This is a genomic window from Myxococcus guangdongensis (genome assembly GCF_024198255.1).
GTDB classification, from domain to species: domain Bacteria; phylum Myxococcota; class Myxococcia; order Myxococcales; family Myxococcaceae; genus Myxococcus; species Myxococcus guangdongensis.
In genome coordinates, this window is record NZ_JAJVKW010000007.1 from 287802 (window position 1) to 345472 (window position 57671).

The following is a 57671-nucleotide window of genomic DNA, read 5'->3' on the forward strand; positions in this document are numbered from 1 at the left end:
CAGGGCGCGCATGGAGCGCTCGCCCCAGTGGAAGGACGGGCGCTTCGTGAACCCACAGCCCCTGGTGAACCACTATGGGGAGATGTTCGGAGGGCTGCTCGACGCCAGCCCCCACACGAACCCCGAGGGCCCGCTCGCCGTGGAGCCCATCGACCCGAAGCGCTTCCAGACGCCGCCCGCGTCGGGGCTGCGGGTGACGTGGATGGGGCACTCGTCGCAGCTGGTGGAGCTCGACGGCCTGCGCATCCTGACGGACCCGGTGTGGAGCGAGCGCGTGTCGCCCTTCACCTGGGCGGGTCCGAAGCGCTGGTTCCAGCCGCCCATCGCGATGAAGGACCTGCCGCCCATCGACGCCATCGTCGTCTCCCACGACCACTATGACCACCTGGACCAGCCGACGATGGTGGCGCTGAAGGAGCAGACGAAGGCGGTCTTCATCGTCCCGCTCGGCGTGGGTGCGCACCTGGAGTACTGGGGCGTGCCGGTGGACCGCATCGTGGAGCTCGACTGGTGGGAGCGCACGAAGGTGGGGGAGGTGGAGATCGTCGCCACGCCCGCGCGGCATGCGTCCGGCCGGTACCTGTTCGACAACGACGCCAAGCTCTGGGCCAGCTACGCCTTCCTGGGGCCCACGCGCCGCGCCTGGTTCTCCGGCGACACGGGCCTGTTCCCGGCGATGAAGGACATCGGCGAGAAGCTGGGGCCCTTCGACGTGACGATGATTGAGACGGGGCAGTACCACCGGGCGTGGCCGGACTGGCACATCGGTCCGGAGCAGGCGGTGCTGGCACACCAGATGCTACGGGGGCAGGTGATGCTGCCCATCCACTGGGCCCTCTTCGGGCTCGCCTACCACGGTTGGACGGAGCCCGCCGAGCGGGTGCGCGCGGCGGCCACCAGCGCCTCCGTGACGTTGCTGCTGCCCAAGCCCGGGCAGAGCGTGGAGCCGAGCGCGGAGCCCGTCCGCGAGCAGTGGTGGCCCACGCTGACGTGGGAGACGGCGGCGCAGCACCCCGTGCTGTCGACGGGCATGGACGGGCCCGTCACCGTGTCGTCGCCGGGAGGCAAGCCGTGAAGGTGGTGCTCTTCGGCGCGACGGGCATGGTGGGGCAGGGCATCCTGCGGGAGTGCCTGCTCGCGCCGGACGTGGAGCAGGTGCTCGCCGTGGTGCGCTCCCCGACGGGCCAGCGACACGAGAAGCTCCGCGAGGTCCTCCACCAGGACTTCTTGGACTACGGCGCCATCGAGGCCTCGCTCCAGGGCTACGACACCTGCTTCTTCTGTCTGGGGGTGTCCTCCGCGGGGATGGATGAGCAGGCCTATTCGAAGGTGACCTATGACGTGACGCTGGCGGCGGCGGGCGTGCTCTTGCGCCTGAACCCGACGATGACGTTCATCTTCGTCTCCGGAGCGGGCACGGACGGTACGGAGAAGGGCCGCGTCATGTGGGCCCGCGTGAAGGGCCGCGCCGAGAACGCCCTCCTGCGCATGCCGTTCCGCGCGGCCTACATGTTCCGCCCCGCCTTCATCCAGCCCCTGCACGGCATCGTGTCGAGGACGCGGCTCTATCGCGCGCTCTACGCGGTGCTCGGCCCGCTCTATCCGGTGCTCAAGCGACTCGCGCCCCGGTTCGTGACGACCACCGAGGCGGTGGGACTCGCCATGCTGGAGGCGGCGCGGTCCGGCGCGCCCAAGCAGGTGTTGGAGAACGACGACATCAACGCGCTCGCGGCCCGCGTCGCGCGCTGAGGAGCCCGAGAGTCCGTCCGGGATGAAGGCGAACATGGAACCGCGAAGTCGACGCAGCTTCCAGGCCATCCAGCTCAAGCACATCGCCCACATCTTCGGGCGCATGGTGCGCCTGAGGGCCTACGGCGGCGCGGTGCTGATGCTCGCCGTGTCCACCGCGGCGCTCGTGGATGGCGCGCCCTGGCGACGCTCCTGGTTGGTGGGGCAGGTGGTGGTGGCGCTGTCGTTCTTCTTCTACGAGCTGCGCCGCTACGAGCGCGAGGGGCTCACCACCCGGAGCATCTCCGGCAACCTCGCGGTGGGCATCTTCCTGGAGCAGAGCCTGACCTGGGGAACCGGAGGACTGGCCAGTCCGCTGTTGCCCCTGGTGCTGCCGCTCGCCTTCGTGGGCGCCGCCGTGCTGCCCCAGCGCCAGCGGTGGGCCTTGATGGCGGTGGAGCTGGTCCTGGTGTCGCTCTTGTCGGCGGCCCACCTGCTGGAGTGGACACCGCCGCTGCACCTGTCCTTCCTGGGCGAGCCTCCCAAGGCGATGTTGATCGCCATCTCCGGGGGGATGCTGTTCCTGGTCGTCGCGGCCAACATCGTGGGCGCCGCCATCCGTGGCACCTTCGAGGACATGCTCACCGAGTCCTTCCTCCAGCGCGATGAGCTCTTCACGACGCACCGCACCCACGCTCGGACGCTGGAGGCGCTGTCGGGAGAGATTGCCCACGAGCTGAAGAACCCCCTGGCCACGGTGAAGGGACTGACGCAGCTCATGCTCCGCGAGGACGGACGCGCGCAGCCTCGCGAGCGACTGGAGGTGCTCGCGGGCGAGGTGACGCGGATGCAGGGCATCCTGGAGGAGTTCCTCAACTTCTCACGCCCGCTCGTCCCGCTCTCGGTCAACGAGGTGGACCTGGCGTCGCTGTGCGACGAGGCGCTCGTCCTCCACGAGGGGCTGGCCACCGAACATCAGGTTCGACTGTCGCGCGGTGGGGAGGGGCCGGTGCTCGCGGTGTGTGACGCGCGCAAGGTGAAGCAAGTGGTGATGAACCTGCTCCACAACGCCATCGAGGCCAGCCCTCCGGGAGGCCACGTGTCCATGGATGTCGAATCCGGGAGCGCGGGCGACGTGCGCGTCATCGTCCGCGACTCGGGGACGGGGCTGTCGCCCGAGATCATCGACCGCGTCTTCGATGCGGGTGTCACCACGAAGGCCAGGGGCTCGGGGCTGGGGTTGACGGTGGCGCGCGCGCTGGCGAGGCAACACGGGGGCGACGTGACCCTGCGCAACGAGGGGGGCTGCGTCGCGGAGCTTCTGTTGCCGCGCGAGCTGCCCGCGGGCACGCTCGACGGCGTGCGTGAGCGGGAGGTGGCCCGTGCGGGCTGAGACGAACGCGATGACCCGCGTGCTCGTGGTCGATGACGACGCGGGCGTGCGCTTCACCCTCAAGGAGATGCTGCGCAGCCTGCGGGGCGTGGAGGTGGAGCAGGCCGAGGACGGCGCGGCCGCGCTGGAGAAGCTCGCGGCGCGGCCCTTCGAGCTGGTCATCACGGACCTGCGGATGCCCCGGATGGACGGCCTGGAGCTGGTGCGCCGCGTGAGCGCGACGCCGAGGGCTCCTCGCATCATCGTCATCACCGCGCATGGCTCCGAGCGCTTCGCGGTGGAGGCCGTGAAGGCCGGCGCCTACGACTACTTCCGCAAGCCCTTCGACGTGGAGGAGCTGCTCGCCGTCGTCACGCGCGCGCTCGAGTCCGTGCGGCTCCGGGACGAGAACGAGCGACTGACGGGAGAGCTCAACCTGTCGCGCTCGCTGGTCTTCACCTCGGAGTCCATGGGTCGACTGGCGCAGCTGGTCCAGCGCGCGGGCTCGCGAGACGTGACGGTGCTCATCACGGGAGAGAGCGGCACGGGCAAGGAGCGGGTGGCGGAGGCGCTGGTGCGTGCCTCGCCGCGAGCGAACCGCCCCTATCTGCGCTTCAACTGCGCGGCGCTCACCGAGGAGCTCGCGGAGGCGGAGCTGTTCGGCCACTCGAAGGGCGCCTTCACCGGGGCCGTCAAGTCACGCCAGGGTTTGTTCCGCGAGGCCGATGGCGGCACGCTGCTCCTGGACGAGGTCGGCGAGCTGGCCCCTCCGCTCCAGGCCAAGCTGCTGCGGGTGCTCCAGGAGGGCGAGGTCCGCCCGGTGGGTGAGGACCGGCCCGTGAAGGTGGACGTGCGAATCCTGGCCGCGACGCACCGCGACCTCCGCAAGCGCGCGGCGGAGGGACAGTTCCGCGAGGACCTCTACTACCGCCTCAACGTGGTGCAGCTGCGCGTGCCGCCCCTGCGCGAACGCCCCGAGGACATCCCCGTCCTGTCGCGCATGTTCCTGGACCGCTTCAGTGGCCGGTTCCACACCGGACACCTGGACCTCCCGGACGGGTTCTTCGAGAAGCTCTCGGCGCTGCCGTGGCCTGGCAACGTGCGCGAGCTGGAGAACACGCTGGAGAGCCTGGTCGCGCTGTCCAGTGATGGCGAGCTGGACCTGTCCCTCCTGCCGACCCCCGTCGCCGGCGGTGCGCCCGCGACGACGGCCCTGGCAGAGGCGCCGTCCCGGGGCGAAGAGGTCGAGTCCGGCCTGGGGCTCAAGGAGCGGGTGGAGGCCTACGAGCGGGGACTCATCCTGGACGCGCTGCGCATCGAGGGGGGCAATCGCAGTGGCGCGGCGCGGCGCCTGGGCATCGGCCGGGCCACGCTCCACGACAAGCTGCGCAAATACGGACTGGACAGCGCCCCCGAGGAAGGCGGAGAGGGGAAGGGCTGAACCCGGGCTGCTCGGGAACAAACATCGTTCCGGGGAGTTCGGGGCCCGCTTGAGTCCCCCACGATGTCGCGTCTCTTCCAGGAGCGTGCATGTCCCCCGTGTCGTCCCGTCGCCTCGTGGCAGTGTTGCTGTGTGTCCTCGCCAGTCCCGCGGTGGCCCAGCGGGCCGCGCCCGCCTCGAAACCTCCCGAGGGCCCACCCGCGGAGCGCACCGAGCGCATCCGCAAGGGCTACACCAAGTTCGAGTACCGCATCCCCATGCGGGACGGCGTGAAGCTCTTCACGTCCGTCTACGCGCCGGTGGATGCGTCGCCGGCGAAGAAGTACCCCATCCTGTTGATTCGCACGCCCTACAGCGTCGCGCCCTACGGGTTGGACCGGTACCGCCCCGTGCTCGGGCCGAGTGAGGAGTTCGAGAAGGACGGCTACATCTTCGTCTTCCAGGACGTGCGCGGGCGGAACATGTCGGAGGGCGAGTTCGTCAACGTGCGGCCGCACAATCCAAACAAGCGCGGGCCCAAGGACATCGACGAGAGCACGGACACGTACGACTCCATCGACTGGATGGTGAAGCGCCTGCCGAACAACAACGGCAAGGTGGGGCAGTGGGGCATCTCGTATCCGGGCTTCTACACGTCGGCGGGCGCCATCGACTCGCACCCGGCGCTCAAGGCCGTGTCGCCGCAGGCGCCCATCGCGGACTGGTTCTGGGACGACATGCATCGGCATGGCGCCTTCAACCTGACGCTGGCGTTCAACTTCTTCTCCACCTTCGGCAAGCCGAGGCCCGCGCCGACGGACTCCGAGGACTGGAACCGCTTCCCGTTCGGCACGCCGGACGGGTACCAGTTCTTCCTGGACCTGGGGCCGCTGAGCAACGCGGACACGAAGCACATGAAGGGCGACGTCGCGTTCTGGAAGGACGTCGTCGCGCACCCCAACTACGACGCCTTCTGGCAGGCGCGGAACCTCCTGCCGCACCTGAAGAACATCAAGGCGGCGGTGCTGACGGTGGGCGGGTGGTACGACACGGAGGACCTGTACGGACCGCTGCGCACGTACGCGGCCATCGAGAAGCAGAACCCGGGCATCTCCAACTCGCTGCTCATCGGGCCGTGGCCGCACGGCGGCTGGGCGCGGGGGGAGATCGACAAGCTGGCGGACACGGAGTTCGGCTTCAACACGGCGGAGGCGTTCCAGACGCTGGCGCAGGGGTTCTTCAAGTACCACCTCAAGGGCGGCGCGAAGCCCGAGGTGCCGGAGGCGATGGTGTTCGAGACGGGCGCCAACCGCTGGCGTCAGTTCGACGCGTGGCCGCCGAAGGGGCTGCGTGAGACGCGGCTGTTCTTCCAGCCCAAGGGAGGGCTCTCGATGAAGGCGCCCGCGGGGACGAACACGGCGGAGTCCTTCGCCGAGTACATCAGCGACCCGGCGAAGCCCGTGCCGTACACGCAGGAGATCCTGACGCGGTGGAGCAGCAGCTTCATGGCGGAGGACCAGCGCTTCGCGTCGACGCGGCCGGACGTGCTGGTGTTCCAGACGGAGCCGCTGGAGCAGGACCTCACGGTGGCGGGGCCGCTGGAGGCGGAGCTGTGGGTGTCCACCACGGGCTCGGACGCGGACTGGGTGGTGAAGCTGGTGGATGTGAACCCGGGCACGATGCGCGGGTGGACGCGCGCCGACGCGGAGAAGGGCCTGGAGAACCGGGGTGCGCAGCAGACGCTGATTCGCGGCGAGCCGTTCCGCGGCCGCTTCCGCGACAGCTACAGCGAGCCCAAGCCCTTCAAGCCGAACGAGGTGACGAAGGTGCGCTTCACCATGAACGACGTGTTCCACACGTTCCAGCGCGGGCACCGGGTGATGATCCAGGTCCAGTCGAGCTGGTTCCCGTTCATCGACCGGAACCCGCAGACGTTCGTGCCCAACATCTTCGAGGCGAAGGAGTCGGACTTCACGCGCGCCTTCCATCGCGTGTACCACTCCGCCACGCACCCGAGCTCGCTCAAGGTGGGCGTGCTGCCGTCGCTGGACGCACAGGGCGGGTGAGGCGCGGGATGGCCGCCCGCTCCGTGGCGGAGGACTCGCCCTGGCTGGATGCATGAGGCGGGGGCGAGCGGAGCGAGTCACATCGAGAGACGCTCGGCTCGCGGCGTCAGCCGTACTCGAGGTGGGCATGGCGCCACCCCGGAGCGCACGGAGTGGCTGGCCCGAGGGCTCATCTGTCATGCATCGCCCGCTCGACGCGGCGTGAGGGTTGACGGACGGGAGATCCCCTCCCGTTCCTGTTAGGTTTCGCCGCATCACGGGACGACGGACGGGAGGGTGGGACAGTGACTGGCACCGAGGGGCCCGACAACGGGCGGGTGCGGCTCGACGGGAGTGAGGGCGAGGGAGGAGGGCAGATCCTCCGCTCGGCGTTGTCGCTGTCGCTCATCACCGGCCGGCCGTTCCACATCACCCACCTGCGCTCACGGCGGGAGCCTCCCGGACTGCGTCCTCAGCATCTGGCGTGTGTACGCGGCGCGGAGGTGCTGGGCGGGACGAGCGAGGGCGCCACCGTGGGCGCCTCGGAGCTGTCCTTCACCCCGGGCACCGTGCGCGCCGGGGACTACCTGGTCGAGGTGGGTACCGCCGGGAGCACACCGCTCCTGTTCCAGTGTCTCGTCTATCCCTTGGCCCTCGCGGGCGGAGGACGACTGACGCTGCGCGGGGGGACGCACCTGCCGCACAGCCCCAGCTTCCACTACGTGGCCACGGTCTGGCAGCCGGTGGCCATGGCGTACGGGTTGCCCGTGCACCTCACGATGCCGCAGGCGGGCTTCTATCCGGAGGGCGCGGGAGAGATGGTCGCGGAGGTGGGCGCGCCGAGGCAGCCGCCGCTGTTGGTGGAGCTGCCCGCGCGCGGCATGCTGCACGAAGTGCATGTCTCGTCCTTCGTGGGCGGACTGCCCTTCAGCATCGCGGAGCGGCAGTCGCGAGCCACGGTGGCCGTGCTGCGCGAGCGAGGCATCGTCGCGGAGGCGGAGAACCGGCCGCTGCCCGTGACGCGTTCGACGGGCACGGTGACCTTCGTGCTCGCGCAGTTCGAGCACACCATCGCGGGCTTCACGGCGCTGGGAGAGAAGGGGCGCCCGGCGGAAGAAGTGGGGCGTGAAGCGGGCGAGGCCCTGGCGCACTTCATGGAGACCGGCGGCGCGCTGGACGAGCACCTCGCGGACCAGATCCTCCTGCCCGCGGCGCTGCTGGCCTCGGGCCGACTGGGGAAGGCGGAGCCGGGGACCACGCGCTTCACGGCGGCGCGGGTGACGGACCACCTGACGACGCACGCTCGCGTCGTGGAGCGGTTCCTCCCGGTGCGCGTCCAGGTGGACGCGAGCGGGGCCGTCGAGGTACGCCCCTCGGGATGAGTTCTCCAGACACCGAAGTCATGGCGTTGCTGGCCCGCATCTACGGCACGAACAACACCTTCTTCGACGACGACGGGAACTACTGCCATCGCGTCCCCACCACCTTCACGAAGGAGGACCACCAGCGACTGAAGGCCGCGGGGTGGGTGCCCAACACCTTCGTGCAGTGGGAGCACGACGAGGTCATCCAGAAGCTGCGCAAGGCCGGCAAGGCGGTGGACCTGCGTCGGGCCGCGGATGCGTTCGTGGCCTCGATGACCTCCGCCGATGTCGCGTGGCTGGCCGTCCTGCCCGCCGCGGTCCTCGGGCGCGCGATGCCGACACACGAGGAAGACCCCATGGGCGGTGGTCACTGCCGGGTCTGCTTCTTCGAGGACGACGCCGTCGACGCCACCTGCACCGCGTACCTGAACCATGTCCAGGGGGCGATGTGGGGTGCGTCACAACCGACGGAGGGCGTGCTCACCCTGACGTGGGCCTTGGACCAGAAAGCCGCGCAGTGGCCCAAGCCCACGCCGCGCGATGTCTGGGTGTTCCATCAGGTCCTCGACCTGCTGCGCCGCCTTCCGCCCGCGTCGCGCTACAGCCATGCGCGCACCGCGCTCCACAAGGCGAAGCTGCTGAGCGCCAGCAGTGCCTATCGTTGCGAGACGGTGCTGGAGGCGCTCGCGTTCATCAGCATCCTCGAGACGCCCGAGCATCCGGGCCTGCTGACCCGCTTCACCACGGCCGTGGAGCGCGACCAGCGCCCGACGATTCGAGTCGAGGTTCCGGCCCCGCTCGCGTGGTGGTCGGCCAAGGACGGCGTCCGGAAGGAGAACGTCGAGAAGCTGTTCGGCCACCTCGAGCGCCCGAAGAAGGAACCCGCCGCCGCACCGACGCCGCCGCCCACGAAGCGACGCAAGCCGGCCAGCGCCGCGGCGCCCGCGAGCCCGAAGCCGAAGTCCCTTCCCGGGCCGCCGACGCCGGGCAGCGTGTATGCCATCCGGTTCCGCGAGGACCTCTGGGGCGCGGCCTATTGCCACCAGGTTCGCAACGACAGTCCCTCTGGCACCCAGCGCGGCCTGATGGAGTTCCTCGACCTGTTGTCCCCCACGCAGCCCACGGCGGAGCAGGTGGTGGGCCTCGAGTTCAGGGACCGCCTGAACGGCGAGCGTTGGCAGACCTGGTGCGCGAGCCTGGACAAGACGACGGGCATCAAGCGCATCGCGGTCGACGTGCCCGCGCCGAAGCATCGCGAGCCCACACCGACGCGCATCCCCGTCGGCGGCGCCAAGGACCTGAAGCACCTGGCGGGCTGGAACTTCAAGGAGGTCTGAGGCTCGGCGACGTTCCCGAGTAACCTTCACGCGGGGTCCGGGTTTTCAGGGGGCCATTCCAGGAGGAAGGTCCCATGAAGCGAAGCGGAACGACGCGGTTCATCTGGGCGTGCGCGCTGTGGTCCCTGAGCAGTGCCGGCTGTGGTCATCCCGACGCCGCGCTCGAAGCGGGCGACGAGGCGACGACACGCGAGGCGCTCACGGTGTACGAGCAGGCCGCGCTCGACACCGCCCACAACGCGGCGGGCTGCAAGTCGCTCGGGAACTTCTACTGGGAGATGGGCACCGGGGCAGGGCCGCTCCACGGCCTGTCGAAGGGGAGCGGCGTCACGGCGACGACGGTGATGCCCATCGCCTCCGCGAGCAAGTGGCTCTACGCGGGCGCCTACGTGGAGTCCAAGGGCTACGCGAACCTGACGGCGGACGAGAAGAAGCGCCTCAACTTCACCAGCGGCTACATCGACGAGAACACCACGCTGTGTGACGTGGCCGGGACGAACGTGTCCGCGTGCTACGGGGCGTCGTTCAAGGACGTCACCTACCGCCCGCTCCAGGACGGCCGCTATTTCTACAACGGCGGGCACATGCAGAAGCTGGCCCTGGATGACATGCCCCTGCGCAGGGGCACGGGCCTCGCGAGCGTGATGGACTGGCTCAACCCCTTGCTGGGCACCAGCTTCCCGGAGTCCGACAGCGACGTGGCCCCGGCGGGGGGCTTCTCCGGGAGCGCGGCGCAGTACCGCGTCTTCCTGATGAAGCTGCTCAACGCCCAGACGGCGTTGTCGTCCAAGCTGACGGTGGACGCCGTCCCCGCGGGGCCCGGTGGCGCGGGCGTGTCCTTCACACCGTGGACCGCGGGCGAGGCGTACTACGGGCTGGGGCACTGGATTGAAGGGGAGCGCGTCGGCGGAGCGTGGACGGTGACGGGACACTCGTCCGCGGGGGCCTTCGGCTTCTACCCGTGGGTGAACGCGGCCGGGACCCGGTACATGGTCATGGCGCGACTGCGTCAAATCGGGAGCGGGGAGGGCGAGAAGTCCCGGGCCTGCGCGCAGAGCATCCGCACGGCCTACGAGACGGGGGTGGCGCAGCCGTAGGTCTGGCCGCGCCGTCGGCTCCAGCTCCGAGGAGAGCTGGAGCGCGAGGGTGCTTCAGGCGGCCTCGTCGTCGGCGCGGTTGGAGTTGTTCCCGAAGGTGTTGATGTTGTCCATGTCCTTCGACGTGTTCCGGAAGGCCCGGATGGCGAAGGGGATGGCGACGAGGAACACGATGCCGGCGAGGCCCGCGGCCTTCCAGGGGAAGGGCTGTGCCTTCACCTGGATGTCCTTGCCGTAGTTGTTGAGGTTGTTGCCCATGGCGCGCTGCTTGGCGGCCTCGCGCTCCTCGGCGGTGAGCTCACGGGGGGCGTTGAAGTCCTGGACCGGTTTGCGCGGCTGGGCCAGCGCGGCTCCGCCCGTCGCGAGCGCGAGGACGAGGAGGAGTCGGGCAAGGGAAGGGGTTCGCATGGCGGGGGAGGCTATCACGACCCAACGGGCCTGCTGAACAGGGCTTGCACCGGGAGAGCGTGTCCAGTACGCGCCTGGGTGCCCACATCGACCTCGGGACGCCATGCTGCGCCTGCCCTTCCTCGCCATCGCCAACCTGTTGCTGCTCCTGCGAACCCTGTTGGGTGCGCCCTTCCGGATGTTCGCGGCCGGGAGCCGTCCGGCCTACGTGCGCTTCCGTCTGACGGGGGATCCGCCGTACCGGGAGCAGCGCAAGCCCCGGTTCTCACTGGGGGGCGGCGCCAAGCCGGAGCCCGCGGACGTGACGTCCCTGGAGAAGTTCGGAGAGGCGCTGCGGCTGTTGGCGGGGGACGCCAAGGTGAAGGGGGTGTTGTTGGAGGTGGAGGGGTTGGGGTTGCCCCCGGCGAAGCGGGACGCGCTCCTGGCGCTGCTGGCGGAGTTCCGGGCTGCGGGCAAGCGGGTGGTGACGTGGGCGGTGATGGTGGACACGGATTCGTATCCGGTGCTCTGCGCGGCGGACGAGGTGTTGCTCGCGCCGATGGGGCGGCTGGAGCTGGTGGGGTACGCGGCGGAGTCGACCGCGTTGGGGGAGGGGCTGTCGCGCATCGGCATCCGGCCGCAGTTCATCCGCCGGGGTGATTACAAGACAGCGCCGGAGTTGTTCACGCATCCGGAGGTCTCCGACATCCAGCGGCGGACGGTGGAGTCGTTCCTGGACGAGCGCTACGCGGCGCTGGTGGAGGCGGTGTCAGCGGCGCGGAAGAAGACGCCGGACGAGGTGCGGGCGCTCATCGACCAGGGTCCCTACAGCGCGCAGCGCGCCAAGGCCGCGGGGCTGGTGGATGGGTTGGTGAGCGAGGTGGACCTGCCCCTGCACCTGGGGATGGTGGAGAAGAAGGACGGCGTGGCTCCGGAGGATGACGACACGGAGCTGGAGCCGATGGAGATGTACCTGGAGACGGTGCCGTTTCCTCCGGTGAAGTGGCGTCGGTGGAAGCGCAAGCCTCGGCTGGCCTTCGTGCCGGTATCCGGGATGATCGTCCCCGGGAGCGGGAACGCGGGCGGCAGGTTCGCGACGTCGGACGCGGTGGTGAAGGGGTTGAGGGCGGCGGCGCGGGACAAGCGCTCCAAGGCCATCCTCTTGTATGTGAACAGCCCCGGCGGTGCGGCCATTGCCTCGGAGCAGATCCTCGAGGTGGTGCAGCGGGTGGCGAAGAAGAAGCCCGTGATTGCGTACATGGACAGGGTCTGCGCCAGTGCGGGCTACATGGTGGCGCTGGGCGCGAAGGAGCTGTGGAGCGCGCCGCACGCGGTGGTGGGCTCGATTGGCGTGTTCGCGGGCAAGTTCGACACGTCCGGGTTGATGCAGCTGCTGGGCATCCACAAGACGGTGATCACACGCGGAGCGAACGCGGGGTTGTTGTCGTTCTCGCGCGGATTCACGGAAGGGGAGCGGGCCGCGCTCGAGGCGGACATCGAGGAGATGTATCAGTCCTTCCTGGGCCACGTGGCGAAGGCGCGCGGCCGGACGAAGGAGGAGATCCACGCGCTGGCCGAGGGCCGCGTGTACTCGGGCGTCCGCGCGAAGGACGCGGGCCTGGTGGACAGGCTGGGCGGGTTCGAGGAGGCGTGCCGGTACGCGCTGTCGCTCGCGAAGGTGGCGCCCGGTGACTTCGAGTTGAAGTCCTACGGTGCGCCCGCGCCTCGGATGTCATTGCTGAAGCTGGTGATGGGCGCCGCGCACCCGGCGACGTATGCCCTGTGCCCGGTGTCGTGGAACCTGAGCGGCGATGCACGCACGACGCTCGAATCCCTGGAGAACGAGCCGGAGGTCGACTCGTGGCTGCGCCGGTTCGTGCACAAGCTCCGTGGTACCGTCCGCGCCCCATGAAGCGCACCGTCCTCCTCGGGGTCCTCGTGCTGGCCCCCGCCTGTGCCACTCCGTCGCGTGAGCCCGTCTCCGTCGCGGAGGCCTACGCGCGCGCCCTCGACGAGGGCCGCCTCCAGGACGCCTACGCCCTCACCACCAACGGCCCTGACGGCGAGACGGCCTTCCTGGAGCGCTACTCCGACGAAGCCACCCGTCGCGAGCGCGCCGCCGCCGTCCGCTCCAGCGCGGAGGTCCTCGAGGCCCGCGCCCCCTCGCTCACCCTCGCGCGCTCCGGCCCTGACTGGCGCGTCGTCGAGGCCCGCCCAGCCGACGTCCCTCGCGCCGCGCTCCGCCGCTTCCTCGACGCCTCCGACGCCAAGGACTGGAAGACCGCCTACGGCCTCCTCGCCGCTCCCTTGCGCGCCCGCTACACCCCCGAGCGGCTCAAGGAAGACTTCGAGCGCGAGCCCCTCTCCAAGGAGCGCCTGCGCCGCGCCCGGCTCGCCCTCAACACCCACGTGCGCGTCGGCGCGGGAGAGGCGGTCTTCCCCCTGGGCGACGAGCGCGCCGTCCTCCTGGTCCTCGAGGACGGCGAGTACCGCGTCTCGGCCCTCGAGTAGGCCCGCCCGCCCGTTCCCACAGTGTCCCTGATGGACACCTTCAGCCTGTCGACACCCTCCGGCCCTCCGGTCCGTCGCCGGGGTGCGTCCTGGGCCACACCGCGTTAAACGACGTTGTACAGCTCCTCCCGGGCTGGCATGTTCCGCGCCCCTGGGGGTGCTCCCAAGCGCCCGTTTTCCAAAAGGTTTCAGGTGTCCCGATGAGCGTTACCGAGGCCGACGTCCTCGCGGCCATGTCGAAGGTGATCGATCCCGAGCTGCACGTGGATCTGGTGAAGGCCGGAATGGTGAAGGACGTCCGCGTCACCGGCGACACGGTCAAACTCAAGATCGAGCTCACCACGCCCGCCTGCCCCATGAAGGGGAAGATCCAGGCCGACTCCGAGGCCGCCCTCAAGGCCGTCCCCGGTCTGAAGTCCTTCAACATCGAGTGGGGCGCCCAGGTCCGCTCCGCCGGTGGCGGTGTCCCCGCGGGCGCGCTGCTCCCCAAGGTGAAGAACATCATCCTCGTGGGCGCGGGGAAGGGCGGCGTCGGCAAGAGCACCGTCGCCGTCAACCTGGCCACCGCGCTCGCCCAGCACGGCGCCAAGGTCGGTCTGCTCGACGCCGACTTCTACGGCCCCTCCGTCCCCCTCATGACGGGCCTGGGCGACAAGAAGCCCGTGAGCCCCGACGGCAAGTCGCTGGATCCGCTCATCGCCCACGGCCTCAAGGTCATGTCCATCGGCTTCCTCGTCGAAGCCGACCAGGCCCTCATCTGGCGCGGCCCCATGCTCCACGGCGCCCTGATGCAGTTGGTGCGTGACGTGAACTGGGGCGAGCTCGACTACCTGGTGCTCGACCTGCCGCCGGGCACCGGCGACGTGGCCCTGACGCTCTCCCAGTCCATCCGCGCCGCGGGTGCGGTGCTCGTCACCACGCCGCAGGACGTGGCCCTGGCCGACGTGGTCCGCGCCAAGCAGATGTTCGACAAGGTCCACATCCCCGTGCTGGGCATCGTCGAGAACATGTCCCAGTTCGTCTGCCCGAACTGCTCGCACGTCACCCCCATCTTCAACCATGGTGGTGGTCGCAAGGCCGCGGAGATGTTCGGCATCCCGTTCCTCGGGGAAGTTCCGCTGGACTTGAAGGTGCGTGTGTCGGGAGACTCGGGCGTACCGGTGGTGGTGGGCGCCAAGGACAGCCCGGAGGCCAAGGCCTTCCTGGAGGTCGCTCGCAACATCGCGGGCCGCGTGTCCGCGCAGAGCGCCAAGAGCATCCCTCTGCCGGTGGTGCAGGCACGCTGACCCACCCAGGAGACGCTTCATGCCCCCGGCCGGCAACGACGAGTATCCCGACGACCCGCTCATCGACGAGGACCGTTCCGGCCGGGAAGGGCGGGCCTCGGGGCCCGCGGGCTTCGTCCCGGAGTTCGTCCGCCGCATGGCCGTCGCCGGCCTGGGCGCCCTCTTCATGACCGAAGAGGGCATCCGCAACCTCGCTGGCCAGCTCAAGCTCCCCAAGGAGGCCCTCGGCTTCATCCTCTCCCAGGCGGAGAAGACCAAGGATGAAGTCACCGGTGCCATCACCGAGGAGCTCCGCCGCTTCCTCCAGTCCGAGAAGCTGCGCGATGAGTTCCTCAAGCTCGTCTCCGGCATGACGCTGGAGATCAAGGCGCAGGTCCGGCTCGTCCCGCCGGACAAGGCCGAGAAGCTCGGCGAGGATGACGCCGAGCCCGCCGCCGAGCCGCGCCCCAAGGAGAAGAAGCACGCCGCGGCCCCCACCGCGCGCGTGGTCATCTCCGAGCTCAATGCGCGCCGCCCTGGCTCCCGGCGCTCGAAGAAGGAGTAGCGGTGGCGGACACGCCTCCCCCCGAGACACCCGCCACGCCCGCGCGGAAGGGCTTCCGTTCCTCGCCGCTCGCCAAGCGACTGCCGCTGCTCGTGGCCGTCGGGCTGGGCGTATGGCTCTGGCAGGTGACCGGCATCCCCGAGCGCGAGCTGGTCATCCATCCCTCGGGAGACGGCTGGCGTCAGGCGCGCGCCCTGGACTTCCAGGTGAGCGGCGCGGACGGCGAGCTGCTCAAGCGCGAGGAGCGGTTCTTCGGTGACACCGGCGCGCCCCCCGAAATCACCTTCAAGGTGGACCTGCCCGAGGGTGATTTCCGGGCGGTGTTCTACGTGAAGCTCGCGGGCCGAGAGGAGCGTCGGCGCGTGGAGGAGCGACTGTCGGTGGGGGAGGAGCGCTACATCGTCCGCCAGGTGGAGTTGCCCGCCGCGACTCGTTGACCGCCCCGGGGGCGTGGGCTAAGGCCGCTCGACGTCATTCACATTCCGACCGAGGGGTTCGAGAGCACCATGGCAACGGAGCACATCGTCGTCGTCGGCGCCGGGCAGATGGGCGCGGGCATCGCGCAGGTGGCATTGCAGGCGGGTCTGCGCGTCACGCTGGCGGACGTGTCCAAGGAAGGTCTCGCCAAGGGCGCTGACCGCATCCGCGCGGGCCTGAAGAAGCTGGTGGAGAAGGGCAAGCTCGACGCCGCGAAGCAGCAGGCCGCCGAGGCGAACCTCGCCACCCTGACGAACGTCACCGAGGCGAAGGACGTCGACTTCGCGATTGAGGCGGTGACGGAGAACGAGGACCTCAAGCGCCGCATCTTCCAGGACCTGGACGCCGTCGTCCGGCCGGGCGGCATCCTCGCCACCAACACCTCCTCCATCCCCATCACCCGCATCGCCGCGTCCACGAAGCGCCCCGAGTCCGTCATCGGCATGCACTTCATGAACCCGGTGCCAGTGATGCAGTTGGTGGAGCTCATCCGCGGCGCCGCGACGTCTGATGAGACCTACGCCACCACGCGCGCCTTGTCCGAGCGCATGGGCAAGACGACGGTCGTCTCCAAGGACTTCCCGGGCTTCATCGTCAACCGCATCCTCATCCCGATGCTGAACGAGGCCTGCTACGCGCTGATGGAGGGCCTGGGCTCCGCGGAGGACATCGACACCGCGATGAAGCTGGGGACCAACCAGCCCATGGGCCCGCTGCAGCTGGCCGACTTCATCGGCCTGGACACGGTGCTCTACATCGCCGAGGTGCTGCACAAGGGCCTGGGTGACTCGAAGTATCGCCCGTGCCCGCTGCTGCGTCAGTACGTGGACGCCGGCTGGTACGGCAAGAAGAGCGGCCGCGGCTTCTACAAGTACTGAGCTTCCGAAAGAGGACACCGAACATGACCTACGAGAACATCCGCCTGGTGCGTGAAGGCGCGGTCACCACGCTGTTCATCGACCGGAACCCGAAGACGCTCAACGCCCTCGACAACCAGACCCTGCTGGACATCGAGGCGGGGGTGAAGTCGCTGGACGAGCAGACGCGCGTGCTCATCGTCGCCAGCGCGAACGAGAAGGCCTTCGTCGCGGGCGCGGACATCAAGCAGATGGCGGGGCTGAACGAGTCCCAGGCGAAGGAGTTCGCGGCCCTCGGGCACCGCGTGTTCGCGCTGCTGGAGTCGCTGAGCATCCCCACCATCGCCGCGGTGAACGGCTTCGCGCTCGGCGGCGGCTGTGAGCTGGCCCTGGCGTGCGACTTCATCTACGCGTCCGAGAAGGCGCAGCTCGGCCTGCCCGAGGTGAGCCTGGGGGTCATCCCGGGCTTCGGCGGCACGCAGCGGCTCACGCGGCTGGTGGGGCGGGCCCGGGCGAAGGAGCTCATCTTCACGGGCGCGCGCATCGACGCCGCCAAGGCCAAGGAGATCGGCCTGGTGCTGGAGGTGCTGCCGGCCGAGGGGCTGCTCGCGCACTGCAACGCCATCGCGGAGAAGATCCTCAAGAACAGCCCCCTGGCCATCGGCAAGGCCAAGCGGGTCATCGACCAGGGCGCGGACAAGGACCTCACGGAGGCCAACACCCTGGAGCGTCAGGGCTTCGCGGAGCTGTTCGGCTCCTTCGACCAGACCGAGGGCATGAAGGCGTTCATCGAGAAGCGCCCCGCGAGCTTCATCGGCAAGTGACGCACGCGCGCGCGGTCGGGAGTCTCCTCACGGTGCTCCTGGCCGCGTCGCCGGCCCGCGCCGAGCTCGTCCCGACGAGCGTCCTCGATGCGAGCCTGCGCCCTTCGAGCGGCGCACTCGCCGACGAGCCTGTTCGTCTACCCGCCCGCACGGACGAACCACCCAAGCCCACTCGCGAAGTCCCGCCCGACGAGCACGGCCGCGCCTCGCCGCTCGTCTCGTGGAAGCGCTCGCTGTGCATCTACACCGGGTGCTTCCTCGAGCCGCTGATTCCCGATGTCCGCTACCAGTGGGGCTCGGGCGCTTCGAGTCACTGGGTGCTCTCCTGGCCCATCCACCCGTGGGCGCTCGGGGCGTGGGACATCCCCGGGCCCACGCTGCTCCTCTCTCCCTTCATCGAGCCCCAGGTCCGACTGGCCCCGGCGAAGCTGCGGCTGCTCGCGGGGGCGCGGGTGTCGGTGTTCCCGGACCGGGCGCGCTTCGGGGTGCTCGCCGAGGGAGCGGGCCTGTGGGGCCAGGACGGCTCGGGGGGCGTTGCGGGCGTGGGCCTCACGTATGACTTGATTGAGCGACACGAGGCCACGACGCCATGGACGGTGTCGGTCGTGCTGCGCCGGGCCTGGACGGGGGAGGGGGCAAGGATGGACGTGTCCCTCGACGTCACGGTGCCCTTGAACATGTTCCTGGGCTCGCCCCTGGAATCCGGGGAGCGGGGGCGGGCAACCGGCGGCTCATCGGCACGGTAACCATCGCTTGGGGTCGGGTCCTTCGTCTTCGCTATTCCCTGGGAGCACCCCCCGTAATATGGAGCCCTCATGAACTTCGAGCTGACCGACGTCCAGCGCGAGATCCAGCGGATGTGCCGCGAGTTCGCCGCCAAGGAACTGACCCCCAACGCCCGTAAGTGGGATGAGCACCACACGTGGCCCACCGATGCGGTGAAGAAGCTCGCTGAGCTCTCGCTGCTCGGTGTCGCCGTCCCCGAGCAGTACGGCGGCGCCGGCCTGGACAATGTCTGTTACGCGCTCGCCATGGAGGAGATCAGCCGCGGCTGTGCCTCCACCGGCGTCATCATGAGCGTGAACAACTCGCTCTACTGCGATCCGGTGATGAAGTTCGGCACCGAGGCGCAGAAGGAGGAGTTCCTCACGCCGTTCGCGCGGGGCGACAAGCTCGGCTGCTTCGGCCTGACGGAGCCCGAGGCCGGCAGCGACGCCGCCGCGCAGCAGACCGTCGCGGTGCGCCGGGGTGACGAGTACATCATCAACGGCTCGAAGAACTGGATCACCAACGGCCCCAAGGCCGACGCCATCGTGCTGTTCACGATGACGAACAAGGAGGCGGGCCACAAGGGCATCACCGCCTTCCTGGTCCCCACCAACACCCCCGGCTTCACGCGCGCCGAGCCCGACAAGAAGATGGGCATCAGCGCCGCCTGGTCCTGCTCCATGTTCTTCGAGGACATGCGCGTGCCGGCCAAGAACCTGCTGGGCAAGGAGGGCGAGGGCTTCAAGGTCGCCATGTCCACGCTGGACGGCGGCCGCATCGGCATCGCGTCCCAGGCGCTGGGCATCGCGCGCGCCGCGTACGAGGAGGCCGTTCGCTACTCGGGTGAGCGCAAGTCGTTCGGCAAGCCCATCCGCGAGCACCAGGCCATCCAGTTCATGATCGCCGACATGGCCATGGAGATCGACGCGGCCCGGCTGCTCATCTGGCGGGCGGCCCTGCTCAAGGACAAGGGCGTGCGTCACAGCGCGGAGAGCGCGATGGCGAAGCTGTTCGCCAGCGAGATGGCCAACCGCGTGACGAACAAGGCCCTCCAGGTGCACGGCGGCATGGGCTACAGCAAGGAGATGGACGCGGAGCGCCACGTGCGCGACGCTCGCATCACCGAGATCTACGAGGGGACGAGCGAGATCCAGCGCATCGTCATCTCGGCCAACGTCCTGAAGGAGTAGGCATCATGAAGAGGGCACTGCTTCCCGTTCTGGTCCTGGCGTCCGCCGTCGCGTTCGCCCAGGGCACTCCGTCGAAGAAGTCCGGGGGCGGGAAGCCCGCGGCCCCCACCAAGCCGGCGCCCGCGAAGAGCGACGCGCCGGACGTGGAGCGGATGCCCTTCACGCCGGACTCCATCCGCCAGGTGGTCGCCTACAACCAGGGGCGCATCCAGGAGTGCTACGAGGACCACATGGCGGAGAAGGACAAGAAGGTGGAGGGCAAGCTGCACACGTCCTTCACCATCGACGCCAATGGCCTGGTGAAGAACGCCAAGGTGAAGAAGGGCAGCACGCTGAAGGACCCGAACCTCCACGACTGCGTGGTGGCCGTGCTGACGTCCATGACGTTCCCCAAGCCTCCGGACGGCGCGGACCACCCCATCGAGTACCCGTTCAACCTCAAGGCCGTCGAGTAGGAAGACCTCCGTGAACCTCGAGCTGACCGAGACCCAGACGCTGATTCGCGAGACGGCCCGCAAGTTCGCGCGCGAGCGCGTGGCGCCGGTGGCCCGCGAGCTGGACCGCACGGAGCGCTTCCCGACGGAGCTCTACAAGGAGCTGGGAGCGCTGGGGCTGCTCGGGGTGAACATCCCGGCGCAGTACGGCGGCTCGGAGGCGGGCGCCGTCTCCTACGCGCTGGCGATGATGGAGATGGCGGCGGCGGACGCGTCCACCGCGGTGACGATGGCCGTCACGAACATGTGTGGCGAGCTGATCAACGCCTTCGGGACCGAGGCCCAGCGCGAGAAGTACGTGACGCGGCTGGTGTCCGGTGAGGCGGTGGCGGGCTCGTTCGCGCTCTCGGAGGCGCACGCGGGCTCGGACCCGGGCGCGCTGCGGACCACGGCGGTGCGGCGTGGCGACACGTGGGTGCTCAACGGCAGCAAGCAGTGGATCACCTCCGGCGCGCACGCCGGGGTGCTCGTGGTGTGGGCGCGGACGTCCGGCGCGGGCAACAAGGGCTTGTCCTGCTTCATCGTGGAGGGCGGGACGAGGGGCCTCATCGTCGGGCGTCACGAGGACAAGATGGGCCTGCGCTCATCGAACACCGTGCCGCTGACGTTCGAGGACTGCGTGATTCCGGCGGAGAACCTGCTGGCGGCGGAAGGGCAGGGGTTCCGGCTGGCGATGGTCGCGCTGGATGGTGGGCGCATCGGCATCGCGTCGCAGGCGTGCGGCGTGGCGCGCGCGGCGCTGGAGGCGACGGTCTCGTATGTGAAGGACCGCAAGGCCTTCGGTCAGGCCGTCGGCGAGTTCCAGGGGCCGCGGTTCATGATCGCCGACATGAAGACGCAGATCGACGCGGCGGAGCTGCTGACGCTGCGCGCGGCGTACCTCAAGGACCAGAAGCAGCCGTTCTCTCGCGAGGCGTCGATGGCGAAGCTGTACGCCAGCGAGACGAGCAACCGCGTCTGCGACAAGGCCGTGCAGCTCCATGGCGGCTATGGCTACGTCGACGAGTTCCCGGTGGAGCGCTACTTCCGCGACGCCCGCGTGCAGACCATCTACGAGGGCACCAGCGAGGTGCAGCGCGTGGTGATTGCCCGCGAGAGCTTCAAGCTGCTGGGGTGAGTGCGTGGCGCTGACGAAGAAGGGCGAGTACTCCTACGGCGATTCGCGGGCGGACATCCGCCCTGAGCTGGAGCGGTTCAGCAAGGAGAACGGCTATCCCGTCGAGCGACTGGATGAGCTGCTCTGCCCTTGCCGCCACGATCGGCTCCACCTGCTGATCGACGAGACCGAGGGCGCGGCGGTGCAGTGCTGCGTGAAGTGCGAGCACGAGGTCCCCATCGGGGACAGCGAGGAGTTCCTCGAGGAGGCGGAGCTCGAGCAGGCCGAGTGCCCCTGTGGAAATGGGGCCTTCGAGATGGTCCTGGGCACTGCCTTCTACAAGGGCACCACGCAGTCCCGCTGGGTCTATGTCGGCTGCCGCTGTCCCGAGTGCGGACTCACGGCGTGCTACGGGGACTGGAAGACGCCCTGAGGCCGGAGGGCTTCACGAAGGTGCTCGGCTCTCGGCGCTGATCCATCGCACCGAGAGCCACGGCCTCACCGTCAGTCGAGCTTCCGGCTCCGGGTGCGGAGGAACGACACGCCCAGCCAGAGCGCCAGCATCACGAAGGATGCGCTGCTGGCATCGGTGGCGCCGCATCCCCAACCCGTAACGGTCAGGTCGCGAGGACCCGGCAGCTCTGGCTCGCTGGGACCGTTGGGGTCCGAGGGTCCAGCGTCTTCAGTGCCCGCGTCGGGACTCGTACCAGCGTCGCCGTCACCCGCGTCCGGTTCAGGCTGTGGAGTGGTTCCCGCGTCATCGCCCGCATCGGGCTCCGGCGTGGTTCCACCACCATCATCCCCTGCGTCACCTGCATCGCCCGCGTCCGGGGGCGTTCCCGCATCATCGCCGGCATCGCCCGCGTCCGGAGGCGCGCCCGCGTCCTCTCCCGCGTCGGGCTCTGGAGGCGTTCCCGCATCTTCCTCACCTGCATCCGGCTCCGCCCCCGCGTCGGGAGTGCCCGAATCCGGCGCTCCTGCATCCGGGGTCCCCGCGTCGGGAGTGCCCGAGTCCGGCGCTCCTGCATCCGGGGTCCCCGCGTCGGGAGTGCCCGAATCCGGCGCTCCTGCATCCGGGGTCCCCGCGTCGAACGCACCGGCATCGGGCATCCCGGCATCTCGAGGCCCGGCATCTGGCTGCCCGGCATCCGGCAGGCTCCCACCATCCCCAAGCTCTGCGATCACCAGCAGTTCCTCGGACATGCTCCACGAGTACACGTTGTCGATGCCCCCGTACTCCGCGATGACCCGGTGCTCGCCCATCGAGGAGAAGGAGAGGTCGACCGTCGCGGTCCCCGCGCCATCGACGTCCAGGGACGTGACGAAGTCTCCGTCCACGAAGAAGCTCACGGAGCCCGTCGTCAGTGGCACACCCGGGACGTCCGTCACGGAGGCCGTGAAGAACGTCGGCTCGCCCACGATGATGGGCCCGCCCTGGTGCTCCAGTCGCGTCACCGTGGGCTCCAGGCCCACGCCTCGGATGAGCAACGTCAGGTCATTGAACGACAGGTCTCCGCCCGCGGTGAGGTCCTCCCAGCTCATCACCCACGTGTCCGTCGCCTCCATGGGCGCCAGCATCAACACGTGCGGCGTGCGCTGCTGATAGCTCCACGCATCCATGTCGAAGGACTCGACGATCTGGACCTTGCCGTACTCCCGCGACTGCAATCGCGAGTAGCCCGTCGGGCTGAGCCAGTTCGAGCTCGGGTTGACCGTCGTCACGCGGTCCGTCGACAGAGGCTGATGCAGGTCCAGGTTCAACAGCGTCTTCGAGAAGAAGACGTTGATGTCCCCGTGCCCCCACAGCTCGCACTGGTACCGGCCCTCGGGTGTGATGGCGGGCAGGAAGCACGCATCCGTGGCCCGGTCGAAGTCATGCTCCAGGTACGTGACGAGGAAGAAGACGATCTCCCGTCCGCCCGTCACCGTCCCCAGGCTCACCCGGCGGTCCTCCTCGTTGATGGCCGCCGTCACATCCCGCCCCGCGATGACGCGCCCATCCGGACCGAACGCGCTCGCCTTGTAATCGGGCAGTCCATCCAGCGCGCTCGACAGGTCCCAGATGGGCCCCACCGACGCCGGCTGCCCCGGCCCCCGGGACGCCAGCCGGGGCGTGAGGCACTCCACCGCGGGCGCCCCCGGGCACGTATTCCCGTCGTCATCCGTGCTCAGCAGGATGATGTTCCCCAACCCCATGTGCCCGTTCTGCGAGTCGTCCGGCTCGAGCAGGTTGGGGATGTGGGGGAAGACGCCCCGGTCGCTGAAGTACGCATCCAGCAGCCCCGGCACCGCGCCCGCGCGGAAGTTCCCGCTCGCATCCACCAGGTCCGTCGCATCACGAACGCGCTGGCCCACCACCGCGCCCACCGGACGCGCGGGGTAGTCCGGCACATCAGCCGGCCATCGCTTGGGCCCACCATTCGGCGAATAGCTGGTGGCCGACGTGCATCCGCCCGTCAGCAGCTCCGGCTCCCGCAGGCGGAGCACGTCACCGGTCTCCGCCCGACGATGGAAGAAGATGCGCTCCGGGATGCACCGCGTGGCCTCGCCGATGTAACCCCTGTCAGGATTGAGGTTGTACAGGTCCTCGTGGAAGTCCGGGATGCCGTTGCCCTCGACGTCGATGAGCACGTCGTCATTGGGATCATCCGGGTTCCCGATGTCGACGTACCCCCGCGCCACCAGGTCGTCGTAATAGAGCCACCCCAGCGTGTGGGACGCGCCCGCGGAGGCCTTCTCCTCGACGAGCAGGACCTCCACGTTCCTGTCCCTCGACAGGATGAGCCGATTCGAGTCCACGCCCTGCGCGGACACGCGGCCCGCGCCCAGGAGGACGACGACCACCAGAAGGAGGGAAGCGCTCCAACGAAGCATGGACATCCTGTGCCAGCCGAGAAGTGAACGCGGCATTCTATGTCCTTCTCGGAATCCCAGTACACGGCGCCAGCCCGGACCCAGGGCGGCGGCTTCATGAGAGGGAAGGGAAGGAAGAGGCCCACGGCCGCCGACGTGCGGGAAAACAGTCCACCCCCCCGGGCGCACCTCCCCCATGACTCACGCCGGGCACCGGACTCGCGGACCTCGACCCACGAGCGGAACGGCCGTGCACACGAGCGGTCGCATTTCAGCGGATTTTTCGGGTACAGTGCACGGGCTCGCTGACCGGTCAGGTGCACCGGTCGCTCGCGTGGCTCCCTGAAGTCAGGGATGCGCGGGAGGGCGAGCGGACTTAGTTCGAGTACTGCGGAAGGTCCCACCGGGTCTTGACAGTTCCGGTGGATCACATCCCGCGATCAGCACATGGGGCACGAGCGCGCTTGACTACCGGAATAACCGGTGTCTAGGGTGCGCGGCTTCATTCAAAAGTCCCCAGAGGTGGGGACGTCCGTGACCTCCCGCTGCTCCCCGCGCGGAGGCCCCGTCCATCAAATCAGGGGGCAGCTGTACCGTTTCAAAGGACTTCCAACTCCATGCAGCAGAACGTGAACCAGCAGATCGAGACGGACGCCGGCGATGAGAACTTCGCGGCGATGTTCGAAGAGTCGCTCAAGCAGCGCGGTGGCGACGGCATCCTGAAGGAAGGGGAGATCGTCAAGGGCACCGTCGTGCAGGTGACGAAGGACTTCGCGATCGTCGACATCGGCTACAAGTCCGAGGGTCAGGTCCCGATCTCCGAGTTCACCAGCCCTCGCGGAGAGATCTCCGTCAAGGCGGGCGACCCGGTCGAGGTCCTCCTGGAGAGCCGTGAGAACGACACCGGCATGGTCGTCCTCTCCAAGGAGAAGGCCGACAAGATGCGCATCTGGGACGAGATCAGCGCCGCCTGCGAGCGCGATGAGATCGTCAAGGGCACCATCGTCGGCCGCGTGAAGGGTGGCCTCTCCGTCGACATCGGCGTGAAGGCGTTCCTCCCGGGCAGCCAGGTCGACATCCGGCCCGTGCGCAACCTTGACCAGTACATCTCGAAGGAATTCGAGTTCAAGGTCATCAAGTTCAACAAGAAGCGCGGCAACATCGTCCTGAGCCGCCGCGTGCTCCTCGAGAAGCAGCGCGAGGAGATGAAGAAGGAGACCCTCAAGAACCTGAAGGAGGGTGCGGTCCTCAAGGGCGTGGTCAAGAACCTCACCGACTACGGTGCGTTCATCGACCTGGGCGGCATCGACGGCCTGCTGCACATCACGGACATGTCGTGGGGCCGCATCGGTCACCCCAGCGAGATGTTCAACGTGGGTGACGAGGTTCGCGTCGTCGTCCTCAAGTTCGACCCGACGCAGGAGCGCGTCAGCCTGGGCCTGAAGCAGATCCAGGAGGACCCGTGGCACCGCGCCGACGAGAAGTACCCCGTCGGTACGCGCGTCAAGGGCAAGGTCGTCAGCATCACCGACTACGGCGCGTTCATCGAGATCGAGCAGGGCGTCGAGGGTCTGGTGCACGTGTCCGAGATGTCCTGGACCAAGCGCCTCAAGCACCCGTCCAAGATCCTGGAGGTCGGCCAGGAGGTGGAGGCCGTCGTCCTGGACATCGATCCGAAGGCCAAGCGCATCGCGCTGGGCATGAAGCAGATCGAGCAGAACCCCTGGACGCTGCTCGAGGACAAGTACCCGATCGGCTCCGTCATCAAGGGTCAGATCCGCAACGTCACCGACTTCGGCGTGTTCGTCGGCGTCGAGGAGGGCGTGGACGGCCTGGTGCACGTGTCCGACATCTCCTGGACCCAGCGCATCAAGCACCCGGGCGAGATGTTCAAGAAGGGCGACGAGGTCGAGGCGGTGGTCCTCAACATCGACGTCGAGAACGAGCGCTTCAGCCTGGGCATCAAGCAGCTCCAGCCGGACCCCTGGGAGACGCTGTCCGAGCGCCTGCCCGTGGGCAGCCGCGTGAAGGGCAAGGTCACCAAGGTCACCGACTTCGGCGCGTTCGTGGAGATCGAGCCGGGCATCGAGGGCCTCGTCCACGTCTCCGAGCTGAAGGAGGAGCGTGTCGAGAACCCGCGTGACGTGGTGCAGGAGAACCAGGATGTCGAGGTGAAGATCATCGACATCAACACGCCGGACCGGAAGGTCGCGCTGTCGATCAAGGCGCTCATCGGCGAGGGCGAGGACTACCGCGAGTACCTCCGCAAGCAGGCGGAAGGCTCCAAGGCGCGCCTCGGCGACGTGATGGGCAAGCTGACCAAGAAGTAGTCAGCGGACCGCTTCACGGCGTGACGGCCGGGTTCCCGAGAGGGGGCCCGGCCGTTGCCGTTTCCAGGGGAAGGGCCCGGCCGTCCGACCGGTCGGACAGGCGACGCTCCCGTCCGCACGGCGAGCGAGGACGCTTGAACTCCGGGGAACGCCCGGTGATAAGGGCGAGCGCCGCTGTTATCGAAGGACATCCGAACATCCTCAAGAGGAGACAGATTCATGGCTCGTGAAGTCGTCATCGTGGGCGCGGCCCGTACCCCCATCGGCTCCTTCCAGGGGGCGCTCTCCAAGCTGACGGCTCCGCAGCTGGGCGCTGTGGCCATCAAGGCCGCGCTGGAGCGCGCGGGTGTGAAGCCCGAGGCCGTGCAGGAGGTCATCATGGGCAACGTGCTCCAGGCCGGCGTCGGCCAGGCGCCCGCCCGTCAGGCCACGCTCTTCGCCGGCCTGCCCGAGGGAGTTCCCGCCACCACGCTCAACAAGGTCTGTGGCTCCGGCCTCAAGGCCGTCATCGCGGGCGCGCAGGCCATTGCCCTGGGCGAGGCGGACGTCGTCGTCGTGGGTGGCATGGAGTCCATGAGCAACGCGCCGTACATCAGCCACACGATGCGTGGCGGCGCGCGCATGGGGAACGTGGAGTTCAAGGACGCGATGATCCACGACGGCCTCTGGGACGTGTACGGCAACGTCCACATGGGCAACTGCGCCGAGGAATGCGCCACGTCGCAGAACATCACCCGCTCGCAGCAGGACGAGTTCGCGCTGGAGTCCACCCGCCGCGCCATCCAGTCCCAGAAGGAGGGCCTGTTCGCCGCGGAGATCGTCCCCGTGGTCATCCCCGGCAAGAAGCCGGGTGAGGAGACGACGGTGTCCGAGGACGAGGGTCCTCGCAACGCCAAGCCGGACAAGATCCCGGGCTTGAAGCCCGTGTTCAAGAAGGACGGCACGGTGACGGCCGCCAACGCGTCCTCCATCAACGACGGCGCCGCGGCGCTGGTGCTGATGAGCGAGGAGCGGGCGAAGGCGGAGGGGAAGACCATCCTCGGCCGCATCACCGGCTACGCGCAGGCGGCGCGCAAGCCCGTGGAGTTCACGATTGCTCCGGCGGACGCCATCAACACGCTCCTGACGAAGAAGGGCGTGAAGGCGGCGGACGTGGACCTGTGGGAGATCAACGAGGCGTTCGCGGTGGTGGCCATCGCCAACAACCGCCTGCTCGGGTTGGATCCGCAGAAGGTGAACGTGCGCGGCGGCGGCGTGGTGCTGGGTCACCCGATTGGCGCCTCGGGCGCGCGCGTGCTGGTGACGCTGCTTCAGACGATGAAGGACCAGGACAAGAAGCGGGGCGTCGCGTCGCTGTGCATCGGCGGCGGCGAGGGCATCGCGCTGATGGTGGAGCGGTAGTCCACCCTCTCCCCACGGGGAGAGGGGCGGGGTGAGGGCCTTCGACGGGCCTTCACCCCGTTTCCGTTATCAGGAGGGCGCATGAACAAGGTCTACGCGAGCGCGGACGAGGCGGTCGCCGACATCCCGGACGGCTGTACGCTGATGAGCGGCGGCTTCGGGCTGTGTGGCAATCCCGAGAATCTCATCGAGGCGATTCATCGCAAGGGCGTGAAGAACCTCACCATCATCTCCAACAACTGCGGCACCACCGAGCTCGGGCTGGGCATCCTGCTCCAGAACAAGCAGGTGAAGAAGATGGTGTCGAGCTACGTGGGGGAGAACAAGGAGTTCGAGCGCCAGTTCCTCTCCGGCGAGCTGGAGGTGGAGCTCAACCCGCAGGGCACGCTGGCCGAGCGCATCCGCGCGGGCGGCTGTGGCATCGGCGGGTTCTTCACGCCGACGGGCGCGGGCACCCAGGTGGCCGAGGGCAAGGAGACGCGCGTCATCGACGGGCGTCTGCACGTTCTGGAGACGCCGCTGAAGGCGGACTTCGCCGTCATCCACGCGGCGAAGGCGGACACGTGGGGCAACCTGGTGTTCAACAAGACCGCGCGCAACTTCTCCCCGATGATGTGCATGGCGGCCAAGGTCACCATCGTCGAGGTGGAAGAGATTGTTCAGCCGGGCGAGCTGGACCCCGACCAGGTGCACCTGCCGAGCATCTTCGTGAAGCGCATCGTCCTGGCGAAGAACCTCCAGAAGTGGATCGAGCGGCGCACCGTCCGCAAGACGGCCTGAGGACCCCATGCCACTGACTCGTGAACAGCTTGCGAAGCGCATCGCCCAGGAGCTGCGGGACGGCTTCTATGTGAACCTGGGCATCGGCATCCCCACGCTCGTCCCCAACTACATCCCCGAGGGCGTGGAGGTGGTGCTCCAGTCGGAGAACGGACTGCTCGGCATCGGCCCCTATCCCGAGGCGGGCAAGGAAGACCCGGACCTCATCAACGCGGGCAAGGAGACGGTGACGACGGTGAAGGGCGCGTCGTTCTTCGACTCGGCGCTGTCGTTCGGGATGATCCGCGGGGGCCACATCGACATGGCCGTCCTGGGCGCCATGGAGGTCTCCGAGGAAGGGGACCTGGCGAACTGGATGATCCCCGGGAAGATGATCAAGGGCATGGGCGGGGCCATGGACCTGGCGGTGGGCGCCAAGCGCATCTACGTGGCCATGGAGCACGCGAACAAGGAGGGTCAGCCGAAGATCCTCAAGAAGTGCTCGCTGCCGCTGACGGGCCTCAAGTGCGTGCACCACATCGTCACGGACCACGCCTACATCGACGTGACGCCGGAGGGTCTGGTGTTGCGTGAGCTGGCCCCAGGCGTGACGGTGGAGCTGGTGCAGAAGCTCACCGAGCCCAAGCTGAAGATCGCCCCGGACGTGCGCGAGATGAAAGTCTGAGCGACCGAGGCTAAGGTGCGCCGCTGGGGGAGGGTGGTATGGACGACTTCCCCCCGCGGAGCCCCTCGAATGGCCGACACCTCGGAGAAACAGAACCCCATCGACCACCGTGCGCCGCGGGTGGAGTACGAGCTGCCGGTGGCGTACCGGAGCGTGGCGGGGTTCGTGACGGATTGGGCCGTCAACCTGTCGCGAGGCGGGCTCTACATCAACACCGACAAGCCCCTGCCGGTGGACACGGTGGTGAAGCTGTTGGTGACGCTGCCGGGGGCGCACTTCCCGGTGGAGTTGAAGGGCCGGGTGACGCGCACCAACGCGCTCGGCGCCGCGACCTCGCAGTCCCCGGGGATGGCGGTGGAGTTCCTGGACGTTGACGACGACAAGCGGTCGCGAATCGGCGAGTTCGTGGAGCGGTTGCGCTCGGAGCTCCCGTCGGACGCGACCCGGAAGTAGGGCGGCCCACCTGAGGGCGCCCCATCGAGCGCCTGCATGCTGCCCCTCCCCGAGACACCCATTCCACTGGTCATCGAGCGCCTCGGGCAGCTCGGAGAAGGCGTCGCGTCCTGGCAGGGACGCACGGTCTTCATCCCGGGCGCGTTCCCGGGCGACACCGTCCGCGTGCATCTGGAGACGCAAGGACGGGTGCTGCGCGGGGTGTTGCGCGAGGTGGTGACGCCGGGGCCCTCGCGGCGGGAGGCGCCCTGCACGCTGGCCGGGGAGTGTGGCGGGTGTGACTGGCTGGGGCTCGCCGAGTCCGCGCAGCGTGAGGCAAAGCAGGAGATCGTCCTCTCGACGCTCGAGCACCTGGGGCACCTGCGGCGCGAGGACTTCACCGTCCGGCCGCTGATGGTGGCGCCTCGGGACTGGGGTTACCGGCGGCGCGCGGTGCTGCACCCGGCGGGCAAGGGCTCGCTGGGGTACTTCAGCCGGCGCAGCCATGAGCGGCTGGCGGTGTCCGAGTGTGGCGCGTTGACGCCCGTGCTGACGGCGCTGCCCGGGAAGCTGGTGCCGCTGCTCAAGCCGCTGGCGAAGGACACCGAGGAGGTGTTGCTGCTGGCCGAGGGCGACAAGGCGGCCTTCGCGGTGACGCTGACGGGGCCGGTGACGGCGCGGCACCTGGAGGCCGCGGAGGGCGCGGTCCGGGCGTTGCGGATGGAGGGGGCGGTGCTGGTGCCGAAGGAGGGCTCGCCGAGGTTGGTGGGCAAGCCGGTGCTGCGCTCGCTCTCGCCGCTGCGGCCGGAGGTGCCGCTGTACCTGCGGCCGGATGCCTTCGCCCAGGCGCACGCGGAGGCGAACGTGGGGCTGGTGACGTCGGCCATCTTCGAGCTGGCGGGGCGGGACGAGGAGTCGGTGCTGGAGCTGTATTCGGGCAACGGCAACTTCACGTTCCCGCTGGCGGCGGGCGTCCAGTCGGTGCTCGGGGTGGAGTCGAGCCCGGTGGGCGTGGAGCTGGCGCAGCGCAGCGCCCGTGAGGCAGGGGTGGGGAACGTCCGCTTCGTGCAGGGCGATGCGCGGAAGGTCTGCGACGGGCTGGTGGCCGAGGGGCGTCGGTTCGACGTGTGCCTGGCGGACCCGCCTCGCGCGGGGGCTCCGGGGCTTTCGAAGTGGATGGTGGCGTTGGGGGTTCGGCGGGTGGTGTACGTGGCGTGTGACCCGGCCTCGCTGGCGCGGGACGCGGCGGGGTTGGTGGCGGCGGGCTATCGGCCGGTGGCGCTGCAGGTGGTGGACATGTTCCCCCAGACGCACCACGTGGAGGCGGTGATGTCCTTCGAGCGGATGGGGCAGGGCTGATGGACGCGCGCATCGTCGAGTTCGCGGAGGTGCTCCGGCAGAACGGCGTGCGAGTGAGCACGTCCGAGGTGCAGGACGCGCTGAAGGCGACGGCCGAGGTGGGGCTGACGGACCGGGCGCTGTTCCGGGCAGTGCTGCGGACCACGTTGGTGAAGCGCGAGCTGGACGTGGACACGTTCAACCGCGCGTTCGACTTCTTCTTCTCGGGCGCGGCGGCGACGTTCGAGGCCATCGACAAGTCTCTGGCCGCGCAGCTCCAGGAAGAGGGCTACCTGGATGGGGACCTGTTGAAGATGGTCACCTACCAGATGAACCTGTTGTTGCCGGAGATGTCGCCGCTGGCGCAGGCGGTGCTGGAGGGGGACAGGGCGCGGCTGGCGCAGATCTTCCGGATGGCGTCGCTGCAGTTGGACCTGTCGCAGTTGGAGAGTCCGCTGCAGGCGGGGTTCTTCGCCCGGCGCATGCTGGCGGGGGCGGGCATCGACAAGGCCCGGTCCGACATGAAGTCGCTGGAGGCGGAGCTGAAGGCGCGTGGGCTGGCGCCGGAGGGCGTGGAGATCGTCTCGCGGCACGTGGCGGCGGCGATGCGGAAGATCGAGGACGCCGCGCGGCAGGAGGTGAAGCGGCAGGCGGAGGCTCGCATCCGGCGGCGGACGGACACGGCGCAGGACAAGCCGCTGCACCTGCTCTCCCAGGCCGAGGTGGACCAGATGGAGTCCGCCGTGCGCACGATGGCGGAGAAGCTGCGCAGTCGGTTGATTCGCCGGCAGCGCTCGCACCGCAAGGGGGCGCTGAATGTGCGCAGGACGCTGCGTCGGAACATGACGTGGGGTGGGGTGCCAATGGTGCCCCAGTTCCGCAGCCGCCGGCCCGAGCGCCCCGAGTTGGTGGTGCTGTGTGACGTGTCGGACTCGGTCCGGAACGCGTCACGGATGATGTTGCTGTTCATGCACACGATGCAGTCGCTGTTCGTGCGCGTGCGCTCGTTCGTCTTCGTGTCCGACGTGGGCGAGGTGACGCAGTACTTCAAGGACCTGGACGTGGACGAGGCCATCGACATGGCGACGGCGGGGAAGACGGTGTCCCTGAGCGCCAACTCGAACTATGGCCGCGCGCTGGCGGACTTCACCCGCGACCACCTGGGCAGCATCACCCGGCGGACCACGGTGATGGTGATTGGGGATGGGCGGAACAACTACAACGCGAACAACGTCTGGGCGTTGAAGGACTTGCGCCGGAAGGCGAAGCGCGTGCTGTGGATCTGCCCCGAGGAGCGCGGCAACTGGGGCATCGGTGACAGCGAGATGCTCACGTACGAGAAGCACTGTCACCAGGCCGTGGTCGTGACCTCCGTGTCGGACCTGGCGCGCATCGCGGACCAGCTCGTCCCGGCGTGAGTTCAGGTCTTGCGCCGGACCCCTGTCGCGCTCGCGAGCAACATGTCGCGCAGTTGCTGCGCACGTTCTCTCGCGACAGGCACATGGATGCCGTTTCCATCCGCCACCAATCCGTCGCCCACCCAGACCCGGGTCTCGCTGTCGCGCTCGAGCTCCTTGATGTGCGTCACGTTGACCAGCCAGTTGCGGTGCACCCGTGCGAAGGCCTGACCGAAAGACGCCTCGATGGCGGACAGCGACAGGTCGACGTCGAAGATTCCTCGGGCGGTGTGTACCCGGGTCAACCGCTCCGCCGCCTCGAACGCCCACACCTCGTCGCGATCGAAGAAGACCAGGCTCTTCTGCTTCCGCGCCGCGATGCGCAGGGGGCCTGAGGGCTGCGACCTCGGACGGCGTGCCCGCAGTCGCTGGAGACATTGCTCGACCCGCTGCTCGGTGAAGGGCTTGAGCAGGTAGTCGGCGACTCCCAGGTCATAGGCCTCGAGTGCGTGGGCGCTGAACGCGGTCGCGAGCACGAGCAGGGGAGGACTCGACAGGGTCGAGAGCGCTCGCGCGATTTCCAAGCCCTCGTTCCGGCCGCCGGAGAGGCGGATGTCGAGGAACACGACATCGAAGGCATGACGCCCGTCTCCGAGCAGAAGCTCTCTTGCTTCCTCCGCCGACCCGACGGCCCCCGTGACCTGGGCCAGGTTGGAGCCCTCCAGGAGCTCGACGAGGTAGTTCCGCGCGGCCCACTCGTCCTCGACGACGAGTGAGCGCAGCTTCTCGCCGCTCTCGCTGCTCATGACGCCTCCTCCGAGGGCACGGGGACCTCGATGACAGCCGCGGTCCCTTCGCTCGACGACTGCATCCGGAAGACCGACCCGGGGCATCGGAGCTCCAGCCGGCGACGCACCACGTGCAGACCGAGGGCACCCGAGCGTGGATCACCCGTCGGCAGGCCGGGGCCGTTGTCCGTCACCGTGCACACGAGCCTCGCCCCAGTCCCCATGCGTTGGAGCGTGGCACTCACGACCACGCGCCCACCGCCGGCCCGACACAGGGCACCATGCTGGACCGCGTTCTCCACCAGGGGTTGCAACAACAGCGTCGGCAACCGCACGCCGCTGGCCTCCGGAGGGATGCCCCAGTCGAAGCGGAGCGCATCCCCGTGGCGCGACTCGAGGATCTCCGCGTAGCGCCGGAGCCACGTGACCTCCTGGTCGAGCGTCTGCATCTCGTCCTGCCCCTGGAGCGAGTCTCGGAGCAGGTCACCGAGACATCCAATCAACCGCCGGGCTTCACGTGGGCTCTGCGTCACCAGCCCCGCAATCGTGTTCAGCGTGTTGAGGAGGAAGTGCGGCTCGAGCTGAGACCTCAATCGCGCCAGCTCCGACGAGACGCGGAGCTGCTCGGCCTCGAAGCGCAGCTGCTCCGCTTCGAGCGCGCGGAGTTGGGCCTGCTCGGTCACATGCGGGGACACGAAGGAAATCCCCCAGATGCCCGCGATGAAGAGACCCACCATGGCGCCGAAGGCCCCGGCCAGCGGGAGTGACAGCTGTCCCTTCTCGTCGAGTTCGACTCCCAGAACCCCCTCCACCACGAACACGAAGGAGAGGGCGAAGAGCGCTCCGATGACCACGGCGACGACGAGGCTGGCGACCACTGCCCTCGTCGTACCGTGCCCTCGCTTGACGCCGTGGTTGAACGTCGCGGACAGAGCGAGCAACTGCAGGGGTGTCTCGAGAACCCAGAGCAGGAACCTGAGCGCGATGCTCTCGACGCCCTCATCGTCGAGGAACTCAGGGGCGGTCTGCAGCAGGCCCACACCGACGGCCAAGGCCATGCCGACCATCCAACGCCGACGCACGAAGAGCATCGGAGGCTGCGCAACGGGGCTTCTCACGAGGTGTCCAGGCTAGGCCCGTGCCGCATGCTTGGCAACGCAGCCCCCCTGCGCGCCCGGTTCGTACGAACCACACGACGGCTCGTCGCATACACAGCACCGCTCGTCGGTCCCATGATTTGGGGACCGTCAACACCAGCCGGACTTCGCGGCTCGTCGGTCCAGCAGCGCGAGTCGTCGCGGGCCCACGACAGCTCGTCGGGAGTGAATGGAAACACCTCGCGCCCAGTGAGATTGCCCATGCGCCACCTCCCTTCAACAGGCGGACACCGCATGCTTCCACTTCCGTTTCGTCGAGCGCGCCCATGGCCTACCGGCGCACGTCGCCGGAGCCTCGTTGGTCATTCTTCACTCCGTGCTCTCGGTGCCGTCGCGCTGGTGGCGATGGGGGCCTGCCGCGGTGACAAGGAGGACCCTCCGTCGCGCGCCCCGCTCACCGGGAAGCAGCTCTTCGAGCAGCCATTCCCCGGAACCAACGGCCGCGCCTGCGCCACCTGTCACGTGCCGGAGGACCACTTCACGCTGACGCCGGCTCACGTGGCGCGCTTGTGGGAGACGAACCCGAACGACCCGCTCTTCAACGCCATCGATGCCGATGACCCCACGGCCAGTCCGCTGACCTACGAGCACCTGAAGAAGGGGCTCGTGCGCGTGTGGCTCACGCTGCCCGACACCCTGGATTTGATCGACGACGAGGGCAACGTCACGACGCCTGCCGATCGCCGGATGTCGGTATGGCGGTCCGTGCCCTCCGTGGCCGACACCGCGATGAGCGCGCCGTTCCAACTCGATGGACGCGTGGCGACGCTGGAGGAACAGGCACAGGCCGCCATCATCTCGCACAGTCAGGGTGGTACGGCGTCAGCGAGCGAACTCGCGCGCATCGCCACCTTCCAGCGCGACCTCTTCACGTCGGACCGGGCCCGCATCGTCGCGGGTCAGCTGGCGAGCGGAGCCGACCCCTCGGGCCTGCCCGACGTGGAGGACGGGTTGAGCCTGTCGACCTCGGAACAGCGGGGTAGGGAGGTCTACGCGGCGGCGTGTGCCGCGTGCCATGGCGGTGCCACCAAGGCGACCCTCTCGAACCGGGTGGTCCATGATGCCCTGTTCCCATCGCTCAGGCCGGACGGCACGGTGCTGTACCAGGTGCCCGCGACCGATCCGCCGACGCCGGTGCTCGCCACTCCGGGTGACGGGTTCATGAACATCGGTTCGGCGCTCGTCACGTACCTGGGGCAGGTCGACCCGGAGTCCGAGATCTTCACCAAGTCCGTCGATTTCCCGCGCTACCGCTACCGCTTCTACACAGACAGCTCACGCACGCAGAAGCTCGTGGATCTCCCGCCGAAACCGCCGCCGTTCCAGGGAGGAGACCTGTCGGACCTGGAGCCGGAGTTCGACGCGAACGGCAACCCCATCGTGGGACCGAACCGGATTCCCCAGTTCTTCTCCTCGGACCCGGGCCGCGCCGCCATCACCGGCAATCCCAACGACTTCGAGGCGTTCGACGTGCCGACACTGCGGGGTATCGGCCGCACGGCGCCGTACTTCCACGACAACAGCGCGGAGGAGCTGCACAAGGTGGTCGACTTCTACAGTCAGTTCGTCCTGGGACGGTTCGAGAGCCTCGACCTACCACCCATCCATCCACCGGAACACGAGGGCCCACCCGAGTCCCTCACCCCCGAACAGAAGAGCGATCTGATCGCGTTCCTGCGTCGCCTCTGATTCACCTTCGCGGGACTCCGCGGCCTAGGGAGGTGGGAAGCTGGTGGTGGAGAACGAGTCGGGCAAGGCGGCCTTCCGCACCCAGTGGAACGGCACCCACTACCCCTTGGAGAACGGCCCGGGCCTGCTCGACATACACGTCGCCGAGGGCCGGGGCCGGAGGTACCCGGGGAATGGAGAGACCCGCTTCAGGCTTCGCGGGCACCAGCGCGCTGGTGGTGGGCGTCCCTTGGGTCGTAGGCGACTGTGAGGTCGCGCACGACGTCAATGACAGAAGCACTGAAAGCAGGAACGCGCCTCGGATTCTTGAGAGCCTCACGCATTCATGATGCCTCGAGCTCACGCGCCCAATCCATGGCACGTGAGAGTCCCATGGGGCTGGTAGGCTGGGGGGATATATGCGCGTCATCACAGGAGACACGGTCATCCACCGCAGGACGCGGGAGGTGGGCATCGTCGAACGCCACGACCGCACCAACATCGTCGTTCGCTGGCCCGAGCGTGGCCAACGCGAGACGATTCCACGAAACGAGGTGCAAGCCCTCGCTGAGGCCATGTCGGAAGCGCGCCAGGCGTCGACCCTCTTCAGCACGAAGCTGAGCCTCACGGGGACGTCGCCGCTGTCTGATCTGGTGTCCCGGTTCGGATACTCCACGGGACGCATGCGCAGCGGGTCCTTGGAGAAGGTGCGCAAGCAACTCGCGCGCGCGGGATTGAAGATCGACACCGAGGACGACAGTGAACAGCGAGATGCGCGCTTCTGGCTCACCTTGCTCGAGTTTCCCAAGCCCGACGAGAAAGAGTCCGAGGTCGATCCCGAGCCGACCCGGCTGAAGCAGGTCTCTCTTCCATCACCTTCGTGGACCCAGGCCTTGGGATTGGCGCCACATCGAGAGATCGCGCTGCTGCGCGCGATGACGGAACGGGACCCTCTGCTGTGCATTCTTCATCTCTCCGATGCAGCCGCGGACACGGGATGGCTCCGGCCCACCTGGGAGGCCCTGATGTCCTGGGCCTTCCGCGCGGCGCAGCGCTTCGTCTGGAGGTCCTCCACGGACGAGAACGCCACGGTGAGGATCGGCTCTTCCGCTTTGCTTCAGACGTACCTGTCTCCTACATCGATCGACGACTCATCGAGCCAGCTACAGACGACGCCTCGGAGCATCAACCTCATCACCGTCCGGCGTGACTCGGAGCTCCCGAACGACTTCGAGCGCCTCAAGGCCAACTGGCCTGGGGCAGTGTTCGAGTTCGACCCACCGGAAAGAGCATCCGAGCTCGAGGCGTGCAGAACCCTGGTTGAAAGGGTCCTCTACCTTGTTGGCGGAATGCCCCAGCAGGACGCCAGGAACGTATCGTCGTCCAGGATGTCGCCGTTGCGGCTGGCGGTCTGGGCACGCGAGTCCTCCGAACAGTTGCTCGCGAGAGGTTCGACGTACGTAGGAGAGATGTTCTCACGGAAGAGTCCTTCCAAGCTCCGGGGAAGCACCGAGGGCGAGACCGCGCTGGCGCTCAAGTCCTTGTTGGCGCATTGGCTCATCGACCAGGACCCCGACGTGAAGGTGGAGTTCGAGGTCTCGACCGGCCGAGGGAGCGAAGGGGAGCGGAGAATAGACCTGGTGGTCGAGGACCAGGGAGACTTCGAAGTCGAGAGCATGCGGGGATCAGGCCCCATGGAGCACTTCATCCATCAGAAGGTCCTCGCCAGGCGCCGAGACAAGCCCTTCACGCTCGTCGTGCCCAACGAGGCGCTCCTTTGGGCTGGCCCCTATCTCGCGGACATCGCCATCCAGTTGGGGGAGGACGGACGCGTGCTGATCCCCGGCGCGGAGCAGGTCTGGATGCAACTCGAAGGGGTGCGCCTCGCGGAGAGTGCCCCTGACGTGGAGTCACCTGAAGCAGTCGCTACCGAGGACTTCGTCTCCGAGCAGGGACGCCCACCGAGCGCGGAGACCCTGAAGCTGAAAGACATCGCGGGATATGCGGAGCTGCGTCAACGCATCGAAGAGCAGGTCATCTGGCCCGAGAGACACTCCCGTTGGCTGAGGGGCCTCTCCCGTTCTCCGGGCATCTTGTTCTTCGGACCGCCCGGTTGTGGAAAGACACGAATGGCCAGGGCCATCGCGGGGGAGCTCGATCAAGAGGTCCGGCTCCTCGCACCCTCGGACCTTCGTGGCGAATACATCGGGTGGGGGCAGATTCGCGTCCGTGAGCAGTTCAACTGGCTCGCCGAGCGGGACCGTCGGATGCTCGTCATCGACGAATTCGATTCCATCGCCAGGTCCCGGCAGGTCGGGCAGATGCACTCCGATGAGAAGTCGACCGTGAACGAATTGCTGGTCCAATTCGACAGGGTCTCGCGACTGGGCCGCATCGTCGTGGCGACAACGAACGATATCGACGCACTGGACGGCGCGGTCCTGCGAACTGGGAGATTCGGCAGTTTTGTTCCCGTGGGCCCGCCGGACCGAGACGCGGCGGCGGACATCCTCGACTTCTACCTCAAGCGCTTCGAACGGGTGTCGCTGGAGCAGCCGCAGCTTCAGGTGTCCATCCCGTCCCGAGAATCGTTGCTGCCACTCCTGGGGCCCGTGATGAGCGCCAATGCGTCCAAGTCTCAAGCCTTCAGCGGCTCGGACCTGGAGGCCGCCGTGAGCCAGGTGGCGACGAACCAGGTACGCGTGGCCATGGGAGGCGGGCGCTCCATGAGGGCGCCAACGGTTGTCTCCATCATCATTCAAGCCGACGCGGTCGTGCGGGCCTTGGCCGACGGGCCGCGGTCCATCCGGCCCGAAGCGCTGACGTCCTTCGAGGAGGAGAAGGCCCGTTACTGCGGACGATGATGTGCCAGGCAGCCGGGCTCCCTGGATGGGAGGCCCGGCCTCCTCCCGAACGGCCGTGGAACCAACGAACGATTGGCTTCAACGCTCACGAACGGCCCCTCGGCTGATACGACATCGCCACGTCACAGCGCGCGTAGCGTGCACCGAACCGCCGCATGATTTCGGCGTCGTGCACGAAGCCCAGCTTCTCGTAGAGGTGGATGGCCGGCGCGCACTTCTTGTTCGTCAGCAGGTAGATCTGGTCCATGCCCAGGCTGGACGCCCGCTCCAGCGTCTTGGCCAGCAGGAACTCGCCGACCTTCAGCCCCCGGGCGCTCTTCAGCACGCCCATCTTGGTCAGCTCCACCCAGCCGTCCTTCGACACCATCAGCGCGCAGGTGCCGACCACGCCCAACTTGGGCGTCTCCGCGAACAGCACCACGCCGCCCTTGTCGAGGATCAACTCGCGCGGCTTCGACAGGAGCGCGAGGTCGTTCTCCTCGAGCTTGAACATCTCCTGGATCCACTCGGCGTTGATGCGATGGAAGGCCTCCGCCTGGTCATCGGAGAAATCCCGCACCCACATCGCGGGCGGCCCCGCGGCCTCCACCCGCTTCAGCATCGAGGACTCCGCCAGCCGCGCCTCCACCTTCGCCAGGCCCTGCATGAAGTCACCCGACAGGCCCTCGACCAATGCGGCCGCTGCGGGCTCGATGCGCGCCAACAGCTGCGTCTGGACCCGGGCCAACAACGCCTCGCCCTGGGCCGTCAGCGCCAGCATCTTCGCGCGCTGGTCGTCCGGCGAGCGCCGCGTCTCGATGAACTCCTCCAACGCCGCGAGCGCTCGCGTCACCGTCGGCTGCGCCACCCCCAGGCGCTCCGCCACCTCGCCCACCGTCATCGGCCCGTGCAGCCGCAGCGTCATCAACAACGACATCTGCGCGGGCATCACCGGCAGGTCCAATGAACGGGCCACCTCTCCCGCGTCGGCCTGCATCCGCTCCGCCAGACGCTTGAGACGACTGCCCAGAAAACCCACGCCAAGCCCCGCGAGGAAATCGACTTCCATGCCGTGCCTCCAATCCATAGCGCGATATATAGCTAGCTATATACCCAACGGATTGCAAGTCGGCTTTGCGGCGGGGCGCGGACGACCGGGCCTGCGACAGGGGACTACCTGGGCGTCACGCGGGAGTGACGGCGAGACAGTCCGAGCAGCCCGAACAACGCCATCGCCCAGGGGAGGGAGGAGGCGCCGCTCTGGCAGCCGCAGCCACTGTCGTCGGCGGGCGGCTCCGTGGGCGGGGGACCTCCCGCATCCGGCGTGGACGGGCCCGCGTCCGGCTGCGACGTCACCGTCACCGAGAAGCTGCACGTGCCCTCGTTGCTCGGGGAGTCCGTGGCCGTGAAGGTCACCTCCGTGGTGCCCACCGGGAACGTCGCTCCAGAGGCGTGGCTGGAGTCGAGCGTGAGCGCCTCGCCCGAGTCGTCGTAGGCCGTGGCCTGCTCGAAGCTGACCTCGGCGCCTCGCGTGCTCGTCGCCTGCGTGGACTGGTTGGGAGGACAGCTCACCCTCGGCGGGAAGGTGTCCGGGATGAGGCCCGCGAGCTTGTAGACCGTCATGCCCTGGCCGTAGTCCGCCTGGAAGTAGAGCGTCGAACCCACCATCGTGGGGTGGCTCGGGTTCGAGCCCCGCGGCCCTGGAATCATCTCCGCGAGCAGGGTCGGCGCACCCGTGGGTGAATCCAGTCTCCACAGCTCACGCCCCGTCGCGGGCCCCAGCGCCGTGAACACCAACGGGCCCTCCGAGGACGCCAGCAGCAATGCGTTCGGATGCGATGAATCGACTCCGGGCATCAGGTCCGCGACGCGCACCGTGCCTTCCTCCGTCCCATCCGTGCGCCACAGCTCGCGCCCACCCTCCGCGTCCGCGCCGCCGAAGAACAGGTGGTCACCCCACGCCACGAAGCTCGCGTCGTCAAATCCAGTCGACATGGCCGGACGCCGCAGCGTCGCCGCGCGCAGCGACACCGTGCCCGCCTCCGTCCCATCCGTCTTCCACAACGTGGTGGCGCCTTCCGTCGCCGTCGCCCAGAAGTAGAGGTGGTCCTTCCACGCGAAGAGCTGCTCGGGTGATGCGCCGGTTTCTCCCGGGCGGAGGTCCGCCACGCGCACCGTGCCGCTCGTGGTGCCGTCCGACTTCCACAGCTCGCGTCCGGCCTCGTCCTTCGCGGAGAAGAACGTCAACGCGCCCAGCGCCGTGAACTCGCGCGGAGCCGAGCCACCTTCGCCCGTGGCGACGTGGATGTCCTTGAGCTTGCGCGTGAAGCCGAGCTCTCCCGTCGTCGTCCAGGGCTCCAGGCGACCGTCCTGCGTCTTGCCGCTGAACCAGAGGCTCCCGTGGAGGTACGACGGCTCGGACACGCTCGCGGGGGCATCCGAGATGCGCCAGGTCCCCGACTGCGTGGCGTCCGTGCGCCACAGCTGTCCTCCCACCGTGAGGAAGGCCTTGTCTCCGCCGGGGATGATGCGCGTCGACGAGACGTCGCGCGTCACGTGGTGGATGCCCGTGGCGCTGTCGTCCGTGGCCCACAGTCCCGAGGCCGTGGAGAGCAGCACCTGCCCCTGGAAGGGGGCCATCTCAATCCAATTGTTGAGGCTGTTCGTCGCGAAGTGGAGGTTCTTGGGCGAAGTCGTCCCGTCCAGTCGCATCAGTCGCTGGTCCACGAGCAGATGTGCCGTCACGTAGAGCCGCTCGTCGAGCGAGACCATGTCGATGACCCGACCCGTGCCTCGCTTCGGCGTGGGGTCCGTCACGAGGTTCGTGCCCTGCTGCGTGCCATCCGTGGCGTGCAGCTCCAGCCCCCGCTGCCCATCGCTGCCAGGGAAGAGCAGCTTGTCTCCGAACACGAGCGCGTCCCGCCGCAGGTCCGAAATGACGAACTGCTCGACGGACGCGAGCTGCAACAGCTCACCGGTTCCATCCCGCGTGCCGTCCGTCTTCCACAGCGCGCTCGGTCGTCCCGCGGACTGACCGTAGAAGACGAGGCTGTTCCCCACGGCGGCCAACCCGGCGCGCATCTCGATTCCCGGGAAGGGCTGCGCGCCCCAGACGATCTCGCTCCCGCTCACCGTTCCGTCCGAGGACCAGAGCCGACACGCCAGGCCATTGCCCGCGCCCAGACTCGAGCACGCCTGGAAGACGAGCTTCCCCGCGAGCACGCCCGGCTTGCGCGGCGACGTGGAGGCCGTGCCCGGATGCAGGTCCAGGATCGTCGTGCTCTCCGCCGTCCCCTCGGTGCGACAGAGCTCCTCGCCCGTGGCCGCGCTCGCGCAGGGGAAGTACGCCGCGCCGTCCAACAGGGTGGGGGACTGCGCGAGCCCCTGGACTCCCAACGGCACCTCCACGCCATCATCCCCCAGCGACGCGGAGGCGTGCAGCAGGACGGTGCCCGCCGCCGTGCCGTCACTCGCGTAGAGCCGACGCGGACTCGACGCCGTCCCCGCGCTCGCCGAAAAGAGCACCCGGCCCGCCACCGCGCCCAGCAGCCGAGGTGCGCCACCGCTGGCTCCGGGCACCAGGTCCGCGACCACCGCCGTGCCCGCGGAGGTCCCATCCGTCCGGCACAGCTCCAGACCCGACGCCTCCGACGCACAGCTGAAGAAGAGCTGGCCCCCCACCTCCACGGCGGTCGTCACGCCCAGGTCCTTCACGGCGAGCCCGGCGAGCTCCCGCGTCCCCTCCACCGTGCCATCCGAGCGATACAGCCGCGAACCCGCCGAGAAGTAGAGCGCGCCCCCGAAGGAGACGGGCGCTGTCGGCAGCTCCGCGAGCCCCAGGCTCCCCACCAGGCGCGTTCCCTCGGGGGTGCCGTCCGTGGTCCACAGTCCCTCGGTGCCTCGCCACCAGGCACGCGAGCCCAGGACCGCCAGGCGCGGCGGAGACCGCCATCCGGAGTTGTCGGGTCCGAGCGGCTCGTATCGCCACGCCAGCGTGCGCAGCAGCTTCGTCCCCTCGGGCGTCCCATCGGTCCGATAGAGCCCGAGCGAGTCCTCCCCGAAGAAGAGCGCGTACCCCTCCATCGCCGTCAGCCCCATGGGCCCCGTGTGGACGTTGCTCGAGGGGGTGGACACATCCACCAGCCGCACCGGCTCGGCCCGCGCGGGCAGGGCCCCCAGAAGACCCAACAACCACCACCGACCCACCACGGGTGCTGTCCAAGAAGTCATATCGCCTGATACGCAACCGCCCCCGGGTTCCGGTCGGCCGAGGGGAGAGGAGACGAGGGTCCGACCTGCTTCGCGAGCCCTCGACCGACACGCCCCCACCCGGGCCCGGCGAGCCACGAGTCTACCGTGGCGCTCCGGGCCCTGTTACACATCCCCGCGATTTCCCCAGGAGCGCCCATGGCCCCCTCTCTCTTCGACGACAACGGCTACCAGGACGTCCCCAACCGCGAGGTCCACACCACCGACCTCTCCGCGGCGGACGACCGGACCCTCCGGATGGCCACGCCCCGCGTGGACGCCGCGCTGCTCGACGCCCTGGTGCGCTACCAGGAAGCCTTCCTCTCCCATGTGGGCGCGGACCCCGGCGCCGAGGCCCTCGCCACCGCCCACCGCCTGGCCCAGGAGTCCTCCGGCCTGAACCCCAAGACGCTGGAGCAGGGCGTGTCCCTCCTGCGCGCCTTCGGAGGCCGCCGGTGGACGGCTCGCAAGCTGGACGACAAGCTGCGTCAACTGGAGTCCCAGCCCGCGAGCCCCCAGACGGACGAGCTCGCGACCCGCCTGCGCGGGGAGCTCGTCAAACAGGAGCGGGCCACGGACGCCCTGGCCCGTCGTTACGGGGAGGACACCCTGACGCTCCTCAAGGAGCACGAGGCGCGGCTGGTGGACCTCCACACCCGGATGACCGGACTGCTCAGCCAGGGATGACCGCGGTCCCCGGTTCGGTTGATTTCCACGCCCGGCCGTCGCATAAGGGCACGTTCTTGCTCAGAGAAATCCCATGAAGCGCTACTTCATCCACACCTTCGGCTGCCAGATGAACGTCAACGACTCGCTCCGCATGAGCGAGGTGCTGGCGAAGATGTCCTACGAGCCGACGCCGGTGCCGGAGAACGCCGACCTCATCATCCTCAACACCTGCTCCATCCGTGAGAAGGCCGAGGACAAGATGCTGTCCGCGCTGGGCCGCTACAAGCCGGTGAAGGCCAGCCGGGGCGCGCTCATCGGCGTGGGCGGCTGCGTGGCCCAGCAGGAGAAGGACCGCCTCATCAAGAAGGTCCCGTACCTGGACTTCGTGTTCGGCCCCGACAACATCGCCCGCCTGCCGGACATCATCGGCCGCGTCGAGTCGGAGCGGGCGCGCGTCGTGGAGACGGCCTTCGTGGACTCCGAGGAGTACGTCTTCCCGCGCGCCGACCCGGAGACGTCCCGCGGCAAGGTCACCGAGTTCGTCACGGTGATGAAGGGCTGCGACAACGTCTGCTCGTTCTGCATCGTGCCGCACACGCGCGGCCGCGAGGTGAGTCGCGCCTTCCCGGACGTGCTCCAGGAAGTGGATGGGCTGGCCAAGGTGGGCGTGCGTGAGGTGACGCTCATCGGGCAGAACGTGAACTCGTACCTGGGCGGCGTGTCCTTCGCGCAGCTGCTCCTGCGCTGCGCGGAGGTGCCGGGCATCGAGCGCGTGCGCTTCACCACCAGCCACCCGCATGACCTGTCGGACGAGCTCATCGAGGCGTTCCGCGCGCAGCCCAAGATCGCCCCGCACTTCCACCTGCCCGTGCAGTGCGGGAGTGATCGCATCCTGAAGATGATGCGCCGCGACTACACCGTGGTGCAGTACCTGGAGCGGCTGCAGAAGCTGCGCGACGCGCGCCCGGGCATCGCCGTCACCACCGACATCATCGTGGGCTTCCCCGGCGAGACGGAGGAGGACTTCGAGATGACGATGAAGCTGACCGAGCAGGTCCGCTTCGACAACCAGTTCTCCTTCATCTACAGCCCGCGCCCCAAGACGGGCGCCGCGCTGCGGGAGAAGGACTGGGGCCCGGTGGAGCACGAGGTGAAGATCGCCCGCCTGGAGCGCCTGCAGAAGCTGCAGCGCCGCATCAGCGCGGAGACCACCGCGGCGCTCGTGGGCACCGAGGTGGAGGTCATGGTGGAGGGCCACTCGCGCTACGACGCCGCCAAGCGCTTCGGCCGCACGCCGGAGAACCGCACCGTCAACTTCGACGGCGACGCCCCCGCGGGCGCCTTCGTCACGGTGAAGGTGGATCGCTCCACGCCCAACCAGCTCGCCGGCAAGCAGGTGGCGGTGCTGCAGCTGCCCACCGTGGAGCCGCTGCCCGTCCCGCGTCCCGACTCGCCGTTCCACGTCGTCGCGGAGGCCTGAAGCCATGGCGCTCAGGCCGTTTCGCGGCGTGCTGCCCACCGTCCACCCGAGCTGCTTCGTGGACGACTCCGCCCAGGTCGTGGGCGACGTGCACCTGGGCGAGGACTCCTCGGTGTGGATCAACACGGTGATGCGCGGGGACGTGAACCCCATCCGCATCGGCCAGCGCACCAACATCCAGGACCTGTCCCTCATCCACGTCACCGGCGGCCGCTCCAGCACCGTCGTCGGTGACGACGTGACGGTGGGGCACCACGTCGTGTTGCACGGCTGCACCGTGGGCAACCGCGTGCTCGTCGGGATGGGCGCCATCCTCCTGGACGACGTGGAGGTGGGGGACGACTGCATCATCGGCGCGGGGACGCTCCTGACGCCCGGGACGAAGATTCCCCCCGGCTCACTGGTGGTGGGCTCTCCCGGCAAGGTGAAGCGCGCGGTGACTCCGGAAGAGCGGGAGTTCCTGTTGTTGTCCGCTCAGCATTACGTCCACATCGCCTCCGAGTACCGCGCCAGCCGCTGACTCGCCGGCCTGTCCCTCTACAGCTCAATAAATTCAATGAGTTGTCGCCGCTTCCGCGGCGACTGCCACTCAGGCAGGGAACAGTTCGACGGGCAGTGTCCTCGGCCCACGGGTGATGAGGGCCTGTGTCCAGTCGATGCGCTCCGTACGCAACTTCACCCGGCTCACGCGCGAGACGAGCTCCTCAAGGGCGACACGTGTCTCCATCCGGGTGAGCACCGCGCCCAGGCAATAGTGGAGCCCATGGCCGAAGGAGAGGTGCGGCGACCCCTTGCGCTCCAGGATGAACCTGTCGCCTTCCGGGAAGTGTTTCTCGTCGCGCGCCGCGGAGGCCATCGATACCGCCACCGTCGTTCCCTTCGGCAGGAAGACTCCAGCCAGCGTCACGTCGTCGAGACACACACGCAACGTGAGCATGCCAACGGGTTCGTAGCGAAGGGCCTCCTCGACGAAGCGAGGTACAAGGGCGGAGTCCTCGCGGAGGCGGGACAGCAACTCTGGATGCAGGGCGAGTATCCGGGCGCTTTGTCCAAGCAGGTGGGTCGTCGTGTCCAAGCCGCCGGCGAGCAGCGCGAAGAAGACGGATGTCAGCTCTTCGTCCGTCAGGGCCTCTCCGTCGACTCGCGCTCGAAGCAGGTCACTGACCATGTCTTCGCCTGGGGACCGTCGTCGGTCTTCCAGCACCTCCTGGAAATACCTCGTCAGCTCATCGATGGTGTGGCGGCTCTGCTCCATCTGTGCGGTGTCCCCGGGAAGGACACCACCGATGGTCATGATGTCGTAGGTCCAGCGCTTGAGCTGCCCGCGCAAGGAGGCATCCAACCCGAGGAGCCAACCCATGACGGAGGAGGGGATCAGGGCGGCGAAGGCATCCATGAACTCGACTTCTCGCTCACGCATCATGCGGGACACGCACTCCCGGGCGAGCACGCGGATGCGTGCCTCCAGTGGCGCCAAGGCCTTCGGCGTGAAGGCCTGGCTGAGGAGTGCTCGCATCCGCCCATGCTGGGGCGGGTCCATGAAAGGGAGGGACGTGGCGAAGGGGTTGGTTTTCCCGAGCCACTCCGGCTCGAAGGCCAGGCGCAACTGACTGGAAGAGAAGAGCTGGCTCGACCTGAATACGTACTGGGCTTCGTCATAGCGGGTAACGACCCACATTCCACCCGGGTCGGCCTGGACGAGAGGCCCCTGGCGCCTGAGCTCCGCGAGATGGGGATGGGGGTCCTCGATGAACTCACGCGACAGGAAGTTGAGACGGGTGCTCATCAGCGTGCGACCTCCACAGTCTCGGGTGGATGACTTGGGAATATGAAGTTGAACAAATACAGACAAAGCCAGCAACAGGCAACACAACCCACCACGAATCACGCGGGGAGTGACCCGCACTCATCCATAGACTGTCCCGCACCCCAAGCCCGCATGACCGACGAATCCGGCTCATGCAAGTAAATGGCTGCTGCCGACACCTGTCGGTCATGGATGAGATAGATTGGGAACATGCAAACGAGCACGCCTCGAGTCGAGCTGCCTTTTCTCCCTGGTCTCAGTCCCGACAGGGAAGCATCGCGCGCGACCACGCTTCGGTGGATGGCTTTTCACGGGCTCGTCGTCGGGCATGACGCCCTGTGGACCTATGACAAGATGCGTACCGACCTGCTTTCCGCGAGAGTGTTTTGTGATGCTCGCGGGGCAGGCCTCGATCTGGCGAACGAGTGGATTGCCTGGTTCTTCGTCTTCGACGACCAATTCGATGGGCCGCTGGGGAGAGATCTCGAAGCGACCCACGCTGTCCTGGAGGAGTTCCTGTCCGCGGTGCAGACGGGTACACCTCTGCGCCATCCTTCGTCGCCCCTCTGCTCTTCATGGATTGATCTGTGGGGCCGTTCAATCTCAGGGATGAGCGAGACCTGGGCGGAGCGCTTCGCCGGGAACTTTCTGCGATATTTCCAATCGTATCAGCGAGAAGCGTTGGATCGGTTGCAAGGTGGACCCGCCGATCTCGCGAGCTACCTGGACAATCGGCGGCACACCATTGGCTTCGCGCCCGCCCTGGACCTCTGCGAACCCGCGTCGGGCTACGAAATCCCCCCGGAACTCCATGGCAGTGAGCCCATGGTCACCATGCGATTGATGAGCACGGACGTGGTGGTGATTGCCAACGACATCTGCTCCGCCACGAAGGAGGCCGCAGTGGGGCAAATGCACAATGTCGTGCTGCTCCGCATGCGGGACGAAGGTTGTGACCAGTCCACCGCCACGCAGTGGGCGGCGGGCCTCATCGCGGATCGGGTGAGGACCTTTCAAGAGGCGGAGTCGCGGATGCGACAAGGAACCCAGACAGTCACGGCCTGGAGCTATATCGACCGAGGCATCTCGGCGATGAAGAACTGGATGCGGGGGAACCTGGACTGGTCCTATGAGACCGCCCGCTATTCTTCGACTGACGAGCTCTGGTCTTCGGAGCGCACGTGGCCGTGGGAGGTGCTGCACAACGCTCCGAAAGGGAGCGCCAAGTCGTCGTGAAGGACCGGTGGTCCCTCCAGCGCGGACGGAGACAGCACCAGGGGGAGGGATGGGCACGGCAGGGCCAGGGCCCCTGCGTGAATCCGGCGATTGCGGATAACACCGCGTCCTGCTTGGGACTTTTCATCGCCCGGCCCGTGAGCCGTTGACTCGCCGGCCCGCGCGGCCCGTGTTAGGACCCTGGCACCATGGCTCTCGTGCCTGCGAACACCCTCAAGGCGTGCCCTCTCTTCAAGGGCTTCACCGACACCGGCATCCAGATCTTCGCGGGTGTGGCCGTGCCTCGGGCCTTCCCCAAGGGCACCGCGTTGTTCGTCGAGGGCAAGACGGGCGAGTCGCTCATCATCGTCGGCGAGGGCACGGTGCGGCTGAGCGCCAAGAGCCCGTCGGGCGAGGACGTGTCACTGGGCGAGGTGGGCACGGGCGAGCCGTTGGGCGAGCTGGCCCTGGTGCAGAAGGGTGAGCGGCTCTGCACCGCGACGGCCGTCACGGACGTGTCCGCGCTGGAGATTCGCGCGGCGGACTTCCAGAAGCTGCTGGCCACCAAGCCCCAGGCCTGCGTGAAGCTGCTGATGGGCATCGTCGGCTTCTTCGGCCAGAAGGCCCGGGACAACCGGGACATGATTCGGACCCTCATCGGAAAGGCGCCGGCCGCCTGAGGGGCGCGTGGTAGCGTCGGGGCTCCGTATGCGAGCCTCCCACCTGGCCGTCCTCCCGCTGCTCGGGGTCCTTGCGTCGCCCCTGGCGTTCGCGGGGTCGGCCGCCCAGGTCTCCATCGCCTCCGAGGAGGACTGGTTCGCCAGTCAGTACACGCCCGGTGGCCTGGAGGTGCGCGCGGATGTCCGCGTCTTCACGCTCTATGCGCTGCTCAACCGCGCGGGCTACGACGCGGGCCCCGTCGAGCGGGCCCATCCCGTCCCCGTCATCCGCTACACCCGCGCCCGCGCCCGCGTCCGCGAGGTGCTGGCCTCCGCGTCGGACGCCGTGCTCGCCCAGGCCCGCGCGTACTTCGCCGCGCACCCCGAGCCTGTGGAGGTCTACCTGGCCCGCGTTCTCGGAGGACCGAAGGCGCCGGGCCGCGCCGCGAGCCTCACCGGGTTGGAGGAGTTGCTGGCCCGCGCCGAGCAGGAGTGGCCGGTGACGGCGCTGCGCGCGGAGACGCTGCCGGACTTCCGCTTCGAGCAGCGCGCGTGGCTCCCGCTGCTGGATGCCCCCGTCCAACAGACGACACGACTATTGGGCCTGCCGGAAGGTGGGCCCGCACCTCGGGTGGTGGTTAATCTGCTCGAGGCCGAGGGGAGCGTGCGGCCGGTGGACACGGGGCGGGGGTGGGTGATTGTGGTGGGACCTGTGACGCGCACGCCTGACGCCGAGCCGGTGGTGCGGGAGCTGGCGCGTGGGGTACTGAGCTCACGGCTGGCCGGGCGCCTGGGTGCTCGCTGGGCGGGCGGGGCGGCGGCGCTGAAGGACGCCCAGGCCCGGGGGGCGGGTGAGGGGACGGTCGACGAGTACGGGGTGGCGCTCCTGAGTCGGGCGCTGGCCCTGACGGCCACGGGGGCTCCGGTCGGGGCCTATGAAGCGGCCGGGCGCGACGGGTATTTCGGATTGAAGGCCCTGTCGCGGAGTTTTGAGGAGGCGCGCCCGGTTGATGCGTGGGCGCTGGATGGGCTGGCTCGGGCGGTGCCCCAGCAGGCCCCTCGGAAGTGAACGGACGGGACAACGCGTGCTTGATTTCCTCACCACCCTGCTTGGCGACTCCCAGGGCGTCATTGCCTACGCCATGGTCTTCGGCATCCTCGTGGCCTGTGGCCTGGGCGTGCCGCTGCCTGAAGACATCTCGCTCATCCTGGGCGGCTTCCTGGCCCACAAGGGCGCGGCGAGCCTGCCGGTGATGATGGTGGTCGGCTTCCTGGGCATCCTGGTGGGCGACAGCCTCATCTTCTTCGCCGGCCGCAGGCTGGGCGGGAGGCTGGGGCGGGGCACCGGAGGCACCCAGGAGGCGCCGAAGGGCGGCGGAGGGTTCTTCGCGCGCATCGTCACGCCGGAGAAGCGCGCGCGCGTGGAGGGGCTCTTCGAGCGCCACGGGCAGAAGATCGTCTGCATCGCCCGCTTCATGCCGGGCGTGCGCGCGGTGACGTACTTCACCGCGGGCTCGGTGGGCATGTCCTACTGGCGCTTCATCTTCTGGGACGGCCTGGCCGCGCTCTTGTCCGCGCCGGTGTTCATCTGGCTCGGGTTCCACTTCGGTGGCGAGCTGGACATGCTCATCAGCAAGTTCAAGGAAGGCCAGTACGCCGTCATGGGTGTGCTCGCCGTCGTCGGCGTGGGCTTCTTCCTGTGGCGCCGCAGCCGCAACAAGCGCCTCGCCGCCCAGGGGCAGGGCACGCCCGCCGTGACGTCCTCGTCACTGTCCAACGACGAGCCCGCCGCGCCCACGTCCAAGCCCCACAACACCGTGAAGGGCAGCGGCTCCGAGCCCCTCTTCAAGGTGGCGTCCACGTCGTCGTCGCCGGAGAAGGTGACCGCGTCGGTGGATCCGTCGCGCGAGTTGATGAAGCACTGAGGCTCGCCGAGGCTGTCGCGAGCGAGGTGCCGTGCTTTGAGCTCACAGGAGCCGTGAGGCTCCCGTGACGGACGGCAGGCGGGCACGATGTGGCTGGCGACGCGTTTCGGCGCCTGTTAGTCCCAGCCCGCGTTCATCGCGGCGAACCATGTCCCTCACGACTGCGCAGGACCCCGCCAGGATGGGGTTGTTTCGGCTCACGTGGCCGATCTTCCTGGAGCTCCTCCTCTTCATGATGATGGGAACGGCGGACACGCTGATGCTCAGCGGTGTGTCCGACGACGCCGTCTCCGCGGTGGGGGTCGTCAATCAGTTCCTGTTCATCTGTCTGCTCATCATGGAGGTGATGAGCAACGGCGCCTCCGTCGTCGTGTCCCAGTACCTGGGCGCGCGGCGCTCCGAGGAGGCGGCGCGCATCGCCGCGATGGGCATCACCCTGAACCTGCTGCTCGGCGTGACGGTGAGCGCGGGGCTGCTCTTCGGCGGGGACGCGCTGCTGGCGCGGATGAACCTGGAGGGCGTGGTGCTGGAGCAGGCCCGCACGTACATGGGCATCGCCGGAGGGTTCATCTTCCTCCAGGCGCTCATCAACGTGTGCTCCGCGCTCATCCGCACCTATGGCTTCACGCGGGAGTCCATGTTCATCGCCCTGGGGATGAACGCGCTGCACGTGGGCGGCAACGCGCTGCTCATCTTCGGGCTGTTGGGGCTGCCTCGGCTCGAGGTGGCCGGCGCGGCCATCTCCACGGTGGTGAGCCGCGCGCTGGCGCTGCTGGTGTTCGTGTGGCTGTTGTACCGGGTGATGGACGTGCGGATGAAGGCGCGCGACTTCGTCCGGTTCACCTCGGACAGGGTGCGGAAGATCCTCCGCGTGGGCGTGCCCTCCGCCGTCGAGCAGGGCACGTACCAGTGCTGCCAGGCGGTGTTCCTGTACTACGTGACGTTCCTGGGCTCGACGGCGCTGGCCTCGCGTCAGTACGCGAACGCCATCTCCCAGTACGTGTTCCTGTTCAGCCTCGCCGTCGGCATGGGCACGGCCATCATCGTGGGGCGGCTGGTGGGCGCGGGCCGCGCGGAGGACGCGTACCGGCGGGTGCTGCAGAGCCTGAAGTGGGCGGTGGCCATCACCTTCCTCGTGGACGTGGTCGTCATCCTGGTCCGCGTGCCGCTGGTGGGGATGTTCACCCATGACGGCGACATCGTCCGGCTCACCACGCAGGTCATCGTCATCGGGCTGATGCTGGAGACGGGGCGCTCGTTCAACCTGGTGCTGGTGAACGCGCTGCGCTCGGCGGGGGACGCGCCCTTCACCGTGTACATGGGCTTCCTGTCGATGGTCTGCATGAGCCTGCCGCTGGGCTATGTGCTCGTCTTCAAGCTCCACCTGGGACTCGCGGGCGTGTGGCTGGCCGTCGCCGCGGATGAGTGGGTCCGGGGCATCTCCATGTGGGTCCGCTGGCGGTCTCGCATCTGGGAGCAGAAGTCGCTGGTCGACCCCCTGGCTCCGGTGGTGGAAGCCCCCGTCGTGGTGGCGGCGTAGGTGTCGTTTCGTAGGTGGCTGCCGCCTCGGACCCTCGCGGTTCGAGGACAGCAGCCACCTGGGTGAAGCACTCGCTCAGGGCAGGTGCTTCATCGCCTCACGCAGACGCTCGGACAGCGCCTGGACGCCCGGCTCACGGAGCACGCCGTAGTGGCTCCCGGCCACGGGGTGCCGCTCCAGGCCCGCGCCGACGAGCGTGGACCAGCCGCCATCCGAGGGCAGCTCCGCGTCATGCTCCGTGGCCTTGAACAGCACCACGCGCTCCTGGCTCGGCCGGGGGACGTAGCGCCGCGCGGCCTTCAGGTTCGACTCGAACACCTGGAGCAGTGACTGGAGCTGGCGAGGGTCCGTCCCCGGAGGCAGGACTCCCGCGCGCTCGCCCGCCACGCGCAGGTGCTCCAGCACCGCGTCCGGAGCCATCGCCGCGAGGGCCTCCAGGTCCAGCTCGACGTGGGCCAGCGAGGCGCCGAGCAGGTCCTGGACGAACATCCCGATGACCTGGAGCCGGTCCATCTCCGAGGGCTCCGGAGCCTTCACCGCGCCCGGTGCGTACGCGTCGATGAGCGCGAGCAGCTCCACCTGCTGGCCCTGCTCACGGAGCTGTCGCGCCATCTCGTACGCGATGACGCCTCCGAGCGACCAGCCGCCCAGCAGATACGGGCCGGACGGTTGGACCTTCCGCATCGCGTCCACGTAGGCCGTCGCCATCTCCTCGACGGTTCCGCGCGGCGTCGCCTCACCATTCACGCCCTGGGCCTGGAGCCCCACGAACGGACGATCCGTCCCGAGCCGACGCGCGAGCTCCGCGTAGCAGAGGACGTTGCCACCCACGGGGTGCACGCAGAAGAACGGCGTCTTCCCACCCGGACGCAGGGCGCCGAAGGGGACCACGGGTGAGGTGCCCGTCTTCGTGGCCCCGTCGCGCAGCAACGCGGCGAGCTGCTCCACCGTGGGCGCCTGGAACAGCGCGGCCAGGGGCACGGGGTGGCCCACCACCTCGCTCACCGCGGACATCATGCGCACGGCGAGCAGGGAGTGGCCGCCCAGCTCGAAGAAGCTCGAGCGGACACCGATGGGACGCACGCCGAGCACGTCCTCCCAGACGCGCACGAGTTGGAGCTCGAGCGGCGTCCTGGGCGGGAGCAGGTCCTGCGTGTTGGAGGCCTCGTGCGTCGGCTCCGGCAGGGCCCTCATGTCCACCTTGCCGTTGAGCGTCAGCGGCAGGGCGGGGAGGGTGACGAACGCGGAGGGCACCATGTACTCGGGCAGCCGCTGCTGGAGCCACATCCTCAGCTCGGGGGCCTCCGGCGCGGTGGACGACGCGGCCACGACGTAGGCCATGAGCTTCCGGTCCGCGCCGTCTCCTCGCGCCACGACGATGGCATCTCGCAGGCCGACATGGCCTCGCAGCACCGTGGCCACCTCGCCGGGCTCCACGCGGAAGCCACGCACCTTCACCTGGAAGTCCACGCGGCCGATGAACTCCACGCGGCCATCCTCGAGCCACCGGACGCGGTCTCCCGTGCGGTACATCCGCGCCTCGGGGGACTTGCTGAACGGGTCCGCCAGGAAGCGCTCCGCCGTCAGCTCCGGGCGACCGAGGTAGCCCCGGGCCACCTGCGGGCCTCCGACGTACAGCTCTCCCGGCACCCCCACGGGCACGGGCTGGAGGCCCACATCGAGGACGTAGAGGCGCGTCTGTCCCAGCGGATGACCGAGCGGGACCTGCGCCGGCGCCTTGTCACCGGGCGGCAGCTCCACCCGCCCCGCGAGGACTCCCACCGTGGTCTCCGTGGGCCCGTAGTGATTGAAGACCTGGCACTCGGGCGCGAGGGCATGCACCCGCTCCAGCAGTGCCCACGACGAGGACTCGCCGCCGAGGACCAGTCGCTTGCGCGGCACGATGGTCCCCGTCTCGCCGCCCGTGAACAGCGCCGCGAGGTGGGACGGGACAATCTTCATGCAGTCCACTTCGTGCCGCTGGAAGTACTCGGCCATGCCCTCCGGGCTGCGGGCTCGCTCCTGTGTCAGCACGTGCAGCAGTCCACCCGTGACGAGCGCGGGGAACAGCACCGTGTTGCCCAGGTCCGCGGCGAACGTGGAGACCAGCGCGAAGCTCTTGCACTCCGTCAGCGCGAGCCGGTCGATGACCGCGTGGACGTAGCTCATCAGCGCGCCGTGCGACACCGCCACGCCCTTGGGGCGCCCGGTGCTTCCCGACGTGAAGAGCACGTAGGCCAGGTGCTCGGCTCGGACCTCGACTCGCGGAGCCTCGGTGGACTGCTTCGCGAGCACGGCCGCGTCCGTGTCCACGCGCACGCGGTGGAGGGACAGTCCGTCGAAGGCCGACTCATGGCGGGACTCCGTCACCACGACGGGCGCGGAGACCTCTTCCATCAGCGCACGAAGACGCGCGGCCGGCTGTGACGGCTCCAGCGGGACGTAGGCTCCGCCCGCCTTGAGGACCGCCAGCAGCGCGGCGATGAGCTCCACGCCTCGCTCCAGGCACAGGGCCACGGGGACATCCGGTCCCACGCCCAACGAGCGCAGGTGGTGCGCCAGCTGGTTCGCCCGTTCGTCGAGGCGACGGTACGTCCACTCCTGCTCCTCGCAGCGGAGCGCCGGCGCCTCGGGGGTGCGCGCCGCCTGCTGCTCGAAGAGACGATGGAACGGGAGCCCCGGAGGCACGGGCGCGGGCTCCGTCACGAGGACACGCTGGCGCTCCGCGTCCGTGAGGAGCGGGAGCGTCGCGAGCGGAGCATCCGGGGTCGCCAGCGCGCGCTCCAGGAGCTGCTGGAAGTGACGCACCAGACGCTCGCCGGTGGCGGGCTCGAACAGGTCCGTGCTGACGAAGAGCCCACCCCGGTAGCCGTCAGGCGCCCGGAACAGGTGGAGGTTGAGCTCGAACTTCGTCGAAGCCAGCTCCACGTCCATCGCCTCGAGCGACAGGCCCGACAACGACACCCCGGGCGACGGCGCGTTCTGCAACACGAACATCGCCTGGAACAGGGGCGTGCGGCCCAGGTCTCTCGCGGGCTGGAGCTCCTCCACCAGTCGCTCGAAGGGTAGGTCCTGGTGCTCGAAGGCTCCGAGCGTCGCGTCACGGACCTGGGACAGGAGTCCTCGGAACGTCAGCTCCGGCGTGAAGCGGGCCCGGAGCGCCAGCGTGTTGATGAAGACGCCCAGCAAGCCCTCCGTCTGCGCATGACGTCGGCCCGCGATGGGCGAGCCCACGACGACGTCCTCCTGCCCCGAGTAGCGCTGGAGCAGGGCCTGATAGACGGCCAGGAACAACATGAACGGGGTGACGCGCTCGCGCTGCGTCGCCACGTCCACCGCGTCGCTCAGCGCGGCCGGCAGCCACACCGGCACCAGTGCACCGTTGGACGAAGGCACGGCGGGGCGAGGCTTGTCGGTGGGCATCTCCAGTGCGGGCGCGGCCCCCTCGAGGTGCTGCTTCCACCAGTCGAGCTGTGCACGCAGGGCGCCGCCCTGGAGCCAACCTCGCTGCCACACGGCGTAGTCCGCGTACTGCACCGGCAGCGCCGGCAGCTCCACGGCCCCGCCTTGCTGGAAGGCCGTGTAGAGCATCGTCAGCTCGCGCACCAACACCCCCATGGACCAGCCGTCCGAGATGATGTGGTGCATGCAGACCCACAGCACCTGCTCCGTCGGCGACAGCCGCATCACCGTGACGCGGAGCAGGGGACCGGTGGACAGGTCGAACGGGCGCACCGCGTCCTCGCTGATGACGCGTCGCACTTCGGCCTCACGCTGCTCCGGCGACGACGCACGCAGGTCCACCGTGGTGAAGGGCTGGGGCACCGGTGCGTGGATGACCTGTCGCGGCTCACCGCCCTCCATGCGGAACGTCGTGCGCAGGGACTCGTGACGCTGGAGCAGCGCATCGAAGGCGCGCTGGAGCGACGACAGGTCCACGTCGCCCGTCAGCTTGAGGGCATATGGGATGTTGTAGAGCGCGCTGCCCGGCTGGAGCTGGTCCAGGAACCACAGGCGTTGCTGCGCGAAGGACAGCGGGAGCGGCCCGTTCCTCGGCGCGGGGACGAGCGGCGGCAGCACCGTCACCCCTTGTTCCTCGGGCAGGCCCTGCCGGAGGCGCGCCGCGAGCGAGGACAGCGTGGGCGACTCGAACAGGGCACGGACGCCCAGCTCCTGGCCCAGCTCGGCGCGGATGCGCGCCACCAGACGCGTGGCCAACAGGGAGTGGCCGCCCAGCTCGAAGAAGCTGTCGTGACGTCCCACGCGGGACACCTGGAGCAGCTCCTTCCACAGCTCGGCCAGACGCTGCTCCGCGGGAGTCACGGGAGCCTCGTGGACCTTGCCGTTGTCGAGCCCCGAAGCGTCCGGCTTGGGCAGCGCCTTCCGGTCCACCTTGCCGTGCGTCGTCTGAGGCAGCGCGGACAAGGTCACGACGTGCGCGGGCACCATGTACTCGGGCAACCGCTGTCGCAGCCACGCCTTCGGGTCCTCACCCTTGGCCGCATGGCCATCGACCGTGGCGACGTAGGCCACCAGGCGCTTGTCCCCGGGCACGTCCTCACGGACGACGACCGCCGCCTCGCGGACCTCGGGGTGCGCGCGGAGGGACGCTTCAATCTCTCCCAGCTCGATGCGGAAGCCGCGCACCTTCACCTGGAGGTCGATGCGCCCGAGGAAGCGCAGCTCGCCGTCCTCGGTCCAGCACACCTTGTCCCCGGTGCGGTAGAGGCGCTCGCCCGGCGCGGTGGAGAAGGGGTCCGGCACGAAGCGCTCGGCGGTGAGCGCGGGTCGGCCCTGGTAGCCACGCGCGAGGCCCGGGCCACCGATGAACAGCTCACCGGGGAGGCCCACGGACACGGGGCGCAGCGACGCATCCAGCACGTACACCCGCGTGTTCGGAATCGGGCGTCCAATCGGGACGGCCGCGTCGATGGGTGTCCCCGCCGGCAGCACGTGCTGCGTGGTGACGACCGTGACCTCCGTGGGGCCGTACGCGTTGATGAGCGAGCCCCCCTGGGCCAATCGCTCACGCGCCGTGGGCAGGGGCAGCACGTCTCCGCCGACCCACAGTCGAGGCAGGCGAGACAGCGCCGCGGGCTCGTGCTGCTGCATGACATCGAAGAGCGCGGTGGCCAGCAGCGCCGTGGTGACGCGGTGCTCGTCGATGACCCGGGCCAGCTCGGAGACCTCCGGGGTCCTCGGTGGATACACCGCGAGCCGCGCGCCCGTGAGCAGCGCGCTCCAGACCTCGAGCGCAGTGGGGTCGAACGTCAGCGGCGCCACCTGGAGGATGACCTCGCCCGGCTCGCGGGACGCGAAGCCCACGCCCGAGACGAGCCGCAGCACCCCGCGGTGGGTGATGGCCACGCCCTTGGGCGTCCCCGTGGAGCCGGATGTGTACGTGACGTACGCGAGGTTGTCCGAACTCAACGGCAGGGACGGCGCCTCCTTCGACTGGCGGGAGACTCGCTCCCACTCCGTGTCGAGCGTCACCACGGGCCACGAGCCCGAGGGCAGCAAGGCCCCGAGCGAGCTCACCGTGAGCACACCCGCGACGCCCGAATCCTCGAGCATGAACGCGATGCGCGACCGAGGATGCGCGGCGTCGAGCGGGACGTAGCAGCCACCGGCCTTGAGGATGCCGAGCAGCGCCACGTACAGCTCCAGCCCGCGTGGGATG

Annotated in this window: 45 protein-coding genes (2 of these 45 cut by a window edge); 37 read left to right on the forward strand and 8 right to left on the reverse strand. The window is 68.7% G+C overall.

Annotated features, from left to right (window positions below; genetic code table 11):
• The 8 genes from LXT21_RS23015 to LXT21_RS23050 form a co-directional block, all read left to right on the forward strand.
• Positions 1-1075: the 3' portion of an MBL fold metallo-hydrolase gene (locus LXT21_RS23015; protein WP_254040325.1), read on the forward strand. Its footprint begins 134 nt before the window's first position; 1075 of the gene's 1209 nt are visible here — the last part of the coding sequence; its start codon lies off the left edge, out of view; its stop codon occupies positions 1073-1075.
• Positions 1072-1749 (forward strand): NAD(P)H-binding protein, encoded by a 678-nt coding sequence (locus LXT21_RS23020; protein ID WP_254040326.1) that lies wholly within the window; start codon positions 1072-1074, stop codon positions 1747-1749. Before LXT21_RS23015 ends, LXT21_RS23020 begins: the two co-directional genes overlap by 4 nt.
• A 34-nt stretch (positions 1750-1783) precedes the next feature.
• Entirely contained in the window at positions 1784-3121 is a 1338-nt protein-coding gene (locus tag LXT21_RS23025; RefSeq protein ID WP_254040327.1) for a sensor histidine kinase, read from the forward strand.
• A 10-nt stretch (positions 3122-3131) separates the two neighbouring features.
• Positions 3132-4541: a sigma-54-dependent transcriptional regulator gene (locus LXT21_RS23030; RefSeq protein WP_254040490.1), complete on the forward strand. Its 1410-nt coding sequence runs from the start codon at positions 3132-3134 to the stop codon at positions 4539-4541.
• 89 nt (positions 4542-4630) lie between these two features.
• The gene (locus LXT21_RS23035) at positions 4631-6586 is read left to right on the forward strand and encodes a CocE/NonD family hydrolase (protein WP_254040328.1); all 1956 of its coding nucleotides are present in this window, start codon (positions 4631-4633) and stop codon (positions 6584-6586) included.
• Positions 6587-6870: 284 nt separating this feature from the next.
• Positions 6871-7947 (forward strand): RNA 3'-terminal phosphate cyclase, encoded by a 1077-nt coding sequence (rtcA, locus tag LXT21_RS23040; protein ID WP_254040329.1) that lies wholly within the window; start codon positions 6871-6873, stop codon positions 7945-7947.
• Positions 7944-9266 carry a hypothetical protein gene (locus LXT21_RS23045; protein WP_254040330.1) on the forward strand — a complete coding sequence of 441 codons (1323 nt, stop codon included), beginning with the start codon at positions 7944-7946 and terminating at the stop codon, positions 9264-9266. The genes rtcA and LXT21_RS23045 overlap by 4 nt, the downstream gene beginning before the upstream one ends.
• 74 nt (positions 9267-9340) lie before the next feature.
• Positions 9341-10363 (forward strand): hypothetical protein, encoded by a 1023-nt coding sequence (locus LXT21_RS23050; RefSeq protein WP_254040331.1) that lies wholly within the window; start codon positions 9341-9343, stop codon positions 10361-10363.
• A gap of 54 nt (positions 10364-10417) precedes the next feature.
• Here LXT21_RS23050 and LXT21_RS23055 read toward each other — a convergent pair whose 3' ends face one another.
• Complete coding sequence (locus LXT21_RS23055; RefSeq protein ID WP_046713797.1) at positions 10418-10771, reverse strand: hypothetical protein; 354 nt, start codon at positions 10769-10771, stop codon at positions 10418-10420.
• Between the two features lie 103 nt (positions 10772-10874).
• Between LXT21_RS23055 and sppA the strand changes: the two genes are divergently transcribed.
• The 12 genes from sppA to LXT21_RS23115 all read left to right on the forward strand — a co-directional run bounded on the left by sppA (position 10875) and on the right by LXT21_RS23115 (position 21230).
• On the forward strand, positions 10875-12662 hold the full coding sequence (gene sppA / locus LXT21_RS23060) for a signal peptide peptidase SppA (protein ID WP_254040332.1): 1788 nt from the start codon (positions 10875-10877) through the stop codon (positions 12660-12662).
• Positions 12659-13261, forward strand: a complete 603-nt coding sequence (locus LXT21_RS23065; RefSeq protein WP_254040333.1) for a hypothetical protein — start codon at positions 12659-12661, stop codon at positions 13259-13261. Before sppA ends, LXT21_RS23065 begins: the two co-directional genes overlap by 4 nt.
• 200 nt (positions 13262-13461) lie before the next feature.
• Positions 13462-14547, forward strand: coding sequence for an iron-sulfur cluster carrier protein ApbC (apbC, locus tag LXT21_RS23070; RefSeq protein WP_046713800.1), 1086 nt, complete (start codon positions 13462-13464; stop codon positions 14545-14547).
• Between the two features lie 19 nt (positions 14548-14566).
• Complete coding sequence (locus LXT21_RS23075) at positions 14567-15091, forward strand: hypothetical protein (protein ID WP_254040334.1); 525 nt, start codon at positions 14567-14569, stop codon at positions 15089-15091.
• A gap of 2 nt (positions 15092-15093) precedes the next feature.
• Positions 15094-15528 carry a hypothetical protein gene (locus tag LXT21_RS23080; protein WP_254040335.1) on the forward strand — a complete coding sequence of 145 codons (435 nt, stop codon included), beginning with the start codon at positions 15094-15096 and terminating at the stop codon, positions 15526-15528.
• 69 nt (positions 15529-15597) lie between these two features.
• A complete protein-coding gene (locus tag LXT21_RS23085) occupies positions 15598-16446 on the forward strand; it encodes a 3-hydroxyacyl-CoA dehydrogenase family protein (protein WP_223748577.1) in 849 nt (282 codons plus the stop codon).
• A gap of 23 nt (positions 16447-16469) precedes the next feature.
• A complete protein-coding gene (locus LXT21_RS23090) occupies positions 16470-17249 on the forward strand; it encodes an enoyl-CoA hydratase/isomerase family protein (RefSeq protein WP_254040336.1) in 780 nt (259 codons plus the stop codon).
• 32 nt (positions 17250-17281) lie between these two features.
• Positions 17282-17995 (forward strand): hypothetical protein, encoded by a 714-nt coding sequence (locus LXT21_RS23095; RefSeq protein ID WP_254040337.1) that lies wholly within the window; start codon positions 17282-17284, stop codon positions 17993-17995.
• 69 nt (positions 17996-18064) lie between these two features.
• A complete protein-coding gene (locus LXT21_RS23100) occupies positions 18065-19207 on the forward strand; it encodes an acyl-CoA dehydrogenase (protein ID WP_046713805.1) in 1143 nt (380 codons plus the stop codon).
• Positions 19208-19212: 5 nt separating this feature from the next.
• Positions 19213-19662, forward strand: coding sequence for an AgmX/PglI C-terminal domain-containing protein (locus LXT21_RS23105; RefSeq protein WP_254040338.1), 450 nt, complete (start codon positions 19213-19215; stop codon positions 19660-19662).
• 10 nt (positions 19663-19672) lie between these two features.
• Complete coding sequence (locus LXT21_RS23110; protein WP_254040339.1) at positions 19673-20818, forward strand: acyl-CoA dehydrogenase family protein; 1146 nt, start codon at positions 19673-19675, stop codon at positions 20816-20818.
• 4 nt (positions 20819-20822) lie between these two features.
• Positions 20823-21230, forward strand: a complete 408-nt coding sequence (locus LXT21_RS23115) for a hypothetical protein (protein ID WP_254040340.1) — start codon at positions 20823-20825, stop codon at positions 21228-21230.
• A 71-nt stretch (positions 21231-21301) separates the two neighbouring features.
• Here LXT21_RS23115 and LXT21_RS45225 read toward each other — a convergent pair whose 3' ends face one another.
• Positions 21302-23671, reverse strand: a complete 2370-nt coding sequence (locus LXT21_RS45225) for an Ig-like domain repeat protein (protein WP_267145420.1) — start codon at positions 23669-23671, stop codon at positions 21302-21304.
• Positions 23672-24267: 596 nt separating this feature from the next.
• Here LXT21_RS45225 and LXT21_RS23130 point away from each other — a divergent pair.
• The 7 genes from LXT21_RS23130 to LXT21_RS23160 all read left to right on the forward strand — a co-directional run bounded on the left by LXT21_RS23130 (position 24268) and on the right by LXT21_RS23160 (position 32013).
• Positions 24268-25980 (forward strand): 30S ribosomal protein S1, encoded by a 1713-nt coding sequence (locus LXT21_RS23130; RefSeq protein ID WP_046713809.1) that lies wholly within the window; start codon positions 24268-24270, stop codon positions 25978-25980.
• 219 nt (positions 25981-26199) lie between these two features.
• Positions 26200-27381: an acetyl-CoA C-acetyltransferase gene (locus tag LXT21_RS23135; RefSeq protein ID WP_254040341.1), complete on the forward strand. Its 1182-nt coding sequence runs from the start codon at positions 26200-26202 to the stop codon at positions 27379-27381.
• A gap of 81 nt (positions 27382-27462) precedes the next feature.
• On the forward strand, positions 27463-28161 hold the full coding sequence (locus LXT21_RS23140) for a CoA transferase subunit A (RefSeq protein WP_254040342.1): 699 nt from the start codon (positions 27463-27465) through the stop codon (positions 28159-28161).
• A gap of 7 nt (positions 28162-28168) precedes the next feature.
• Positions 28169-28825: a CoA transferase subunit B gene (locus tag LXT21_RS23145; protein WP_046713814.1), complete on the forward strand. Its 657-nt coding sequence runs from the start codon at positions 28169-28171 to the stop codon at positions 28823-28825.
• A 69-nt stretch (positions 28826-28894) separates the two neighbouring features.
• A complete protein-coding gene (locus LXT21_RS23150; RefSeq protein WP_254040343.1) occupies positions 28895-29278 on the forward strand; it encodes a TIGR02266 family protein in 384 nt (127 codons plus the stop codon).
• 36 nt (positions 29279-29314) lie between these two features.
• A complete protein-coding gene (locus tag LXT21_RS23155) occupies positions 29315-30616 on the forward strand; it encodes a class I SAM-dependent RNA methyltransferase (RefSeq protein WP_254040344.1) in 1302 nt (433 codons plus the stop codon).
• A complete protein-coding gene (locus LXT21_RS23160; protein WP_254040345.1) occupies positions 30616-32013 on the forward strand; it encodes a vWA domain-containing protein in 1398 nt (465 codons plus the stop codon). The genes LXT21_RS23155 and LXT21_RS23160 overlap by 1 nt, the downstream gene beginning before the upstream one ends.
• Positions 32014-32015: 2 nt before the next feature.
• On the opposite strand, the gene LXT21_RS23165 is transcribed toward LXT21_RS23160, so the two are convergent.
• Positions 32016-32798, reverse strand: a complete 783-nt coding sequence (locus LXT21_RS23165; RefSeq protein WP_254040346.1) for a LytR/AlgR family response regulator transcription factor — start codon at positions 32796-32798, stop codon at positions 32016-32018.
• Positions 32795-33838, reverse strand: a complete 1044-nt coding sequence (locus LXT21_RS23170) for a sensor histidine kinase (protein WP_254040347.1) — start codon at positions 33836-33838, stop codon at positions 32795-32797. The genes LXT21_RS23165 and LXT21_RS23170 overlap by 4 nt, the downstream gene beginning before the upstream one ends.
• A 444-nt stretch (positions 33839-34282) precedes the next feature.
• On the opposite strand from LXT21_RS23170, the gene LXT21_RS23175 reads away from it, so the two are divergent.
• Together LXT21_RS23175 and LXT21_RS23180 are read left to right on the forward strand one after the other, a co-directional pair.
• A complete protein-coding gene (locus LXT21_RS23175) occupies positions 34283-35626 on the forward strand; it encodes a cytochrome c peroxidase (protein ID WP_254040348.1) in 1344 nt (447 codons plus the stop codon).
• A gap of 686 nt (positions 35627-36312) precedes the next feature.
• Positions 36313-38469 (forward strand): AAA family ATPase, encoded by a 2157-nt coding sequence (locus LXT21_RS23180; protein ID WP_254040491.1) that lies wholly within the window; start codon positions 36313-36315, stop codon positions 38467-38469.
• A gap of 85 nt (positions 38470-38554) precedes the next feature.
• Here the strand turns inward: LXT21_RS23180 and LXT21_RS23185 are convergent, their stop codons facing one another.
• Both LXT21_RS23185 and LXT21_RS23190 read right to left on the reverse strand, forming a co-directional pair.
• Entirely contained in the window at positions 38555-39517 is a 963-nt protein-coding gene (locus LXT21_RS23185) for a bifunctional helix-turn-helix transcriptional regulator/GNAT family N-acetyltransferase (protein ID WP_254040349.1), read from the reverse strand.
• Positions 39518-39621: 104 nt separating this feature from the next.
• Positions 39622-42657 carry an HYR domain-containing protein gene (locus LXT21_RS23190; RefSeq protein ID WP_254040350.1) on the reverse strand — a complete coding sequence of 1012 codons (3036 nt, stop codon included), beginning with the start codon at positions 42655-42657 and terminating at the stop codon, positions 39622-39624.
• 198 nt (positions 42658-42855) lie between these two features.
• On the opposite strand from LXT21_RS23190, the gene LXT21_RS23195 reads away from it, so the two are divergent.
• The 3 genes from LXT21_RS23195 to LXT21_RS23205 all read left to right on the forward strand — a co-directional run bounded on the left by LXT21_RS23195 (position 42856) and on the right by LXT21_RS23205 (position 45365).
• Positions 42856-43383 carry a hypothetical protein gene (locus tag LXT21_RS23195; RefSeq protein ID WP_254040351.1) on the forward strand — a complete coding sequence of 176 codons (528 nt, stop codon included), beginning with the start codon at positions 42856-42858 and terminating at the stop codon, positions 43381-43383.
• A 73-nt stretch (positions 43384-43456) separates the two neighbouring features.
• Positions 43457-44845, forward strand: a complete 1389-nt coding sequence (gene miaB / locus LXT21_RS23200; protein WP_254040352.1) for a tRNA (N6-isopentenyl adenosine(37)-C2)-methylthiotransferase MiaB — start codon at positions 43457-43459, stop codon at positions 44843-44845.
• A 4-nt stretch (positions 44846-44849) separates the two neighbouring features.
• Positions 44850-45365: a gamma carbonic anhydrase family protein gene (locus LXT21_RS23205; RefSeq protein ID WP_254040353.1), complete on the forward strand. Its 516-nt coding sequence runs from the start codon at positions 44850-44852 to the stop codon at positions 45363-45365.
• A 69-nt stretch (positions 45366-45434) separates the two neighbouring features.
• On the opposite strand, the gene LXT21_RS23210 is transcribed toward LXT21_RS23205, so the two are convergent.
• Entirely contained in the window at positions 45435-46631 is a 1197-nt protein-coding gene (locus LXT21_RS23210) for a cytochrome P450 (protein ID WP_254040354.1), read from the reverse strand.
• A 231-nt stretch (positions 46632-46862) separates the two neighbouring features.
• Between LXT21_RS23210 and LXT21_RS23215 the strand changes: the two genes are divergently transcribed.
• From LXT21_RS23215 to LXT21_RS23235, 5 genes are all read left to right on the forward strand, one after another.
• On the forward strand, positions 46863-47888 hold the full coding sequence (locus LXT21_RS23215; RefSeq protein WP_254040355.1) for a terpene synthase family protein: 1026 nt from the start codon (positions 46863-46865) through the stop codon (positions 47886-47888).
• Positions 47889-48076: 188 nt separating this feature from the next.
• Complete coding sequence (locus tag LXT21_RS23220) at positions 48077-48547, forward strand: cyclic nucleotide-binding domain-containing protein (RefSeq protein ID WP_046713822.1); 471 nt, start codon at positions 48077-48079, stop codon at positions 48545-48547.
• A 28-nt stretch (positions 48548-48575) separates the two neighbouring features.
• Positions 48576-49595 (forward strand): hypothetical protein, encoded by a 1020-nt coding sequence (locus tag LXT21_RS23225; RefSeq protein WP_254040356.1) that lies wholly within the window; start codon positions 48576-48578, stop codon positions 49593-49595.
• A gap of 73 nt (positions 49596-49668) precedes the next feature.
• Entirely contained in the window at positions 49669-50451 is a 783-nt protein-coding gene (locus tag LXT21_RS23230; RefSeq protein ID WP_407667022.1) for a DedA family protein, read from the forward strand.
• Between the two features lie 148 nt (positions 50452-50599).
• Positions 50600-51991 carry an MATE family efflux transporter gene (locus tag LXT21_RS23235; protein ID WP_254040358.1) on the forward strand — a complete coding sequence of 464 codons (1392 nt, stop codon included), beginning with the start codon at positions 50600-50602 and terminating at the stop codon, positions 51989-51991.
• A 75-nt stretch (positions 51992-52066) separates the two neighbouring features.
• On the opposite strand, the gene LXT21_RS23240 is transcribed toward LXT21_RS23235, so the two are convergent.
• Positions 52067-57671 carry the 3' end of a non-ribosomal peptide synthase/polyketide synthase gene (locus LXT21_RS23240; protein ID WP_254040359.1) on the reverse strand. It continues 37454 nt past the right edge of the window, so only the last 5605 of its 43059 coding nucleotides appear in the window; its start codon lies beyond the right edge, outside the window; the stop codon is at positions 52067-52069.

Excerpts from the sequence above, each read along its gene's own strand:
- LXT21_RS23145 (WP_046713814.1), top strand. The coding sequence starts at position 28,169 with ATGCCACTGACTCGTGAACAGCTTGCGAAGCGCATCGCCCAGGAGCTG.
- LXT21_RS23210 (WP_254040354.1), bottom strand. The coding sequence starts at position 46,631 with ATGAGCACCCGTCTCAACTTCCTGTCGCGTGAGTTCATCGAGGACCCC.
- LXT21_RS23075 (WP_254040334.1), top strand. The coding sequence starts at position 14,567 with ATGCCCCCGGCCGGCAACGACGAGTATCCCGACGACCCGCTCATCGAC.
- LXT21_RS23230 (WP_407667022.1), top strand. The coding sequence starts at position 49,669 with ATGGTCTTCGGCATCCTCGTGGCCTGTGGCCTGGGCGTGCCGCTGCCT.
- LXT21_RS23205 (WP_254040353.1), top strand. The coding sequence starts at position 44,850 with ATGGCGCTCAGGCCGTTTCGCGGCGTGCTGCCCACCGTCCACCCGAGC.
- apbC (WP_046713800.1), top strand. The coding sequence starts at position 13,462 with ATGAGCGTTACCGAGGCCGACGTCCTCGCGGCCATGTCGAAGGTGATC.
- LXT21_RS23130 (WP_046713809.1), top strand. The coding sequence starts at position 24,268 with ATGCAGCAGAACGTGAACCAGCAGATCGAGACGGACGCCGGCGATGAG.
- LXT21_RS23155 (WP_254040344.1), top strand. The coding sequence starts at position 29,315 with ATGCTGCCCCTCCCCGAGACACCCATTCCACTGGTCATCGAGCGCCTC.
- LXT21_RS23055 (WP_046713797.1), bottom strand. The coding sequence starts at position 10,771 with ATGCGAACCCCTTCCCTTGCCCGACTCCTCCTCGTCCTCGCGCTCGCG.
- LXT21_RS23065 (WP_254040333.1), top strand. The coding sequence starts at position 12,659 with ATGAAGCGCACCGTCCTCCTCGGGGTCCTCGTGCTGGCCCCCGCCTGT.
- LXT21_RS23175 (WP_254040348.1), top strand. The coding sequence starts at position 34,283 with ATGGGGGCCTGCCGCGGTGACAAGGAGGACCCTCCGTCGCGCGCCCCG.
- LXT21_RS23135 (WP_254040341.1), top strand. The coding sequence starts at position 26,200 with ATGGCTCGTGAAGTCGTCATCGTGGGCGCGGCCCGTACCCCCATCGGC.
- LXT21_RS23100 (WP_046713805.1), top strand. The coding sequence starts at position 18,065 with ATGAACTTCGAGCTGACCGACGTCCAGCGCGAGATCCAGCGGATGTGC.
- LXT21_RS23030 (WP_254040490.1), top strand. The coding sequence starts at position 3,132 with ATGACCCGCGTGCTCGTGGTCGATGACGACGCGGGCGTGCGCTTCACC.
- LXT21_RS23195 (WP_254040351.1), top strand. The coding sequence starts at position 42,856 with ATGGCCCCCTCTCTCTTCGACGACAACGGCTACCAGGACGTCCCCAAC.
- LXT21_RS23215 (WP_254040355.1), top strand. The coding sequence starts at position 46,863 with ATGCAAACGAGCACGCCTCGAGTCGAGCTGCCTTTTCTCCCTGGTCTC.
- LXT21_RS23085 (WP_223748577.1), top strand. The coding sequence starts at position 15,598 with ATGGCAACGGAGCACATCGTCGTCGTCGGCGCCGGGCAGATGGGCGCG.
- LXT21_RS23220 (WP_046713822.1), top strand. The coding sequence starts at position 48,077 with ATGGCTCTCGTGCCTGCGAACACCCTCAAGGCGTGCCCTCTCTTCAAG.
- LXT21_RS23050 (WP_254040331.1), top strand. The coding sequence starts at position 9,341 with ATGAAGCGAAGCGGAACGACGCGGTTCATCTGGGCGTGCGCGCTGTGG.
- LXT21_RS23235 (WP_254040358.1), top strand. The coding sequence starts at position 50,600 with ATGTCCCTCACGACTGCGCAGGACCCCGCCAGGATGGGGTTGTTTCGG.
- LXT21_RS45225 (WP_267145420.1), bottom strand. The coding sequence starts at position 23,671 with ATGCTTCGTTGGAGCGCTTCCCTCCTTCTGGTGGTCGTCGTCCTCCTG.
- LXT21_RS23170 (WP_254040347.1), bottom strand. The coding sequence starts at position 33,838 with ATGGCCTTGGCCGTCGGTGTGGGCCTGCTGCAGACCGCCCCTGAGTTC.
- sppA (WP_254040332.1), top strand. The coding sequence starts at position 10,875 with ATGCTGCGCCTGCCCTTCCTCGCCATCGCCAACCTGTTGCTGCTCCTG.
- LXT21_RS23045 (WP_254040330.1), top strand. The coding sequence starts at position 7,944 with ATGAGTTCTCCAGACACCGAAGTCATGGCGTTGCTGGCCCGCATCTAC.
- miaB (WP_254040352.1), top strand. The coding sequence starts at position 43,457 with ATGAAGCGCTACTTCATCCACACCTTCGGCTGCCAGATGAACGTCAAC.
- LXT21_RS23185 (WP_254040349.1), bottom strand. The coding sequence starts at position 39,517 with ATGGAAGTCGATTTCCTCGCGGGGCTTGGCGTGGGTTTTCTGGGCAGT.
- LXT21_RS23160 (WP_254040345.1), top strand. The coding sequence starts at position 30,616 with ATGGACGCGCGCATCGTCGAGTTCGCGGAGGTGCTCCGGCAGAACGGC.
- LXT21_RS23090 (WP_254040336.1), top strand. The coding sequence starts at position 16,470 with ATGACCTACGAGAACATCCGCCTGGTGCGTGAAGGCGCGGTCACCACG.
- LXT21_RS23035 (WP_254040328.1), top strand. The coding sequence starts at position 4,631 with ATGTCCCCCGTGTCGTCCCGTCGCCTCGTGGCAGTGTTGCTGTGTGTC.
- LXT21_RS23105 (WP_254040338.1), top strand. The coding sequence starts at position 19,213 with ATGAAGAGGGCACTGCTTCCCGTTCTGGTCCTGGCGTCCGCCGTCGCG.
- LXT21_RS23025 (WP_254040327.1), top strand. The coding sequence starts at position 1,784 with ATGGAACCGCGAAGTCGACGCAGCTTCCAGGCCATCCAGCTCAAGCAC.
- LXT21_RS23150 (WP_254040343.1), top strand. The coding sequence starts at position 28,895 with ATGGCCGACACCTCGGAGAAACAGAACCCCATCGACCACCGTGCGCCG.
- LXT21_RS23165 (WP_254040346.1), bottom strand. The coding sequence starts at position 32,798 with ATGAGCAGCGAGAGCGGCGAGAAGCTGCGCTCACTCGTCGTCGAGGAC.
- LXT21_RS23225 (WP_254040356.1), top strand. The coding sequence starts at position 48,576 with ATGCGAGCCTCCCACCTGGCCGTCCTCCCGCTGCTCGGGGTCCTTGCG.
- LXT21_RS23140 (WP_254040342.1), top strand. The coding sequence starts at position 27,463 with ATGAACAAGGTCTACGCGAGCGCGGACGAGGCGGTCGCCGACATCCCG.